53 protein-coding genes and 2 pseudogenes (2 of these 55 cut by a window edge) are annotated in these 57671 nt (G+C 49.2%); 21 read left to right on the top strand and 34 right to left on the bottom strand.

Going from position 1 to position 57671, the window contains the following annotated elements:
• A protein-coding gene (gene hrcA / locus AC5I6P_RS15480; RefSeq protein WP_495694673.1) for a heat-inducible transcriptional repressor HrcA crosses the window boundary here: on the top strand, positions 1 to 547 show its 3' portion. It extends 536 nt beyond the left edge of the window; the window shows 547 of its 1083 coding nt (coding positions 537–1083); its start codon lies beyond the left edge, outside the window; its stop codon occupies positions 545 to 547.
• Positions 548 to 808: 261 nt separating this feature from the next.
• The gene (gene gnd / locus AC5I6P_RS15475; RefSeq protein WP_495694672.1) at positions 809 to 2323 is read left to right on the top strand and encodes a decarboxylating NADP(+)-dependent phosphogluconate dehydrogenase; all 1515 of its coding nucleotides are present in this window, start codon (positions 809 to 811) and stop codon (positions 2321 to 2323) included.
• A gap of 151 nt (positions 2324 to 2474) precedes the next feature.
• Here the strand turns inward: gnd and AC5I6P_RS15470 are convergent, their stop codons facing one another.
• Together AC5I6P_RS15470 and AC5I6P_RS15465 are read right to left on the bottom strand one after the other, a co-directional pair.
• The gene (locus tag AC5I6P_RS15470) at positions 2475 to 3260 is read right to left on the bottom strand and encodes a hypothetical protein (RefSeq protein WP_495694671.1); all 786 of its coding nucleotides are present in this window, start codon (positions 3258 to 3260) and stop codon (positions 2475 to 2477) included.
• A gap of 161 nt (positions 3261 to 3421) precedes the next feature.
• The gene (locus AC5I6P_RS15465) at positions 3422 to 3955 is read right to left on the bottom strand and encodes a DUF4330 domain-containing protein (RefSeq protein WP_495694670.1); all 534 of its coding nucleotides are present in this window, start codon (positions 3953 to 3955) and stop codon (positions 3422 to 3424) included.
• 258 nt (positions 3956 to 4213) lie between these two features.
• Here AC5I6P_RS15465 and AC5I6P_RS15460 point away from each other — a divergent pair, with 258 nt between their 5' ends.
• Positions 4214 to 5044 carry a M48 family metallopeptidase gene (locus tag AC5I6P_RS15460; protein WP_495694669.1) on the top strand — a complete coding sequence of 277 codons (831 nt, stop codon included), beginning with the start codon at positions 4214 to 4216 and terminating at the stop codon, positions 5042 to 5044.
• A gap of 89 nt (positions 5045 to 5133) precedes the next feature.
• Here the strand turns inward: AC5I6P_RS15460 and ispF are convergent, their stop codons facing one another.
• The 3 genes from ispF to trmD form a co-directional block, all read right to left on the bottom strand.
• Positions 5134 to 5619 (bottom strand): 2-C-methyl-D-erythritol 2,4-cyclodiphosphate synthase, encoded by a 486-nt coding sequence (gene ispF, locus AC5I6P_RS15455; protein WP_495694668.1) that lies wholly within the window; start codon positions 5617 to 5619, stop codon positions 5134 to 5136.
• A 68-nt stretch (positions 5620 to 5687) separates the two neighbouring features.
• Positions 5688 to 6668, bottom strand: a complete 981-nt coding sequence (locus tag AC5I6P_RS15450) for a DUF1517 domain-containing protein (protein WP_495694667.1) — start codon at positions 6666 to 6668, stop codon at positions 5688 to 5690.
• 65 nt (positions 6669 to 6733) lie between these two features.
• Positions 6734 to 7474, bottom strand: coding sequence for a tRNA (guanosine(37)-N1)-methyltransferase TrmD (gene trmD / locus AC5I6P_RS15445; RefSeq protein ID WP_495694666.1), 741 nt, complete (start codon positions 7472 to 7474; stop codon positions 6734 to 6736).
• A 356-nt stretch (positions 7475 to 7830) separates the two neighbouring features.
• Between trmD and AC5I6P_RS15440 the strand changes: the two genes are divergently transcribed.
• Both AC5I6P_RS15440 and cphA read left to right on the top strand, forming a co-directional pair.
• On the top strand, positions 7831 to 8646 hold the full coding sequence (locus AC5I6P_RS15440) for a cyanophycinase (RefSeq protein WP_495694665.1): 816 nt from the start codon (positions 7831 to 7833) through the stop codon (positions 8644 to 8646).
• A gap of 450 nt (positions 8647 to 9096) precedes the next feature.
• Positions 9097 to 11814 (top strand): cyanophycin synthetase, encoded by a 2718-nt coding sequence (gene cphA, locus AC5I6P_RS15435; protein WP_495694664.1) that lies wholly within the window; start codon positions 9097 to 9099, stop codon positions 11812 to 11814.
• Positions 11815 to 11898: 84 nt separating this feature from the next.
• Here the strand turns inward: cphA and AC5I6P_RS15430 are convergent, their stop codons facing one another.
• From AC5I6P_RS15430 to AC5I6P_RS15420, 3 genes are all read right to left on the bottom strand, one after another.
• Positions 11899 to 12072: a Sec-independent protein translocase subunit TatA/TatB gene (locus AC5I6P_RS15430; protein WP_495694663.1), complete on the bottom strand. Its 174-nt coding sequence runs from the start codon at positions 12070 to 12072 to the stop codon at positions 11899 to 11901.
• A gap of 69 nt (positions 12073 to 12141) precedes the next feature.
• On the bottom strand, positions 12142 to 13542 hold the full coding sequence (locus tag AC5I6P_RS15425) for a serine/threonine protein kinase (RefSeq protein ID WP_495694662.1): 1401 nt from the start codon (positions 13540 to 13542) through the stop codon (positions 12142 to 12144).
• A gap of 40 nt (positions 13543 to 13582) precedes the next feature.
• The gene (locus tag AC5I6P_RS15420; protein ID WP_495694661.1) at positions 13583 to 14437 is read right to left on the bottom strand and encodes a serine/threonine protein kinase; all 855 of its coding nucleotides are present in this window, start codon (positions 14435 to 14437) and stop codon (positions 13583 to 13585) included.
• A gap of 59 nt (positions 14438 to 14496) precedes the next feature.
• Here AC5I6P_RS15420 and AC5I6P_RS15415 point away from each other — a divergent pair, with 59 nt between their 5' ends.
• Positions 14497 to 15234, top strand: coding sequence for a phycocyanobilin:ferredoxin oxidoreductase (locus tag AC5I6P_RS15415; protein ID WP_495694660.1), 738 nt, complete (start codon positions 14497 to 14499; stop codon positions 15232 to 15234).
• A 380-nt stretch (positions 15235 to 15614) separates the two neighbouring features.
• Here AC5I6P_RS15415 and AC5I6P_RS15410 read toward each other — a convergent pair whose 3' ends face one another.
• A complete protein-coding gene (locus AC5I6P_RS15410; RefSeq protein ID WP_495694659.1) occupies positions 15615 to 15779 on the bottom strand; it encodes a hypothetical protein in 165 nt (54 codons plus the stop codon).
• 145 nt (positions 15780 to 15924) lie between these two features.
• Between AC5I6P_RS15410 and AC5I6P_RS15405 the strand changes: the two genes are divergently transcribed.
• On the top strand, positions 15925 to 17961 hold the full coding sequence (locus AC5I6P_RS15405) for an NACHT domain-containing protein (protein WP_495694658.1): 2037 nt from the start codon (positions 15925 to 15927) through the stop codon (positions 17959 to 17961).
• Positions 17962 to 17973: 12 nt separating this feature from the next.
• Positions 17974 to 18213: pseudogene (locus AC5I6P_RS15400) on the top strand (NACHT C-terminal helical domain 2-containing protein); the annotation flags it as partial.
• Here the strand turns inward: AC5I6P_RS15400 and AC5I6P_RS15395 are convergent.
• Entirely contained in the window at positions 18178 to 18330 is a 153-nt protein-coding gene (locus AC5I6P_RS15395) for a hypothetical protein (RefSeq protein ID WP_495694657.1), read from the bottom strand. The pseudogene AC5I6P_RS15400 and the gene AC5I6P_RS15395 sit on opposite strands and share 36 nt — an antisense overlap.
• On the opposite strand from AC5I6P_RS15395, the gene AC5I6P_RS15390 reads away from it, so the two are divergent.
• Together AC5I6P_RS15390 and AC5I6P_RS15385 are read left to right on the top strand one after the other, a co-directional pair.
• Entirely contained in the window at positions 18329 to 18904 is a 576-nt protein-coding gene (locus AC5I6P_RS15390) for a transposase (protein ID WP_495694656.1), read from the top strand. The genes AC5I6P_RS15395 and AC5I6P_RS15390 overlap by 2 nt on opposite strands.
• Before the next feature lie 130 nt (positions 18905 to 19034).
• Entirely contained in the window at positions 19035 to 19505 is a 471-nt protein-coding gene (locus AC5I6P_RS15385) for a hypothetical protein (protein ID WP_495694655.1), read from the top strand.
• 5 nt (positions 19506 to 19510) lie between these two features.
• Here AC5I6P_RS15385 and AC5I6P_RS15380 read toward each other — a convergent pair whose 3' ends face one another.
• The 3 genes from AC5I6P_RS15380 to AC5I6P_RS15370 all read right to left on the bottom strand — a co-directional run bounded on the left by AC5I6P_RS15380 (position 19511) and on the right by AC5I6P_RS15370 (position 21974).
• On the bottom strand, positions 19511 to 20530 hold the full coding sequence (locus AC5I6P_RS15380; RefSeq protein ID WP_495694654.1) for a glycosyltransferase family 2 protein: 1020 nt from the start codon (positions 20528 to 20530) through the stop codon (positions 19511 to 19513).
• A gap of 77 nt (positions 20531 to 20607) precedes the next feature.
• Positions 20608 to 21198, bottom strand: a complete 591-nt coding sequence (locus tag AC5I6P_RS15375) for a Uma2 family endonuclease (protein ID WP_495694653.1) — start codon at positions 21196 to 21198, stop codon at positions 20608 to 20610.
• Positions 21199 to 21230: 32 nt separating this feature from the next.
• Positions 21231 to 21974, bottom strand: coding sequence for a C40 family peptidase (locus AC5I6P_RS15370; RefSeq protein WP_495694652.1), 744 nt, complete (start codon positions 21972 to 21974; stop codon positions 21231 to 21233).
• Between the two features lie 28 nt (positions 21975 to 22002).
• Here AC5I6P_RS15370 and AC5I6P_RS15365 point away from each other — a divergent pair, with 28 nt between their 5' ends.
• Entirely contained in the window at positions 22003 to 22938 is a 936-nt protein-coding gene (locus tag AC5I6P_RS15365; RefSeq protein WP_495694651.1) for a serine hydrolase, read from the top strand.
• A 303-nt stretch (positions 22939 to 23241) separates the two neighbouring features.
• Here AC5I6P_RS15365 and AC5I6P_RS15360 read toward each other — a convergent pair whose 3' ends face one another.
• Complete coding sequence (locus AC5I6P_RS15360) at positions 23242 to 23730, bottom strand: VOC family protein (protein ID WP_495694650.1); 489 nt, start codon at positions 23728 to 23730, stop codon at positions 23242 to 23244.
• Between the two features lie 373 nt (positions 23731 to 24103).
• Between AC5I6P_RS15360 and AC5I6P_RS15355 the strand changes: the two genes are divergently transcribed.
• Positions 24104 to 24799: an RNA polymerase sigma factor gene (locus AC5I6P_RS15355; RefSeq protein ID WP_495694649.1), complete on the top strand. Its 696-nt coding sequence runs from the start codon at positions 24104 to 24106 to the stop codon at positions 24797 to 24799.
• A 15-nt stretch (positions 24800 to 24814) separates the two neighbouring features.
• Complete coding sequence (locus AC5I6P_RS15350; RefSeq protein ID WP_495694648.1) at positions 24815 to 25852, top strand: tetratricopeptide repeat protein; 1038 nt, start codon at positions 24815 to 24817, stop codon at positions 25850 to 25852.
• Between the two features lie 15 nt (positions 25853 to 25867).
• Here the strand turns inward: AC5I6P_RS15350 and AC5I6P_RS15345 are convergent, their stop codons facing one another.
• Complete coding sequence (locus AC5I6P_RS15345) at positions 25868 to 27643, bottom strand: N-acetylmuramoyl-L-alanine amidase family protein (protein WP_495694647.1); 1776 nt, start codon at positions 27641 to 27643, stop codon at positions 25868 to 25870.
• A 617-nt stretch (positions 27644 to 28260) separates the two neighbouring features.
• Positions 28261 to 28662, bottom strand: coding sequence for an FHA domain-containing protein (locus tag AC5I6P_RS15340; RefSeq protein ID WP_495694646.1), 402 nt, complete (start codon positions 28660 to 28662; stop codon positions 28261 to 28263).
• Between the two features lie 158 nt (positions 28663 to 28820).
• Between AC5I6P_RS15340 and pyrG the strand changes: the two genes are divergently transcribed.
• Positions 28821 to 30491 (top strand): CTP synthase, encoded by a 1671-nt coding sequence (gene pyrG, locus AC5I6P_RS15335; protein WP_495694645.1) that lies wholly within the window; start codon positions 28821 to 28823, stop codon positions 30489 to 30491.
• Between the two features lie 121 nt (positions 30492 to 30612).
• On the opposite strand, the gene AC5I6P_RS15330 is transcribed toward pyrG, so the two are convergent.
• A complete protein-coding gene (locus tag AC5I6P_RS15330; protein ID WP_495694644.1) occupies positions 30613 to 31551 on the bottom strand; it encodes an ROK family protein in 939 nt (312 codons plus the stop codon).
• Between the two features lie 36 nt (positions 31552 to 31587).
• Between AC5I6P_RS15330 and AC5I6P_RS15325 the strand changes: the two genes are divergently transcribed.
• A complete protein-coding gene (locus AC5I6P_RS15325) occupies positions 31588 to 31761 on the top strand; it encodes a hypothetical protein (protein ID WP_495694643.1) in 174 nt (57 codons plus the stop codon).
• Here AC5I6P_RS15325 and AC5I6P_RS15320 read toward each other — a convergent pair.
• From AC5I6P_RS15320 to AC5I6P_RS15310, 3 genes are all read right to left on the bottom strand, one after another.
• Positions 31727 to 32641, bottom strand: a complete 915-nt coding sequence (locus tag AC5I6P_RS15320) for a hypothetical protein (protein WP_495694642.1) — start codon at positions 32639 to 32641, stop codon at positions 31727 to 31729. The two genes, AC5I6P_RS15325 and AC5I6P_RS15320, sit on opposite strands and share 35 nt — an antisense overlap.
• 204 nt (positions 32642 to 32845) lie before the next feature.
• Positions 32846 to 34129 carry an S-layer homology domain-containing protein gene (locus tag AC5I6P_RS15315; RefSeq protein WP_495694641.1) on the bottom strand — a complete coding sequence of 428 codons (1284 nt, stop codon included), beginning with the start codon at positions 34127 to 34129 and terminating at the stop codon, positions 32846 to 32848.
• A gap of 845 nt (positions 34130 to 34974) precedes the next feature.
• Positions 34975 to 37041 (bottom strand): secretin GspD/PilQ domain-containing protein, encoded by a 2067-nt coding sequence (locus tag AC5I6P_RS15310; RefSeq protein ID WP_495694640.1) that lies wholly within the window; start codon positions 37039 to 37041, stop codon positions 34975 to 34977.
• Between the two features lie 476 nt (positions 37042 to 37517).
• Between AC5I6P_RS15310 and AC5I6P_RS15305 the strand changes: the two genes are divergently transcribed.
• The 4 genes from AC5I6P_RS15305 to AC5I6P_RS15290 all read left to right on the top strand — a co-directional run bounded on the left by AC5I6P_RS15305 (position 37518) and on the right by AC5I6P_RS15290 (position 44179).
• On the top strand, positions 37518 to 38783 hold the full coding sequence (locus AC5I6P_RS15305) for a DUF4331 domain-containing protein (RefSeq protein ID WP_495694639.1): 1266 nt from the start codon (positions 37518 to 37520) through the stop codon (positions 38781 to 38783).
• 5 nt (positions 38784 to 38788) lie between these two features.
• On the top strand, positions 38789 to 40180 hold the full coding sequence (locus AC5I6P_RS15300; RefSeq protein WP_495694638.1) for a tetratricopeptide repeat protein: 1392 nt from the start codon (positions 38789 to 38791) through the stop codon (positions 40178 to 40180).
• Positions 40177 to 41802, top strand: a complete 1626-nt coding sequence (locus AC5I6P_RS15295) for a nickel/cobalt transporter (protein ID WP_495694637.1) — start codon at positions 40177 to 40179, stop codon at positions 41800 to 41802. Before AC5I6P_RS15300 ends, AC5I6P_RS15295 begins: the two co-directional genes overlap by 4 nt.
• Positions 41803 to 42331: 529 nt before the next feature.
• Positions 42332 to 44179, top strand: coding sequence for an iron uptake porin (locus AC5I6P_RS15290; RefSeq protein WP_495694636.1), 1848 nt, complete (start codon positions 42332 to 42334; stop codon positions 44177 to 44179).
• A 347-nt stretch (positions 44180 to 44526) separates the two neighbouring features.
• On the opposite strand, the gene AC5I6P_RS15285 is transcribed toward AC5I6P_RS15290, so the two are convergent.
• The 4 genes and pseudogenes from AC5I6P_RS15285 to AC5I6P_RS15270 all read right to left on the bottom strand — a co-directional run bounded on the left by AC5I6P_RS15285 (position 44527) and on the right by AC5I6P_RS15270 (position 48680).
• A complete protein-coding gene (locus AC5I6P_RS15285; RefSeq protein WP_495694635.1) occupies positions 44527 to 44769 on the bottom strand; it encodes a hypothetical protein in 243 nt (80 codons plus the stop codon).
• Positions 44672 to 44943 (bottom strand): annotated as a pseudogene (locus AC5I6P_RS15280) (IS1 family transposase); the annotation flags it as partial. The pseudogene AC5I6P_RS15280 and the gene AC5I6P_RS15285, both read right to left, overlap by 98 nt.
• A 165-nt stretch (positions 44944 to 45108) precedes the next feature.
• Entirely contained in the window at positions 45109 to 47133 is a 2025-nt protein-coding gene (locus AC5I6P_RS15275) for a DNA polymerase III subunit gamma/tau (protein WP_495694634.1), read from the bottom strand.
• 347 nt (positions 47134 to 47480) lie between these two features.
• Complete coding sequence (locus AC5I6P_RS15270; protein ID WP_495694633.1) at positions 47481 to 48680, bottom strand: bifunctional sterol desaturase/short chain dehydrogenase; 1200 nt, start codon at positions 48678 to 48680, stop codon at positions 47481 to 47483.
• 548 nt (positions 48681 to 49228) lie between these two features.
• Here AC5I6P_RS15270 and AC5I6P_RS15265 point away from each other — a divergent pair.
• Positions 49229 to 49405, top strand: a complete 177-nt coding sequence (locus AC5I6P_RS15265) for a hypothetical protein (protein ID WP_495694632.1) — start codon at positions 49229 to 49231, stop codon at positions 49403 to 49405.
• A gap of 311 nt (positions 49406 to 49716) precedes the next feature.
• Complete coding sequence (locus tag AC5I6P_RS15260; RefSeq protein WP_495694631.1) at positions 49717 to 50472, top strand: lipase family protein; 756 nt, start codon at positions 49717 to 49719, stop codon at positions 50470 to 50472.
• 75 nt (positions 50473 to 50547) lie between these two features.
• Here AC5I6P_RS15260 and ureC read toward each other — a convergent pair whose 3' ends face one another.
• The 10 genes from ureC to AC5I6P_RS15210 all read right to left on the bottom strand — a co-directional run.
• Positions 50548 to 52257 (bottom strand): urease subunit alpha, encoded by a 1710-nt coding sequence (gene ureC, locus AC5I6P_RS15255; protein ID WP_495694630.1) that lies wholly within the window; start codon positions 52255 to 52257, stop codon positions 50548 to 50550.
• Between the two features lie 217 nt (positions 52258 to 52474).
• A complete protein-coding gene (locus AC5I6P_RS15250; protein WP_495694629.1) occupies positions 52475 to 53380 on the bottom strand; it encodes an alpha/beta hydrolase in 906 nt (301 codons plus the stop codon).
• Between the two features lie 163 nt (positions 53381 to 53543).
• Positions 53544 to 54224 (bottom strand): Coq4 family protein, encoded by a 681-nt coding sequence (locus AC5I6P_RS15245; RefSeq protein ID WP_495694628.1) that lies wholly within the window; start codon positions 54222 to 54224, stop codon positions 53544 to 53546.
• Positions 54225 to 54247: 23 nt separating this feature from the next.
• On the bottom strand, positions 54248 to 54592 hold the full coding sequence (locus AC5I6P_RS15240) for an urease subunit beta (RefSeq protein ID WP_495694627.1): 345 nt from the start codon (positions 54590 to 54592) through the stop codon (positions 54248 to 54250).
• Positions 54593 to 54616: 24 nt separating this feature from the next.
• Positions 54617 to 54919: an urease subunit gamma gene (gene ureA / locus AC5I6P_RS15235; RefSeq protein ID WP_495694626.1), complete on the bottom strand. Its 303-nt coding sequence runs from the start codon at positions 54917 to 54919 to the stop codon at positions 54617 to 54619.
• A gap of 2 nt (positions 54920 to 54921) precedes the next feature.
• Positions 54922 to 55269 (bottom strand): HepT-like ribonuclease domain-containing protein, encoded by a 348-nt coding sequence (locus AC5I6P_RS15230; protein ID WP_495694625.1) that lies wholly within the window; start codon positions 55267 to 55269, stop codon positions 54922 to 54924.
• Positions 55256 to 55561: a nucleotidyltransferase family protein gene (locus AC5I6P_RS15225; RefSeq protein WP_495694624.1), complete on the bottom strand. Its 306-nt coding sequence runs from the start codon at positions 55559 to 55561 to the stop codon at positions 55256 to 55258. Before AC5I6P_RS15225 ends, AC5I6P_RS15230 begins: the two co-directional genes overlap by 14 nt.
• A gap of 14 nt (positions 55562 to 55575) precedes the next feature.
• Complete coding sequence (locus tag AC5I6P_RS15220) at positions 55576 to 56433, bottom strand: urease accessory protein UreD (protein ID WP_495694623.1); 858 nt, start codon at positions 56431 to 56433, stop codon at positions 55576 to 55578.
• A gap of 176 nt (positions 56434 to 56609) precedes the next feature.
• Positions 56610 to 56996: a hypothetical protein gene (locus tag AC5I6P_RS15215; protein WP_495694622.1), complete on the bottom strand. Its 387-nt coding sequence runs from the start codon at positions 56994 to 56996 to the stop codon at positions 56610 to 56612.
• Between the two features lie 489 nt (positions 56997 to 57485).
• Positions 57486 to 57671, bottom strand: the end of a protein-coding gene (locus AC5I6P_RS15210) for a cupin domain-containing protein (RefSeq protein WP_495694621.1). The gene runs 186 nt beyond the window's last position; only the last 186 of its 372 coding nucleotides appear in the window; the start codon falls outside the window, past its right edge; the stop codon is at positions 57486 to 57488.

Below are 57671 nucleotides of genomic sequence, written 5' to 3'. Positions count from 1 at the left end.
TTGGGAAGCTGACCTCATCGATCGAGAGCTGCAAATTCTGTCTAATTTTCTAAACGATCAACTCCGCGGGCGATCGCTAGCAGAACTAAGGCTGCTCGATTGGAGTGAGTTGGGGCGAGAGTTCGATCGTTACAGCAACATTTTGACCTCGCTGCTCAAAGATCTGTCGCAACAGTTCGCACACTCGTCTGTGCCAACGCAACTACTCATCAGTGGCGTGTCGGAAGTGCTACGACAACCCGAATTTTCGGAGCTAGAGCAGGTGAAAACGCTGTTGCATCTGCTCGAAGCAGAACAGCATCAACTGGTTCCGCTAATTTTTGATCAGCTTGAATCCGATACGCCGAGCCGACGAGTCTCCATTCGGATTGGCGCTGAGAATCCGTTAGAGCCAATTCGCACCTGTACGCTGATTTCCTCGACGTATCATCGCGGGTCGGTTCCGGTAGGCAGTGTGGGGGTGCTAGGTCCAACCCGGATGCTGTATGAAGATACGATCGCGCTTGTTGAGGCAACGGCAGATTATCTGTCAGAGGCACTGAGCTAGATCAAAATCTAACCATTTCAAGCGTCAGCAATTCAAGTTGATCTGTCAGTACTGGGCATTGAGCGCTGAAATTACTGTCATTTAAATAACAATTTTAGAGCTAAAACCTTTCAACTTTTTCTTCATCCTTCTCCCCAAAGTTAGAGTCTTAATCTAATCTTCCAAGTTATTTTCTAGGGGATCGAGCTACCGTGAGAAGAACCCTCGCTCAGAGCGATTCTTTCAGAATCACCAGCGATCGCAGAGTTAGCAGAGAATCTTATGACACAGAGCTTTGGCGTAATTGGTTTAGCCGTAATGGGAGAAAACCTAGCGCTTAACGTCGAGCGCAACGGGTTCCCAGTTGCAGTATATAATCGTTCCCGTGAAAAGACCGATGCATTCATGGAGAACCGGGCAGGCGGCAAGAATGTAAAGGCAGCCTACACAATCGAAGAGTTCGTTGCTTCGTTGGAGCGCCCGCGCAAAATTCTCATCATGGTCAAAGCAGGTACACCTGTAGATGCTGTGATTGAACAGCTCAAGCCGCTTCTTGATGAAGGCGACATTATGATCGATGGCGGTAACTCCCTCTTTAGTGATACCGCTCGCCGTGCCCATGAGCTTGAAGCTGCCAAATTCACCTTTATCGGCATGGGAGTGAGCGGCGGTGAAGAAGGTGCACTCAACGGACCTAGCCTGATGCCAGGAGGCACAAAGTCCGCTTACGACTATCTTGAGCCGATTCTCACCAAGATTGCAGCGCAGGTAGAAGATGGCCCTTGCGTAACCTATATTGGGCCAGGGGGCGCAGGGCACTACGTCAAAATGGTGCATAACGGGATTGAGTACGGCGATATGGAACTGATCGCCGAAGCCTACGATCTCCTGAAGAATGTCGCAGGACTCGATCACAACGAATTACACGATGTGTTTACTGAATGGAATAACACCTCCGAACTCAATTCCTACCTGATCGAAATCACGGCAGACATTTTTAAGAAGATTGATCCCGATACCGGAATGCCGCTTGTTGAGCTGATCCTCGATGCTGCTGGACAGAAAGGCACAGGGCGCTGGACGGTGACAGATGCGCTAGAACAAGGCGTACCGATTCCAACCATTATTGCCGCTGTCAATGCGCGCATTATGTCCTCTTACAAAACAGAGCGCATGGATGCCGCGCAACAGTTGAGCGCTCCTAGCTCAACCTTTAGTGGTGACAAGAAAGAATTCATCAACATGGTACGAGACGCTCTTTATTGCTCTAAAATCTGCTCCTACGCCCAAGGAATGGCATTGCTGAGCAAGGCGTCCAAGACCTATGGCTATGAGTTGAACTTGAGCGAATGTGCTCGTATTTGGAAAGGCGGCTGTATTATCCGGGCTGGCTTTTTGGGTAAGATTCAAAGCGCCTTTATCGAGAATCCTGATCTCCCGAACCTGTTGCTTGCGCCCGAATTCAAGCAAACTATCCTCGATCGCCAATTGGCATGGCGTCAAATCATTGCTCATGCAGCCACATCTGGGATCGCTGTTCCGGCCTTCAGCGCTTCGCTAGATTACTTCGATAGCTATCGCCGCGATCGCTTGCCGCTCAACCTGACGCAAGCCCAACGCGACTATTTTGGCGCACACACATACCTCCGCACTGACAAAGACGGTGTTTTCCACACCGAGTGGACAGATCTCAACGAAGAGTCGATGACCAAAGTTTCGACGCCTGAAAAATTGGCAGCCGATCAGCCGCGTCCCACCCGTGAAGAAGTTGAAATTCAAGAGGTGCAAACAAAATAAACGGGCAATCTCTGAAATCAGGACATAATGAGAGCAGAGTTCAGTCAGATCTCGTTCTGGCTACTTTACTGATTTAGATTAGGAACGCGCAAAAAATAGGGGTGTCTATCTGGACACCCCTTTGATTGTTTAAAGGAATTTTTTCTATTTCTTATGGAGCGTGATGACGAGCTACCGCACCCAACTGACGCAGTTTCGGTCGTACCTTGATGGGCGTCACTTCTAACGGCTGCCTCTGACTAGGCGGCAAGCCTCGGCCCTCTTGTAAACGCTGCAAGCCCTCTAAAATGGCATCCCGAACGATCGCATCGTCTTCGCGAGTGAGCATCACTCGCAGATAGTCTGCCGTTTGGTGGCGTTGGGCGCGAGTTTCTTGATGCTCGATGTGTTGAGTTAACTGGCGTACAGCAATCAACCGCTTAAGCGGTGAATCATGAGATAAATCCGACAGCGTTTGAGCAAAGCTAGAGTCGGCAGAACGCTGCTTTTGCCCAGCCATCTGCCACACCAGCAGACCAAGCATTCCCATCGTTGCTGTGCCCTGAAAAATCATTGCTGTGGCCATCCAGTGGTGTTCTGCCTCTAGCCAGACTGACACGGCTAAATAGGTGCCAAACATAGCGGCTCCGCCACTTGCCGCCGCGATCACAAACGACTGATTCCAACCTTTTAGAAGCGGCGTTAGTCCCTTCCAGGGTTGCCATTTAGAGTCTTGCAGCAGATACACGAGCATCATGATGCCGACCCCGACACCCGTAGCAACGACAAGCCTGCCATTCCAAAACAGCAGCGCGGTCGCGCCGCCCGTGACGAGCAGCCATCCTCCCGGAGCCGACCATCGCCACGGTTGCTTGCTGAGCGTTGTTCCTATATCCGGCAGAGGAACTGCTTGGAGTAGACCGACCAGATTCCGCCACTGAGATGAAGCCTGTGCCACGGTGCTTACCTGAAGACAAAACAATACAAGACAATATTCAGATAATAGAATACCTGCTCTAATCGCGATCGCTGTAGAACTTCAGAATCAAAAAAGGCGCTGCACAAGGTACGTTCTGAGCCTACTTTTTGCTGAGCCTACACACCTTAGGCTATTTGCGCTCACGATTTAGCCTTTTCCAAAACCCGAACGGCAATGACACTGCTGGCAAAATTGTAGGTCGGACCATCTAGCTCCAGTGTCGTTCCAACTTTTACCTTTTCACCCCCAAAAATTGGGGTTCCGCCCACAACTTGAGCATTGTTTTTGAGGGTGAGAATTAAATCGTTAGATAGCGCACTTTCAGGGCGCGGATCAGGCAAAATTTTGAGCGATCCATCCGGCTGCGTAACTGCCATATTTCGGGGCAAGTACTTGATAGCAGTCAAGGTTGCGTCGCCTGTTGGCTGCTTTCGCACAATCACGCTGGTCTTTGCGCCTTCCTTAATCAAACTTTTTGGATCAGAAACACTTAACCCTCTCACTAGAACATCGACTTCAACCGGAAGCCGATCGGCGTTGCTGGCGATCGACGATCCCGATTTTCCAGGAAAGAAAAAGATCCCGAAAATCACCATTAGAATAATCAGTCCTGCACCCACGTCTAGAATGCTGAACTTACCAAACAACCGACCTTGAGAATCGAGAATAGCCATAAATACCGTTCCAACTTTGGTAGGAAGAATCTAGAGTAGCAAGAATTTAGTCTGCCACATTCAAGACCACGGGATCGTGACAGTACAGATTACCATGTCGAGTAGAGCAGATTGCCATCTCCCAGGTTCCTCACCTTTTTCGGTAAAATCTTCCGGTCATCTGCAACTAAATCTAGTTGTAAACCGTCTGAGGAGTAACGCTTCTTTCTAGTTTGACTATTCTCTCAACTGACTATTTTTGAGTGGCAGACCTTCATCATGTTTAAGCAGCACTTGCGTCATCGATGGCTTTATCCTATCCTCTCGCTGACTATCGTTCTGACGATTGCCTTCGGACAACCCCTCGTCGCTCAAGCCATTTCATGGGCGGACTTGCTTCGAGGCGGAATTCAAGTTATTCAAGGCGTTCAACTGACGCGCCTATCGGATAGCCAAGAGGTAGATCTTGGGCGTCAGATGAATGCTCGGCTTTCTAGCCAGGGCATTCGCATCTCTAACGATCGCAACTTAACTCAGTATGTCAACAACATTGGGCAACGCCTTGTGACTTATAGCGATCGCTCCAATCTCCCCTTTACGTTCCAGGTGGTCGATGACAAGAGCGTCAATGCGTTTGCTACAACGGGTGGCTTTGTGTATGTGCATCGAGGCTTAATTGAGGCGGCAGATAACGAAGCACAGTTAGCGAGTGTGATTGGGCATGAAATTGGACATGTCACAGGTCGCCATCTCCTCGCTCAGATGCGGAAGTCGGCGGTTCAACGAGGATTGCTGGCCGCCGGAGGACTTGATCGCAGCACTGCTGTCAATTTGGGTCTTCAGCTTGCGGTCAACCTTCCCAATAACCGAAACGATGAGTACGACGCGGATCAGCGGGGGTTACGCACGATTAGCCGAGCGGGTTATGCTCAATCTGAAGTGGTAGCGTTCATGCAGAAGCTCTTAAGATCTAGATCATCGCCCTCGTTTCTCAGTAATCATCCAGCAACAAGCGATCGCATTACGCGCCTCAAGCAATTGATTAGTGCGAATCCAACGAATGGACGCAACGGTCTTGATCCAAGCGCCTACCGCGCAGCAGTACGCTGATGTGCTAATCGCGAGTAGGATTTAAACTCAAAAAGGGCAGCCGAGGGCTGCCCTTTTTCAATGCGTTAACCAGAGCAAGTTGAGATACTTCATGTGGATAGAGGCTCTAGCAAGACGACGGCATATGATGCGATCGCGGCTTCATTGCCCACAGCATCGAGCTTTTCGTTGGTGGTTGCTTTAACGCCTACTCGATCTGCCGGGAGATGCAATGCTTCGGCGAGGCGCGATCGCATTGCGTCAATGTGGGGTTTAAGTTTCGGGCGTTCGGCAACGACGACTGAATCGATATTGACGATTTGCCAGCCGAGATCGCGGATCAGGTGGTGAACCTGTTCTAGCAGTTTCACACTATCTGCTCCAGCCCATTGTGGATCGGTTGGTGGGAAGTAATGCCCAATATCGCCAAGGCTGAGTGCGCCGAGCATCGCATCCATAATGGCGTGAGTTAGGACATCAGCGTCGCTATGACCGAGTAATCCCGTTTCATGGTCGATCTTGATGCCGCCGAGAATGAGATCTCGTCCTGCAACCAGGCGATGAATATCGTATCCATTTCCGATTCTGATGGTCATTCTGTTAGATCAATTACTCGCATCACCTAACCGATTATGCCGCGTAACGACTCTGCTTGAAATCTCGATCAAATTTGCAGCATATCGGAATACTCGGTCAGCAATTCATCGTAGGTCAGACTGTCTCCTTCTGCTTGAGGCGTCCACAGCAGTTCAAAAATCATCAGGTAGTCAGGACTGAGGCTAGAAATTTTTGCCAACACCTCTTTCAGCGCTTCAGTGGTTCGCACCTCTTGAAATAGCGGTTTATCGTCCGCCGTTCCAACCAGTAGTGTCACCACAATGTAGGACGCTGGCTCTTGGTCTGGCTCTAGCGTGTAGTCTTTGTGAGTGACCTTACCACCAACGTTGGTTAGCGTTTCTTCGGTGTATTTAGTCCGCTCGATGATCGACCATTTCTCAAACAAGCTCTCGCCTTCGTTCAGCGATTTTACCGTTTCGGAAGCCGTCTGCACATGCGACCAATTTTCCGGCATTCGCAACAACGCTAAAGCGGCTTCTTGAACATGCTGCTGCCGTCCTTCTGGGGTGTCTAGATCTGCCGTTTCAACAATTTGGGCAAGCTGGGACTGAATTGCTTTGCCTTGAGCCAGCAAAGCCACCTGAATTTTACTGACTGTTACGATGTCATTCGTTAGCTCAGTGCTACCTGCCGATCGCTTGCCTCTGTTGGCCCAGATCAGATACCAAACCACTAGCCCAACGCCGCCTACCGCTAGCAGCGCCATTAAACCGAACAACCCGCCGCCTACCGAGGTTCCATAGCCATAGCCGCCGCCATAACCATAACCGCCATAACCACCGCCATAGCCATAACCGCCTCCAGACCCACGAGAATTTTCTGGCGATCGCTGGCTCCCATTATTGGAGGGCGTTGAGCGATTAAACGATCCACCCCGGCTGCGTCCTCCACTGCTTTTGGCAAGGGCGGCTTGCTCAACGCGCCACGCTTGGGATTTAAGAGAACTGGGCACTGGCATGCTGAACGAGTTGAGCAGGCAATAGCTCGCGATCGTCGCACTCAGCAGCTGAGAGAAGGGCTTTAACATAACTTAAAAATCGTCCGTAAGCTTGAAGTCGGCCATGAACAGACTTGTAACTACACTTCCCCATTCTACGTTTCGCATTCCCATTTCTGCGATTTCTCTAAAGCTGAGTCTTTCAATTTCTCTTGATCCAACCACTGTTGGTACAGATCAGGACGGCGATCGCGGGTGCGCTCTTGCTGCTGCTGCCTGCGCCAGCGATCAATTTCGGCATGATTGCCCGATCGCAAAACGGGCGGCACTTCCAACTCTCGAAACACAGGCGGGCGAGTGTATTGCGGATAGTCGAGCAAGCCTGCTTCAAAGCTTTCTGCTTTGAGCGATTCTTCTTTACCCACCGTTCCGGGCAACAGTCGAATCGTCCCATTTAATAAGGCTAAAGCCGGAATTTCACCGCAGGTTAAAACAAAATCGCCCAACGATACTTCGCGCGTAACAAGCTGCATGACTCGTTCATCAACGCCCTCATAATGTCCGCAAATAATGATAATTTGATCAAAGTTTAAAGATAAATTTTTCAACAGTGGTTGATCCATCGCTTGACCTTGAGGCGTCACAAAAATCACATCTCGACGGGGCAAAACAGGCAAAGATTCAACTGCCGCAAAGATCGGTTCAGGCTTCATCAGCATTCCGACACCGCCGCCATACGGCTCATCATCTACCCGACGATGTTTGTCGATCGCAAAGTCTCGTGGATTGGTGAGATAAACCTCTGCAATCCCTTTCGCTAATGCTTTTCCAAGCAACCCAGAACTGAGCGGAGACCCAAAGAAATCAGGAAACAGAGTGACAATATCAAAACGCATAAAAAAAGTTATTTGTGAATCGTGGAGCTGAACCCAAGTAAAGCCGCTAGTTCGGCCCTTTGTTAGTTCAGCCCTTTAAGTAGAAACCCATGAGTAAAAATCGATCAGCGCCAATGGCTTAGAAAGGCTGATTGGTTCGTCAGCAAATGAATGAGTCAGGACGGATTGTGAGCTTATTGCTCAATTTCGTATCTAACCTATCTTCATCATCTCAACTTGACCTTCTAAAATTAAAACTTACAAAATTGAGCGGTGCTGATCTAACCAGCTTGTCCCCTAACGGCTTAAATTCCCCAAACCCTTACCCCATAGTCTTTCTCATGCTACATTTAGCCTTGCAATCTCTCGAATCAACGATGCCTCAACGCACTCAAACTGCCATTATGGTTATTGGGGGAGCAGAAGATAAAGTCCACGGCTGCGAAATCCTCCATAGCTTTTTTGGGCGCTCTGGTGGCGAAGATGCTCGCATTGCCATCTTACCGTGTGCCTCCCGCGAACCCACCTTAATTGGTGAACGCTATCGCAGCATTTTCCAAACCATGGGCGCAAAAGCGATCGAGGTTCTCAACATCTGCGATCGCAACCAGTGCAGTGATCCGATTTTGCAGGAGTATGTCTCGGACTGCACGGGTGTGTTTATGACGGGCGGTGATCAGATTCGGCTGTGCGGGATCTTGGCGGATACGCCGATGATGACGATTTTGCGATCGCGCGCTCAAGCGGGGGAAGTGACCTTAGCGGGAACCAGTGCTGGGGCGGCGGTAATGGGACATCACATGATCGCAGGCGGCGGGAGCGGGGAAACGCCAAATCATTCCATGGTGGATATGACTTTGGGGCTGGGCATTATTCCAGAAGTCATTGTGGATCAGCATTTTCATAATCGGAATCGGATGGCGCGGCTGATGAGCGCGATCGCTGGACACCACGATCGCTTGGGCGTTGGCATTGATGAAGATACCTGCGCTGTGTTTGAAGGCGATGGCAGATTACAAGTGATGGGAAAAGGAGCCGTTACCATTGTTGATCCAGGCGAGATGACGTATACCAATCAAGCTGACGTAAACCGAACTGATCCGTTGTGCATTAGCAATTTGCGTGTCCATATCCTGAACGCAGGTTGCTGCTTTGACTTAGGCAAGCGCAAAATGATCCTTCCAACTCACTGAAGCGCTGATCACTAGGGCACAATCAGCTTTGATCAAACCAGCATTTCTGATCAAACCACAGTGATTCCTGAATCAAACCATAGTCATTCTTAACGCCTAATTGTTTAGGTCAAGGCTGACTAACATGTTGCTTCGTTGCCTCTCGGACAATTGTTCAAGGTGTTCAAAGGCAATTTCCTGAGATAGTGCATTGATGACCAACCGGTTCTCAAGCCTCTAGTAAGCTAGACTGACGTTAATTGCAGAGACGCTTTATCGCACAAACTGTTTATCCTGGACAGTTTCATGAGGTTCTTACCGCTCACACTGGATAACTGACCCGATTGGCAAAGGCGATTGCGTGCCACGACTCAACAGCAACGCTTTGCGATTCCAAGGGAAGCTCGCTCCGCGATCGCGAATTGATTTCCGCTTCTATCTGCCAGTCCGTAACCCCTCTACGTCGTTCATATGAAGATTCTGAAGATTCTGACATTACGTGGCCCCAATTACTGGAGCATCCGCCGTCCCAAACTGATTGTGATGCGCCTCGATTTAGAGACGCTGGCAGAAATACCATCTAACGAAATTCCAGGCTTCTATGAGGGATTAGTCCGCACGTTGCCGTCTCTCGTCGAACATTTCTGCTCTCCTGGGTGTCGCGGGGGCTTTTTAAGTCGCATGCAAAACGGAACCATGATGGGGCATATTGTCGAGCATGTCGCTTTAGAACTGCAAGAACTGGCGGGCATGGAAGTTGGGTTTGGACGGACTCGCGAAACGGCAGAACCTGGCACCTATCAGGTGGTGATCGAGTACCAGAATGAGCAAGCGGGGCGGTACGCAGCGCGGGCGGCAGTGCGAATTTGCCAGAGCATCATTGAGCAAGGATCTTACCCAGAGTCAGAATTGGAGCAGGATTTAAAGGATCTGCGAGATCTTGCGGCAGAGGCAGCTTTGGGTCCGAGTACTGAAGCGCTGATCAAAGAAGCAGAGGCAAGAGACATTCCCTGGATGGAGGTCAGCGCTCGTGCCATGATCCAACTCGGCTATGGCGCACACCAAAAGCGCATCCAGGCAACTCTGAGTGGTCATACCAGCATTTTAGGCGTCGAACTGGCTTCAGATAAAGAAGGGACAAAGCAAGTGCTGCGGGCGGCAGGGGTTCCGGTTCCTAGGGGAACGGTGGTGAGCTATTTGGATGAACTCGAAGACGCGATCGCAGATGTTGGGGGCTATCCAATCGTCATCAAACCACTCAACGGCAATCACGGACGCGGCATCACAATCAACATCACCAGTTGGAAACAAGCGGAAGCAGGGTACGATGTGGCAAAAGCGGTGTCTAAGTCAGTGATTGTCGAGCGGTTCTATGAGGGGCGCGATCACCGGGTTCTGGTGGTGAATGGCAAAGTGGTTGCCGTGGCAGAACGGGTTCCGGCGCATGTAGTCGGGAACGGGCATTCTACAATTTCAGAGTTGATCGAGGAAACCAACCGCGATCCGCGTCGAGGGACAGGACACGACAATGTGCTGACCAAAATTGAGGTCGATCGCACCTCGTGGGAGTTGCTCGATCAAAAAGGCTACACGCTCGACACCGTATTAGAGCCGGGAGAAGTATTTTATCTGCGATCAACGGCCAATTTGAGTACAGGAGGAATCGCCATCGATCGCACCGATGATATTCACCCTGAAAATGCCTGGTTAGCTCAACGGGTCGTTAAAATCATCGGATTAGACATTGCGGGAATTGATATTGTCACCTCCGATATTTCCCGGCCCTTGCGCGATGTCGATGCGGTGATTGTTGAAGTCAATGCCGCGCCTGGGTTCCGGATGCACGTTTGTCCCAGTGAAGGCATTCCTCGCAACGTTGCAGAACCCGTCATCGACATGCTGTTCCCTCCTGGAACACCTAGTCGTGTGCCAATCATTGCGATTACGGGAACGAACGGTAAAACCACTACCACGCGCCTGATCGCCCACATTTTCAAGCAAACGAACCAGATCGTTGGATATACGACCACCGACGGAACGTATATTGGGGAGTACCTGGTTGAACCGGGAGACAACACCGGGCCTCAGAGCGCCCAACTGATTTTGCAAGATCCGACCGTCGAAGTTGCGGTCTTAGAAAGTGCAAGAGGCGGAATTCTGCGATCGGGCTTAGCCTTCAATCAGTGTGATGTGGGCGTTGTCCTCAACGTCGCTGCCGATCACTTGGGCTTGGGAGATATCAACAGCATTGAGGCAATGGCGAAAGTGAAGGGCGTGATTGCAGAAACCACAATGCCCAATGGATATGCGGTATTAAATGCTGACGATCCGTTAGTTTCAGCGATGGCAGAACGCACTTCTGCTCAAGTCACTTATTTCTCCATGAATCCTGAGAATGAGCTGATTCGCGCTCATTCTCAACGCGGTGGACTGGCGGCGGTCTATGAAAACGGGTATCTATCCATCCTCAAAGGCGACTGGACGCTCCGGATTGAGCAAGCGGTCAATGTCCCCTTAACCTTAGGTGGACGAGCGCCCTTTATGATTGCGAATGCATTAGCAGCAAGCTTAGCGGCCTTCGCTCAAGGCGTGCGGATCGAAGACATTCGAGCGGCGCTCGTGACGTTCCAGGCCTCCACCAAGCAGACTCCTGGACGAATGAATCTATTTGATTTAGGACGGTTCCATGCCTTGGTTGATTATGCTCACAATGTCCACAGCTATGAGGCACTCGGTGGATTTGTGCGAAATTGGACGACGGGTGAACGCATTGGGGTAATTGGCAGTCCGGGTGATCGCCGCAACGAGGATCTAGTGATGCTGGGACGGCTTTCGGCAGGCATCTTCGATCGCATCATCATCAAAGAAGACGACGACACGCGGGGGCGCGATCGCGGCGATGCGGCAAACTGGATTCAGCTCGGTATCACTCAAGCCAACGCCAACGCTCAGCACGATGTCATCTTAGATGAGACGACTGCCGTTCATACTGCGTTAGATAGTGCGTCCCCTGGAAGTCTCGTCGTGATTCTACCTGAAAGCGTCAATCGCGCGATTCAATTGATTGAGGAGCGCAATCCAGTTCAGGTGATCGCGTCTGTTGAATCAAGCGGAGCAGAGAGGAGAGCGATCGTTGCCTCAGAGGCGATTCAGTCTAAAGAGGCTGTCTCAACTCATTCAGGTGTCTAATTGGAGAATTACGCAGATGGAGCCGATGATCGAGGGCATTCACAGATCAATCATTGGCTCCGCCTATTGTTGGCTGCTATTTCCCTATTCGTCAGAGGCATGATCGTCCTCGTCACCCCCTGACTTCGTGATTCCCTCCTTAAAACTCCGCAACGTCTTCCCAAACGCGCCACCTAACTCTGGAATCTTCTTTGGACCAAAAATCAGAATTGCAACGACACCGACAATGACCACTTCAGTCCAGCCCAGGTTAAACATAGTCGTCTCCAGTTAGTGTCGTCTCCAGTTAGTCGTCTCCATTCTAAGGGGCGAAGGGACGGGAACACACTATCCTCGCTCAATCGGCATGTTTAGCCACTGGCTCAACTCGTTTGCGACCCATTCCAGTTCGGCTTCACTTGTAATTCCAAGTCCTTCCTTGGTTGCCGTCAGTCGAAACTCTTTCCAGTTGGTACGAATTTCAAGCACGGCAGGCTTTTGGACGCGATCGCCATCCGAATCTTTGACCGAATGCCTGGGAATGTAGACGAGCTTATAGATACTTTGACGTGGATCTGGACGCGGACGCGAGTACTCAAATCCAAACATTTCCCAGGTTTGTGAAATCTTTTCAGCATCAATTTTTAGGCGCATCGAGCCAAACATCGGAAACAAAACGCCAAACGCCATCGTGATGCCAACGCTCCAGAACGGAAGGGAAAACAGCAGAAATGGAATATTCAATGGAAATGGAATCTGGAGGGCAAACAGCGACCAAAAGAAAATAAAGGAATTCCACGCGATCGCAAAGGGAGCCATGAAGAATCCTGCAACATGAAGCCCGCTCGGCGGAATCAGAACTTCAAAGGCTCGGCTGGTTTGAGTGAGACGAATCTTGCTGCCTACGGGCTGTCGAACCGCAATTTGTTGAACCGTAACTGATGAAACTTGCGGAGCTTGGAGCGCATTGAGTGCTTCTTGGGCGGTGCGAAATCGCTTCTTTAGGCTTGGTTCTGTCATCTGTCTCAGCCACTTCACCAGTGCTGGACGGAGGCTCACCAACGATTCAAACTCAATGCGCAAGTCATCTTGCGGCAGGTCAGCCGGGTGTTGCCCCGTTGCAAGGTAGATGAGCGTTGTCCCCAAACCATACAGGTCAGACGCCGGAGCAACCCGTCCGCCAAACTGCTCGGGTGGCATGTAACCATAGGTTCCAACGATCGTCCTTGTGCCGCCTTCTTTAGCAACGCAGTTTTGCACAGACCCAAAATCAACCAGATAAACCTGACCGGGACTATTCCCAGAACGGTTTCCCAGCAAAATGTTACTCGGTTTGATATCGCGATGAATGACAGACGGTTGACGCTGGTGTAAATAGGTCAGGATCTCCAATAAGTCTTGAGCAAGCTGCTGAACATCTGTTTTGCTAAAGGTGCGTCCGGCTTTTAGGTGTTGTTCTAGCGACAGAGCATCAATATAGGTTTGAACGAGGGCAAACCCTTTACGAGCGGGTTCATCCACCTCGAAATAATCTAGATAGCTTGGAATCGCCGCATGAGACAGTCCTTGTAGCGTTGCGGCTTCACGCTCAAATAGTTTGAGGTCATCCCACTCAAAATCACTGCCAAACAGGAGCAGTTTGATCACCACAAGAGTGTCGGTCTGAGTATCTCGGGCGAGAAACGTCTGTCGGCCTGCTTTCTTGCCCAGTTGCCGTTCAAGCTGATACCGATTTGCTAGGAGATACATAAGCGTTGTCTGAAATGCATTCTCGATCGCTGCCTCTATCCTATGCCCTTCTCACTTGAGCCGCATCCAAAGCTTGCAGCGCTTGCATTGCAGATTTCAAGCGGTTCTCTAGATCAATTTCTGTCATCCACATGAGCCAATCTGCAAATTCTGGAGTGAGGTTAGACCACGGTTCACAATTGAGTTGTTCAAAATCGATGCGGTGGTCTTTGTGCGGTAATTGAAAGGGGCGTTTGCCCGTGACGATCGCAATGATGGTCAGCCCCAAACTATACAAATCGGATGCCGTTAATGCCTGTCCACTTGACTGTTCTGGGGGTGAGTAATCGTGCGGGCTGAGGAGTGTAAAGGCAATTCCGTTGTGCTGATTAAACAGCGTTCTGACCGAGCCAAAATCGACTAAATGGACTTTTTTATTAGCAAGGATAATGCTGCTGGGCTTGATATCCCGATGCACGATCGCGGGACGGCGGCTCTGCAAATAAATCAGAATGTATAAGATTGACTTTGCAATTTGCTTGGCTTCTGCCTCAGTAAAGTTGCGTTTGGCGGTAAAGCAGTCTTCGAGCGATCGACCATTTACATAGCTCTGCACCAATGCCAGCGATCGCCCACTCGAAGAAGCCTGCTGAAAATAGTCTAAGTAGGTTGGAATGCAAGGATGAGACAGGGACTTGAGAATTTCTGCCTCCTGCTCAAACAGGTTCAAATCGTCCTGTCGCACCTTCTCATCGACGGATAGAAGCTTAATGACCACCTGTTGATTGGACTGAAGATCTTTAGCAAGCAGGGTCGATCGACTCGCTTGTTGACCCAGTTCTCGTTCAATGATGTAGCGATCGCTTAATACTTGACCCACAATTGTTTGTCCCAGTCTACTCTTTACAGTCGCCATAACCTCTGTCACAACCTTCAAACTGATATCCTGAAACAAACCTTGTTTATCCCTTTCCTATGTCTTCCCTCTCAGCCTCGTCTATTCGTGAACAGCAGCATCCCTTAATCCGAAATTTAGCGAACGCGATCGAATCCACATGGCAGCGTTATCTAGATCTGTCTCCGTACCGATTACCAGAGGATTTGGGCTATGTCGAAGGACGGATGGAAGGCGAAAAGTTGACCATTGAGAACGCGTGCTATGAAGCTCCTCAGTTTCGCAAGCTGCATTTGGAGCTTGCGAAAGTGGGGACAATGTTGGATATTCTGCATTGCGTTATGTTTCCCCGTCCGGAGTATGCGTTACCGATGTTTGGGACAGATTTGGTCGGGGGTCGCGGACAGGCGATTAGTATGGCGATCGTGGATCTGTCGCCTACAAATGAGGCGCGATCGCTGTCTGTGGAATATCAAGCCAGTCTAAGTGCATTGCCAACGGTGGAGTTTTCTCAACAGCGCCCGGTTCCAGAATGGGGCGATATTTTCTCGAATTTCTGTCTGCTGGTGCGTCCGACGAATCCAGAGGAGGAAACGGCGTTTTTGTCACGGGTGACTCAGTATTTGGAGGTGCATTGTCAACGGGCGATTGCGACGGCTCCGACGCCGGAACGCCGGGATGAGATTTTGGCGGGGCAGCGCTATTACTGCGCTCAACAGCAGTTGAATGACAAGACGCGGCGGGTGCTGGAGAAGGCGTTTGGTGAGGAGTGGGCAGAGCGCTATCTCACGACGGTTCTGTTTGATGTGGTGGAGTAAGTTGGCTGAGATGAAAGGTTGGTGAAGGAACGAGCGGGGTTCGTCGTTGAAGCTCAAACATTCAACGACGAACCTTAGACTTTCACGCTTGAGCCTCTGAACATCAACGATGAAGCTTAAACATTCAACGATGAACCTCAAACATTCGCGCTTGATGTTCAGACCTTCACGCTTGATGTTCAGACTTTCAACGGTGAAGCTTAGACTTTCGCGCTTGAACCTCTGAACATCAGCGATGAAGCTTAAACATTCACGCTTGATGCTCAGACCTTCAACGACGAATGTTTAACATTGAAGAGCAAAAGTTAGGGGTTGGTGGCGAAACTTCAGAAAATGACCGCTCTCCAGAGTGGGTGGAGCGATCATGCCTAAAGCTCAAGTTATCGTTTAGTGGCTTTGACTAGCACTGCTGTTGCAATCAGCGTTGTTTGAATGAGGCTGGCGATCGCAATGATGATCGTTGCGGTTGAGTCGCCTTGCATCGGTTGCGGTTGTGTGGTTGCAACAGGGATTTCAGTACGGGTCTGAGTGGTTGCGTTAGACATTAGGATGTATCTCCATTTACTACATCCTCAATTTCTCAAGCTCATGTGTGAAAGCTGGCTCACCTAACTGCTTACTTCGTGCATGATTTGCATGAATTGCGTGAAATCGGTTAAAAGACTAACAAAGCTTTTTACGGTTATGGTCATGGCAGGTCGATCGCTACAAGCTTCCGCAGAAGGAATCAAAAAAGCTCGCAAAGCTTACAACAGTCAGGGTTGGACACAAGAAGGCTTAGCCCAAGCAATTGATCTAAAGACTCGTCAACCGATTGGTAACTTCTTTGCGGGAAAGCCCATTAATCGCAATAACTTTATTGAGATTTGCACTGCGCTGGATTTGAACTGGGAAGAAATTACACAGCGAGAAGTAGAGGACAACATTGCCGAAGATGTAACATCAGACGCGATCGCTGATACAGTTCAAGCCATCCGTGAACAAACCACACCTTTAGTTAAAGAGCGCTGCGGTACGATGCGAGTGCTAGACATGACGCAACCGATCAAGCTAACCGGAGAGCAAGGCATCTATACCAATGTCAATATCTTGGAAAAGATTACAGCTCGCGATCGCAGAGAACTTGCTCAACTGTTGCAGAATGCAGACTTAGAAGAGTTCGATCGATTTGGATTGAGTCGAGTTAGAGAAGAGCGAATTGCCGGAATTGAAGCGGTCAAACGGCACAATAAATTAATGGTGTTGGGGAAGCCAGGGGCAGGGAAGACAACGTTTCTCAAGTATTTGGGGATGCAGTGTATTGAAGGGCATTTTTTAGGCGATCGTGTTCCCCTCTTCATCACACTCAAGGATTTCGCGGAAACGAAAAACCAACCGGATTTTTTAGATTACATTCGAGAAAAGATTACGAACAACGCAACCAAAAGCCAAATTCAAGACGTGATCCAGCAGGGTAGAGCGTTTGTCCTGTTAGATGGACTGGATGAAGTCCGAGAAGAAGATACAGGGCGAGTGTTGCGAGAAATTCGAGACTTTTCAAATCAATATGCAAACAACCATTTTGTGATCACGTGCCGCGTTGTCGCCAAGGAATATGTCTTTGAACGCTTTACCGAAGTGGAAGTGGCAGATTTCGATAATGAACAGATTTCAACCTTTATTAACAATTGGTTTCGATGCAAAGATCTAAAGAAAGGAGAAGAGTTTGCAGAGCGGCTCATTGAAAAATTAGACAAAAATAAACCGATTAAAGAACTGGCAAGTAACCCGCTATTGCTGACATTGCTGTGTTTAGAGTGTGAGGAGTCGCTAGAGTTTCCGAGAAATCGGGCAGAACTCTATGAGCGCGGCTTGCGAGTTTTATTAAGTAAGTGGGATGCAAGCCGCGAAATTCAGCGCGATCAGTTCTATGAAAAGCTATCGATTAATCGTAAAGAGGATCTTCTGAGCCAGCTTGCCCTCAAAACTTTTGAGCAGAAAGATTATTTTTTCAAACAGAGAGCTGTTGAACAACACATTGCTAATTACATTATCAACTTGCCTGATGCCAGAACTGATCCAAAAACCTTACAGCTCGACAGTGAAGCGGCTTTGAAATCGATTGCGGCACAGCATGGGCTATTAGTCGAACGGGCAAGAGGAATCTATTCGTTCTCACATTTAACGTTTCAAGAGTACTTCACAGCAAAGCAGATTGTTAACGAAGCTGATTATGCAAGGTTAGTCGAACACCTGACAGAGAAGCGATGGCGTGAAGTCTTTCTATTAACCGCAAATATCACGCCGAAATCTGATCATTTGTTGCTGTTAATGAAGGCTAAGACGGATCAGATGAAACAGATTTTGGCAGGAGATGAGAAGCTTCAGCAACTCATGGTTTGGGTGCAGGAAAAGTCGCAGTCGGTTGAGGCTACTTACAAATCAGCGGAAATTCGAGTGTTCTATCTTGCCCTCGCTTTCAACTTCATCCTCGGCCCCATTCTCATCTTTAAGGGACATCAAATCGTTGTCAATGACGATCTCGATACCGTTGCCTTTTCTGTCAATTCCGACCTCTTTCTTGATTTCGTTCTTGCCCTCACTCTCGACTTCGATATCGATGATACTCCCATCCTCAATGCCCTCAATCCAGATCTTACTCGTGATCCTGGACTTAAACGCAAGCTACAAAGATTGAAAGATCAACTATTAGAGAAATCTCAGAATAGAAGAACCTTCGAGCAATAGTGGACAGCGAATGGTCAAGCTTGGACTGAACAACTCAGGAAAGCTACGATCGAGCATCGCAACATTGGGCACGACTGGCAATTTAGCAAAGAACAAAAAGGCCTTTTGCAACAGTATTACGATGCCAATAAGCTGCTAGTTGATTGTCTAAACAGCGATTGTTATGTCAGTCGCAACGTGCGGCAGGAAATTGAAGAGACGTTGTTGTTGCCCATATTAGAGATTGAAAAACGTACACAGGATCAACGGTAGAGATCGTGGGATTTGGTCTAAATTGAACGATGCGATCGTCGATTGATGCGGTGCGATCGCATCATTTTTTGCGGGCATTTTAGGGTCATTGGTAATTTGCCAACGGGAAACAACCATGACCCTATACAAAAACAAATACCGGATTGAATCAGCCCGCAAACCTGGATGGGATTACGCCGGAAATGGCGCATATTTCATCACCATTTGCACCCAGAATCGGCAGCATTTTTTTGGCAATATTCAGAATGGAATCATGAATTTGTCGATCGCGGGTGAAATTGCCCAAAAATTGTGGTGGAAAATTCCCGATCGGTTTCCCCACGTTCAATTAAACGCATTCATCGTCATGCCTAACCATATCCATGGGATTTTGATCATCGATCGGTTACCCGACAACGGTAGAGACGCGATTAATCGCGTCTCTACGACGACAACGACAAACCACAATACCCATCATTCCGGCGGCGTAACCGCCAACCACAACCCAATGTTGTCCGACGATTCCATATCAAAAATCATTCGTTGGTACAAAGGACGGTGCAAATTTGAAATCTGTAAAACCCTACCTGAATTCGCATGGCAACCCCGATTTCACGACCACATCATTCGAGACCCCGCCGCCTTCGATCGCATCCGCCAATACATTCAAACCAATCCCAAACGCTGGAAAACCGATAAACTCAATCGTTGATTGCCACCATCAACAAGCACACTTCCGCAACCCAATCGAAGTTGCTTTGCAGTAATCGCGCGATCGCTGTAAATCCACTACACACCACAGGGCACTCTGAAAAAACGCATTCTACGTTTTGCCCATCCCTATGTCGCAACTCACTTCTTCCTGGCACTTCGATTTGCAAGAGAGCTATGTTCCCGTATCTCACAACGGCTCCACCGTAGGCTTTTGCAAACCCAACTATGCCAAACACATCGTCAACCAACTCTCTGAACTAGAGCGGGTGCAAAAAGCACTGCATCAAGCCTGCTACGACCTCATTGCTCGCACAGGCGGCAATTCCGATGTGAGCGAAATGGTACAGCGCTATCTCAACAACGCCGAGCGTCCCCTAGCCGGAACCGCAATGATTGCCTCTCTGTTAAAACAGCGCCAGCAAAATCTCGACCTCAACAATGATGAATTTGCCAAGTTCTGTGATTCCTATCGCCTCTCCATTCCAGAACTCCGCGCCATCTACGCTGGAGAAGAGATCGAGAGCTATCAACTTTCTCCCTTGTCGCGCATTCTCGGAACCACGATCGACGACTTGATCGCGGCATGGAAAGGAGAATAGCGAATCTATAAGCGCGACTCCTTAGGAACGCCCTCTGTTCGTCCAACGACTTCTCTAATTCGGTAAATCGGGCGTCCTTGGGACTCGTGATACGTCCGCATCGAAATCTCGGCCACCAATCCAAAACTAAATAGATTGAGTCCAGCGAGGAACAAAACAACCGCCAAAATCAACAACGGACGCTGACCGATGCTTTCCCCAAACCCAAGTTTGAGGATTGCGAGATAGAGCGCGATCGCACTTCCGGTCAACAGCGACACCACCCCAAACAAGCCAAACACATGCATCGGGCGAGTCAGGAACTTCCGCATAAACGACACAGTGAGCAAATCCATCACCACCCGGAAGGTGCGATCGAGTCCATATTTGCTCTGACCAAAGCGACGAGAATGATGCTTCACGGGCACTTCAGTAATTCTTGCACCCTCAATAAACGCCAGAGCAGGCAAAAAGCGATGCAACTCGCCGTACAGATTCATATCCGCCACCAGTTCAGAGCGATACGCTTTGAGCGAACAGCCGTAATCGTGTAGCTGCACTCCGGTCACTTGCCCGATCAGCCAATTTGCAATTTTTGAAGGGATTACCCTCGTAACAGCCGCATCCTGTCGATTCTTCCGCCAACCGCTTACCAAGTCGTAGCCATCTTCTAATCTTTCTAGCAGCATCGGAATATCGCTCGGATCGTTCTGCAAATCTCCGTCTAGCGTCACGATCACCTTTCCTCTCGCCTGACTAAATCCGGCTGCCATCGCTGGCGTTTGTCCATAATTACGGCGTAAAATCACCGCTTTTAGATCGGTGCGCGCGATCGCTTCTCGCTTCAACAACGCATCTGAGCCATCCTTTGACCCATCATCGACACAGATGATTTCGTAGCTCAAGTTGTGTGCAGAGAGGCTAGTCGCGATCGCGTCGAGCAAACTCGGAATGCTCTCTACCTCGTTGTAGATCGGCACAACCACAGAGAGATCGAGTTGGAGAGTAGAGGACGGCACACCGCTTTGAAGAAGAGAAGGATTCATGTAGATGATGGGCTTGCGATCGCAAAGGTGAGATAAAGAATCACAGTTCAGATTACTCTATCAGTAACCTGAATTGGTTACTTGCTTTGAATTGCCCTGCGAAACTCTTGAGCGGCAGCAAGTCTAGAGGTTTGAGCAATTAAGACACATCGGGCGAGCAACTCAAAGTCAAGGTCTGCTAGTTCAGGAACTTCGCTGCCATCGATTCGCTCGTAAGCATCCCGACGTAAGCGGTACACGCTGAATAGCCCATCTTCCCAGAACCAAACTTCAGGAACCTCTAATAATCTATAGCGCTCCAGCTTACTGACTCCTCCACTGGTAAACACAACCTCAATCGAAAAATCAGGAATAGGTTTCAAACTTCCAATACAGTAAGACTCATCTGCTTGCGCTGACGCGATACCTTCTTTTTCCTGAGTGACTGCGCCAGTGGGGGCAAATTCAATCTCTTTTTCAAGAAAGAAGATTTCGATCAGCATCCCAATAATGCCTTTAAAAAATTCGTGTTCTGATCCAGGCGTGAGAATCTCAATTGTGCCGCTATAGAAGAATAAGCGAACTCCTGGAGAACCTTCAAAGCCTTTTTGAATCAGCTTAAACTGTTCCCACGATCGATCGTGATGAATCGTATGCTGGTCGCCCGTTTGACCAATTAACTGTGTCATAACGTTAGCCTCGCTTCCAGTGGTGTCCTTGCCTATCCCAATTTATCATTTGCTTCAGAACCATTAGGCTGATAGCTTTCTACAACTCGCCCCGCACCGCGCCACTGAAGATAGTAGTTGCGACTGACATCATCGCACTCAAGCGACAGCTCACTAATGCCAATTCCATTCAGTCCAATGTCTTTCCCAGAACTGTGAATGTATCGGTTATCGCCTAAATACAATCCCACGTGCTTTGCTTTTTCAGGCGATCCAAAAAAGACTAAATCTCCCGCTATTAAATCATCCTGTTCAATCGGTTTGACGAAGGCTTCTTGTTGATACGCATCTCGCGGTAGGCGAATGCCAACAGACGCAAACGCCGCTTGCATTAGTCCAGAGCAATCGTAATTGGGAGCAACCGTTCCGCCCCAGAGATACTGATTTGGCACAGACATAGCCGCGTGGGTAAACGCGATCGCGCCCTCAATGCGATCGCGAATCTCACGCTCGGTTAAAACTGGAGCAACATAAGCCTCACTCACTTCCTCTAAATGCTGTAAATCCTTTGGATCAAGCCATCCTGCATAGTCGTCCTCGCAAAGCCGAACGTGAATCAAAGAGGTGGAGGTTAGAATTTTAAGGTATCTGCCAACGGCAGCTTGAGTTGCAAGTTCGCTCAGTTGCGGGGAGTTGTAGAGATTTAAGTTGGCTTTGGTGAGATACTGCATTGAGATGACTGAAATTGAGATGACTGAAACAGGATACAGGGTATAGGTTACATGGTTTTTTCCCATACCCTACCCTCGATACCCCATTCCCGCCATGACTTTCTTCCACAAAGACACTCAACTCGAATCCTTAGGCGATCGCATCCTCGACTCGACGTTTGCCGAATTTTCGGGACTCGCACGCAACCAACTGGCAATGACATGGATTGTCTACGATCCCCCTGTGTTTGTGAATACGGGAGGCGCGATTGCTCCAGAAGATTTTTGGCAGCGGCCCGTACGCGGCTATGCTTACCGGGGCGTAGAAAACGTTTATCCGGCGAGTGTCGTGAAGTTGTTTTATCTGTTGGCTGCGCACGAATGGCTGGAGCGCGGCATGATTCCTGCCTCGGCAGAACTCGATCGGGCACTCCGAGACATGATTGTAGACTCTAGCAACGATGCCACAGGTTACGTCGTTGATGTGCTAACCGGAACCACCGGAGGACCTGAAATCCCAGATGCGCCGTTTGAAACCTGGAAATCGCAGCGCAATATTGTGAATCGATATTTTCAGTCATTGGGCTGGGACGAACTGGCAACGGTAAACATTAACCAGAAAACGTGGTGTGATGGACCCTACGGGCGAGAACGAGCGTTCTACGGCGAGAATTTTGAGAATCGCAACATGCTGACCACCAATGCAGCAGCGCGATTATTGCACAGCATTGTAGGCGGAGTCGCTGTGACTCCAGAGCGATCGCGTCAAATGATGACCTTGATTCAGCGATCGCTTAACCCTGCCGACCTCGACGCCGACCCTGAAAATCAAGTGACTGGATTTATCGGTGCAGGCGTGCCGCCACAGGCTGGAGTGTGGTCAAAAGCCGGACTCACAAGCCAAGTTCGGCACGACGCAGTTTATGTCGAGTTTCCCGATGTGCGACCTTATCTACTTATCATTTTTATGGAAGGAAAACCGCACAGCACCAATGAAGCAATCCTTCCTTTTGTGTCATTACAAGTTTTAGAAGCAATGAAAACGCTGTGACAGTTTTGACTATGAATTTTCTAAAAAGGTGAAATACTATTTCTTAAGCAACGCTTTATACAGTTTTAAACCTAGTTTTTCGACACAATATCGATGTGTCCTAGAGTCAAATCACCATAACTCCTCCGCTCCTATGGGGCGGATTTTTGTGAGTATTGCTAGCGTGGGCATGGCGACGTCACTCTAGCTTCGGTAGGAGAATGTTCTTCTTTAAATGAGTAATCAAACTTGAGAAATATTAGGCAATAAAAAAGGAGCAAACTGAAGTTTGCTCCATCTAAATAATGGTTATCAACAGAGTTTTTAGTTGGCAACTTCTGCAAGCTCAATTACCCGTCCCGCATAGTCTTTAACTAGAAAATTAAGTGGTTTCTCGCGGCGAATTTTATGCTTCAAGCCGCGCGTTTGAACTCTTAGCAGAATTTGATCGAGACAATCGCGATCGAAGCAAACATGGCGATCGCGCTCTTTTTCACCCAAACTCGCGCCCGAAATCACGTGAAGTTGAGTATTTTTCTTGAGCTGATACCACAGTCCATCGTTACCATTTCCACGAGCCGTTGTGCTACCTATGCTGCTAGAAAGATACATTGGGTCAATTCCAGCCGTTCCTAGAGATTGCTCATAGTTGTAGTAATAGTGAAGCGGAATCTCAGCAACTGGCAGACTCAACATGCCTTCATAAAAGTCCCGTGCCCCTTCTACGTCTGACACCATAACTGTGTGAACTTTAGGCGCACTGGTCAGAAACATCCACATCGCAACGGCGTACGCACCAAGGAGCATAACCATGATGCCTTGCGTAGAAAATAAAGTGTCCATCATAAATTAAGTTACTGGCGCGAGAGGCTTACAAACGGATCTACAGCTTAGCTACTAGTATTGCGAAGCTACTTCATTCTAACAAGGGGGAAAAAGCAGATCCGTAAGATTTGGAGGGTAGAGCATTGAAGCAGGCAGAGTCTTCAAAAAGATAAGAAAGTTTATAAAGTGAGGAAACTGAAGCGGCTAAAAAACTTAAAAGCAAGGCTCAGATCCCTCTCATTCCTCACTTTCTCCCGCTGTATGTCTCTATTTCTTTATCTTGGTCAAGAAACTTGAGCCATTTGCCAAAAGTCACTGTTATATAGTAAGTGACATTTCCTAGTTCTTCTGAGATAAAGCTGTGCCCATTCCAACCTTTCCAGAAGCTGATCATCCGATCATTAAGTCCCTATTTCACTACAACGACCAAGAGCTTTTAACGCTATATCAGCGTTATCCTGACGCTGGGCAATACTTTGTAGCCTTGTTCTGCCGCTACAGCCCAATGGTGTATACATTGATTCAGCACGCGGCTAAATCACCTGTTCAAGCAGATTACTTGTTCGCACTGATTTGGCGGCATGTATTTCACGAATTAGTCGGCGTTGATCTCCGTGCCTTTAGTGATGGTGGAGGCACATTTCAGGGCTGGCTGTTGGCTGTGACGGCCTCTGGAATCAATGATGCGGAACTGCCTCCAGTTGAAGAAATTCATTACAACTTAAAAGCGGCATCTCCGCCGTTCTGGTGTTATCTTGATCGCGCCTTGGCTCAACTGCCTGCCGCGACCCGACTGATGGTACTGATGGCGCAGACATTTCACTGGAGCGAAACTCGGATTTCGGCTTACCTACAAGCCGAAGGAGAGGACGTTCCACCAGAAGAGGTAAAGAGACATTTGCAGGAAGGCTATCGCCTGTTGGAAAACAATCTACCGGATGACATTAGAGAGATTTACATGTGTGGGCACTCTAAGCAAGAACCCGTGCAGTTTGATCGACCATTCAATGGGTCGAATGCGCTGGAAGACAGCTTAAAAGAACTCGAATTTTTCTAATGGTGGAGGTTGACTATGGCAAGGATGGCTCGATTTGCAGTGGGACTGGTTTCCGCTTCTGTTTTAGCAGGTGCAATCGGGCTTCCGAGCCGGGCAGCCGATCTGACTCAACAACTGAATTCAGATTCCAAGGGAGCGCAAAGAACCCTCCAAAGTGAAGCCGATCGCGAGGTGCAACTCGGCACTCAACAGCAACAAATTGGCCAGGCGAACAGTGCGATCGCATCCTGGCAACGGGCGATCGCACTCTATCATCGGATTGGAGATGTAGAGGCTCAAGGGCGCGTCTATGACCTATTGGGCTATACCTATGCCAGGGTCGGACAGTTAGCCAACGCGGATGATGCCTTTCGGCGCAGACTGGCGATCGCGCGGGACAACCAAGATGTCCAAGGTCAAATCTACGCTCTGAACAACATTGGCACGATTTTGCTACAGCGTCGCAGCCTGCTCGAAGCCCAGAAGACGTTTGCGGAAGCGCTGAACGTTTCTCAGCAGATTCGGCACACCGTCGGACAAGGCATCTCGTTAAGCAATCTTGGCTTGGTGTCTTATCTGCAAGGTCAGTATCAACAGGCGATTGGGCAGCTAGAGCAAGCGAGAACATTTCGCGGGCAGTCCAAAGATCTGATCGGGGAAGCGAATACGCTGAGTAATTTAGGGGATGCTTACCAAGCAATCGCAGATTACCGCGCGGCTTACATTGCCCATCGTCAAGCCTTGTTCTTAGGGCAGCAAGGCTCAAATCGTCCCACTCAGTTTCGAGCATTAGATGGGATGATTGCCTCCTATCGAGGACTAGGGCAGGATTCTAATTTAACGGCTGCCCTCAACGAACGATTGGCACTCGCCAGCACAGACAATGATTCGATGCAGGTGCTAACGTCTCTCAAAGCGATCGCGCAATATCACCGTCAGAAAGGCGACATGCTGGGCGCAAAAAACTACTATGAGCAAGCGTTAGAGATTGCGCGATCGCTGAATGCAACAGAAGATCGAGAGTTCTTAATTACACAAATTGGAGCGCTGAATTCTCGAAAGTTTTTGCGTTAGAGGAACCGTTGCCGCCTATTGAGTTTGCATAAACCATTCAGTGACCCCATCTGCCAACGCGATCGCTAGCTTTTCTTGCTCCTTGCGATCGCGAATCCACTCAAACTCATCAGGATTGATCATAAATCCTAACTCCAGCAGCACCGATGGCGTTACGGTTGGACGGGTCAGCGCTAGATTGTTCCAGAACACGCCATAAGATGGACGGTTAAGGGTCTTGACCAAATAGTTGTGCAAGAATTCTGCCAAACTTTGCGATTGAGTTTGATACCAGAACGCCGAAACCCCTTTAGTTCTAATCGCATCGCCATCATCTGGGAGCGCATTGTAGTGAAGACTGAGCGCGATCGCGGGTTCTACTTTCGCGATCGTGGCTAAACGCGGCGGCAAATCTAAGTCAACATCGGCGGTGCGAGTCATGACGACCGTTGCTCCTCGTTTCACCAGTTCTTGACGTAATAACTGACTCGTCAACAGGGTTACATCTTTTTCTGGGTAGCCCGTTGGGCCTCTCGACCCTTGATCTTCGGGGCCGCCATGTCCAGGGTCAAGCACAATCTTGATGCCTTTGAGCGCAGACGTGCTGCGAACATTCGCTCGGCGCTGCGGCGGTGGATGCTTTAGCGACAGAATTAGCGTTGTTCCTTGGTAACGAAGTTTATATCCCCACTGTTGATTGGGTTTTAAGCGAATACGATAATCGACTTTATTTGGCTCTGCTTGTTGCCAGTCTAATCTAGTAATCACCGGCTCATTCGCTAATCGAATCGTATCAGTTTGCGCTGTTGTGTTGTAAAGCGTGAGATTAAAGACTTTATCTTCCTGCTGAACGGATACCGGAACCGCGGTTTGAAGCGGGAATAGAACTTCTGTCCAGGCTCCAACGACCCGCGACGTAATGCCCCGGATGAGCGACTTAACCGGAACCGAGCTAGGGACAGCTTTCGTCTCACTCGCTTTGATCCAGCCGCCATAGTCTAACCGTAGCCACTCTCCCTCTCGACCCGTTACAGTGGCGCGAGTTCCCTTGGGTAGCGGGGTAAGGCGCGAATAATCGGTGCTTGCTCCCGTTCGTGCTGTTCCTGGGTCTGCCGTCACCTCTACAATGTCTAGCTGTGTGGGCGCAAGAATGGTGATCTTTCCAGGAGCAGCTTGGGCAAAACTTGCTCCATTCAGATTGAGAAGATACTGCGGTTGACCCAACTCGCCTGCGGTCTGGGCCGTCGTACAGCCTGCATACTGCCCGGAATCTTTGGTCGTCGTCGGTTGGGTTAATCCAGTGAGAACGCCAGAGTTAGCCGGGAGATTTGCGATCGCCGTTTGACGCTGAAGCGGAATGATGCGATCGCGCAGTTTGACCGAAACTAACGCATTGGGAGGTGCGATCGCGCTAAAGCAAATCAGTTCTCCGGGCGCTCGAGTGATATCCACAGCAGGCGTTAGAGAATCTTGACCAAATGTTGCCCCTTGAGGTGCAGGCGGCTCTGTTGAAGTGCGCGTCACTTTTAGCTCAACGGCTTGCTCTCCGTAGCGCACAGTAAACGGGTTGTCTCCTAGCACGAGCGGAAAACTCGGCGCAAAATGCCCCGCTTGACTGCGAGAAATCACCTTACCATTGACCGAAACCTCGCCCTTGATCGGAGCCGTTCCAATCAGAAAGATTTGCTTCGCTGTCGTCTGATGATCCTTGGGTGGATAAACAATGTTGAGCGACTGATTTGCTCCCGCCGAAGTCACGATGATCACAGTCATTGCGATCGCCAACAACACAGAACCTAAAACTCTTTTCATGCCAAAACGCAACGAAGTAGAGATAAAGTAACACGAGAGTAAGACAGTTTTACAATAAAGCCGTTGAAGTAATAAAGCCGTTGAAGTAACGCTGTTGAAGCTGAACCATGGCGATGTACTTACCAGACCCAAAGGCAGCAGTGTCCTAACTCAGCCTTATGAGACTGAGTTCTATTTGCCCATTTTTTAGCAAATTAATAATCTGTGTTGTTCATCCTACGCTGGATTGTACCGTTTGATAGAGCGCGATTGTTCAGGGGGTGACAACGACCTTGAAGCGTTTGTGCAGAAAGAGATCTAGGCATTGAGCAGCAAAAAGAATCTGATTTTATTACTATGAAAGGATAGAAGCTGCCGCTTGGATTAAGCATTCTGTCATCCCTGGATTAGGGCAAATGTTCTATGAATGGCAAAAGCAATACCACTTTTTATCGGGAGCAGAACGGCTGTAACTGGGCTGTGGCAGTGATTACAGGCTCGTTGTCACCCCCTGAGGCGCGATTGGCTCTGCCAAGCACCAAAGGATCGCACTCCACCAAGTATCCTACTACTCACCCTCGCTAAAAACGCTTAGTTGGTTAGTATTGAATTGAACAAATAAATATCTAGGTGTAATTTTACAGATGATCTGGAATGACCGTATCTCTTACGCTAAGATCGCTGACTAAGCCGCCCTCAAAATTAAGTTGGTAATAGGTCGCCTTCACTTCTGGACCAAACACAATTTCATCCGAACTTTGCAATTCGTGAGATTTTAGTTTCCGTCCGCCAATTAGCAGGCCGTTGGCACTCGAACGTCCCTTCAGCGTGCCATCTACAATTCGATAAAAGTAACTTCCATCTTCTCTAGGAAGCTGAATGATGGTGGCATGACGACGAGAAACAAACTGTGAAAATAGGCAAATGTCGCATCTTGAATCCCGCCCAATTAGATACATGGATTCCGTTAGGGTAAACTCCCGCCGACCGCGATCGTCGTTTACCAAGAGCCGATGGATAAATTGAGGTTCTAAAGTCATACCGCCGCTCGCCGCTTGCCTATTGTATTTTTTAACACCAGATCAACCCTTAGGCGCATTTCTTAAGGGTACACAGGATAGCCAAATTGCCCACAGCTTTCGCCTAACTATGTCAGAATAGACCGGATATATTCCTACCCAAGCGTCTCCAGGGTCTTATGACTAAGTTTGTGTTTGTTACAGGCGGTGTAGTTTCTAGCATCGGCAAAGGGATCGTGGCATCCAGTCTAGGACGATTGCTTAAATCACGAAACTATTCAGTGTCAATTCTTAAACTTGATCCCTACATCAATGTTGACCCTGGAACGATGAGTCCGTTTCAGCATGGGGAAGTATTTGTCACGGAAGATGGGTCAGAGACCGACCTCGATCTGGGCCACTATGAGCGATTTACCGATACGGCGATGTCTCGGCTCAATAGCGTGACTACAGGATCGATTTATCAGGCAGTGATCAATAAGGAGCGGCGGGGCGACTACAACGGCGGCACAGTACAAGTCATTCCACATATCACCAATGAGATTAAAGAGCGGATTTTAAGAGTCGCCAAAAACACAAATCCAGATATTGTGATTACGGAGATTGGCGGCACGGTAGGGGATATCGAATCGCTGCCGTTTTTGGAGGCAATTCGTCAGTTTCGCAAAGAAGTGGGGCGGCAAAATGTGCTGTACATGCATGTGACGCTCGTGCCCTGGATTCCGTCAGCAGGTGAAATGAAGACGAAACCAACGCAGCACTCCGTTAAAGAATTGCGATCGATTGGGATTCAGCCCGACCTTCTCGTATGCCGCAGCGATCGCGCCTTGCCTGCTGGACTCAAAGAAAAGATGTCTGAGTTCTGTGACGTGCCAACTCAGTGTGTGATCACGGCACAAGATGCCCGCAGCATCTACGAAGTGCCACTGATTATGGAGAAAGAAGGACTCGCGACTCAAGCCATCGATCTGCTTCACATGGAGCAGCGTCAGCCCGATTTGAGCCAATGGCAGACTCTAGTGGAGCGGCTGTATCAATCGACACAGCAAGTAGAGATTGCGATCGTTGGAAAATATGTGCGCCTTTCGGATGCGTATTTGTCAGTCGTAGAAGCGCTAAGGCATGGTGCGATCGCGACCGGAAGCGCCTTAAAACTTCGCTGGGTCAGTTCTGAAGATATTGAAGAACAGGGAGCAGACGAACTGTTGCAGGGCGTCAACGGCATTGTTGTGCCGGGTGGATTTGGCATTCGAGGGGTAGATGGTAAGATTGCCGCGATCGAATACTCAAGGCTTAACCAAATCCCGTTCTTGGGCTTGTGTCTGGGGATGCAGTGTTCGGTGATCGAATGGGCACGCAATATCGCCCACCTAGACCAGGCACACAGCGCTGAGTTTGTGCCCGATGCACTTAATCCAGTGATCAACCTTCTGCCGGAGCAGCAGGATGTGGTGGATCTCGGTGGCACGATGCGCTTAGGGCTGTACCCATGCCGTCTAACTCCCAACACGCAAGCGTTTCGCCTCTACCAAGATGAAGTCATCTACGAGCGGCATCGTCACCGCTATGAGTTCAACAATGCCTATCGCAATTTGTTCTCAGAATCGGGTTACGTGGTAAGCGGAACTTCTCCCGATGGGCGATTGGTGGAAATTATCGAACTACCCAATCATCCATTTTTTGTCGCAACTCAGTTTCACCCAGAATTTCAGTCGCGCCCCAGTAGACCTCATCCGCTGTTTAAGGGATTGATGCAAGCGGCGCTGGTGCAGAGCGAAACCCATGTTTCAGCAGCATCATCGACGGCGGAGGAACCGAAGGCGTTGTTTCAGGCGTTTACGGCGGGATAAAAGGATGAGGGATGAGAGAGGAACGCCTGTGGTAGCGCTTCGCCAGGGAAGGTGAAGCATTAGCATTGCTGACGGCAAGCTGTACCAGCAAGAGATGAAGTCATACATGTTGTTTCATGCCTCATCCTTCATGCTTCATTTTCGCGGTTCCTACAGAGTTGCGCTCTGCGCTAATTGCGAGTTTCGCGGCTCCCACCATTCCTGCTCGATTTCCTAATTCTGCCCGAATCAATTTCAACCCCCATCGAGAACTCGGATGCACGCGCTGTTCGATTTCTGCCCAAGCTGACGGAAAGAAAAACTGGGCGCTGCCGCTTACCCCGCCGCCCAGTACGATCGCTTCGGGTGTCAATACATAAATTAAGCTCGTCAACCCAACACCTAAATCGCGCCCATAGGTCTTCCAAAATTCCAAGGCTGTCGGATCGCCTGCTTCTGCTAAACGACTGAGTTCCTCTGGTTCTTGTCCGGTACGCCGCCGAATGGCGGACGCTGAAACATGTTGCTCTAATGAACCGCGATTGCCACTGTTGCAGGTTTCACCGTCAGGATTTACGGTGATTAATCCTAGTTCGCCTGCTGCACCATCGTGCCCGACAAAGAGTTCACCATTGAGAATAATTCCGCCGCCGACACCTGTTCCGAGCGTTAGCAGAATCATATTTTGATACGATCGCCCTGCGCCGAGCCAAGCTTCTCCAAGGGCGGCACAGTTGGCATCGTTTGCGATCGCAGTGGGTCGCCCGGTCTTCTCTTCAAGCCAGTCGGAGAGCGGAACGTCGATCCAACCGGGCAGATTAATCGCAACTCTGGCAATGCGACCGGAAGCATCCGCAGGCCCAGGCATTCCGACACCAATGGCGATCGCGCCAGCGTCAGGATCAAGTTGCGCGATCGCATCTACCAATACGGCTAATACAGCTTCTGGAGTCGCGGGTTGTGGCGTCGCAACGATCAGCGATTGTAGACAGGTTCCGTCTTGGGTAAAGCGTCCTAGCTTAATCGCCGTTCCTCCTAAATCGATGCCTAAGACTTGGTAAGGAGAGGAAGGTGATCCCATGTTTAAGACTGTTGGTATTCATTCTCGCGATCGCCGATGGTGGCTCATCGGATTGCCCTCAGTATACTGCTGCGATCGCGTTTCGAGGAGGGCGATCGCTTGGCAAAATTAGCCGCGATCGCAGCAGATCCACAGATTTGGTCAGTGCAACGAGAATTCCTAAGCTATTGCCGTACTACCGTGATTTGGGAAAGGGTTGCCCCGGAATAAACTGACCCTGCATCTTGCGGACATAAGGCTGCCGACTTGCAAGACATTCCTCGATCGCTTGGCTCTCCTGAGTGGGCGCATTCTTCCAAGATGTCTCCCCTTGAAGCTGCCATTGTCCTCCTCGGCTGCTCTCATTAAACGACGTTCCACCTTGCCCAACGTCTAGCGCCTCATTAGTTGAATCCCGATAAAGCTTGCCATCGCGAACCGATAGACTACTGACTGTAATGGCGAGATTGCCTTGATAGGGCGTCGGGGGACCGTCCACACTCATGAGACATGTCCGTCCGCTCCGAGCGGCCACCGCCCGCCGCGATCGCGCAAACATACTCCCCTGAGCAAAATAGTTTCCAGGCTTCAAACTTGCAGCACCCGAAACGATTGGCTCAACAAATCGACGATTTGCTCGCACAAAACAGTCACCACGTTGTGCATTCGTGTGCACTCCTAACCAGGAATTCCCGTCGCGATCGCGCAGCATGATCTGTTGAGCCCCCCAGTTTCCAGTGACAGCCCTCAATTCCTGCCCCTTGGCAAACGAAAAAACAACCGACCACTGAGAAATGTTGTGCCGATTGTTCTCATACAAAGCAGTCGGTGCATTCGCACCATCCAAAGCAACGGGGCGAAACTCCGACGCCATGCGACAGTTTAATCCTTTGGGATCTGCGTCTACCACTCTCCACTTCTGGTAGCCCGCTCCCGCTTGGCGAGGCGGCGCATCGACGTAATCTCCTACAGCATTGAGGCGCGGGGTTGCAGATGCAGCCTGAACCGTAAGTAGCAATCCGGTCACAAAAAACACAGAAGCACGAATGCTAACGCTACAGCGATTAGCACAACGCGAAACTTCAGAACCGCAAACAGAGAACCGTTTCATATCCACTCCAGAAACTATATTCTAGAGATACATAGAATCGTTTAGCTAATACGGACTGACGAGAAATTGTTAACAGATTGCAAGCTGAATCAGCCATGAGCAATCAAGCTTGCAATGTATTTGCCTTCTGGAGTTAGGCTTTGCGCTAATTGCGGTCTTGAGATTGCAATTAGCGCAACAATAGGATCTATGAGCCTAATCCAGTTAAGGAGTGGCGTAAAAATCGGAACTTAGGGTGAGCCGTAGATCAGTTGAAGGATTAATCACAATCAAATTATCAGGCGTCTGAGTCGGATTAGTAGCCTGCCCACCTGTTGCACCTGTAAGAATGCTACCCACATCCACTTTTTGTCCCAAAAGGACGGCTAGTGCCGCGTTGGTTGCCGCCGAGGTAACAGCATCTTTTAGCGTTCCAGGATTGGTGTTTTGGTCTACCCGTTGCCCGTTGACTACTTGCGATCGCGCACTCAAGGGATAGGAGCGAGTGCCAATGGTGACTTGTTGAGCAATAAACTGGGTTCCCAAAACCTGAGAGTTGCTGCTGACCGGAATCAGTTGACCCACAATCTCGCTGTCTCTCGGAATGACAACCGCACCTTGAGCATTTTTAATGTCATCTACAACCCGCAAGTTAAGGTTGTTGATGGTTTCGCCAGGAGTGACCACAATTTTGTTGGAACCGAGATAGCGAATGTTAACAGCCGTTCCTTGAGCCACTTTATAGCGAGGATCGGTGGAGACTGGAGAAGTCGTCGGAGTTGGGGTGCTGCCCGTTGCGGGTGTCGCGGTTATTTTGGCAATGTAGGTGTTGGCACCTTCGCTTGTGGCGATCGGCGAGAGTTTTCCTTGATTGACCAATGCCTGATGAATATAAGCCGCGACATCAGCACGAGTTGCAGTTTCGTTGGGATTGAGGAAGCTGACATTGGGGTAGTTGACGACTACATTGCGTTCTGCCGCAGCCGCAACGCCAGTTTTAGCATAGTCAGGAATTTCCCCACTATCTCTAAAGGCAGCCAGGGTTGTTGTCGCGACGCCTTTAGGCGTGTAGTTTAAGCCGCTCGACAGCGAGACGAGCACCTGTACTTTTGGAATTTGCTGTTCTGGTTTAAAGGTGCCGCCCGGATAACCGCTCATGAAACCTGTCTCGTAGGCTTTGTTGATCGCTGAAGTTGCCCAGTATTTAGCGGGAACATCGCCAAATCCACGTGCAACGCGGACTTGGTTGCCGGTAAAGGCGTTTTTGACGATCGCGGCAAACTGGGCGCGGGTGACTGGAGCATCGGGTTTGAACGTGCCATCGGGAAAGCCAGCGATAATCTGTTTTTCAGCCAGCGTTTCGATGAAGGGTCTAGCCCAGTGAGAGCGGGCATCGGTGAAATTGGCGGCGGAGGCTGGAGCCGAGGTGACCATCGGTACAACGGTGCTTGCGGTCATACCCAGTACCAGCAGTAGCGCACTTGATGACAGATGACGAACGTTAGACATGGAAAAGACTCCGTAAAGTATTGAGAGAGTATGAGCCATACGTATTTTGCGATCTTTTGGAGCTTGGCAACGCCAATCGCAAAAGGTCGTTTTGAGCAATGCTCGCCAGCTCAGTAGAAGTAGGGATCTAACTATAAATTTTGTTCGACTTTATCGTTCGGTTTCAATGGCATGTTGATTAACCACTTGGTAATCCGACTGAGGTTGTGTGGCTTTGTTCCCAGGACTTTTTATTCGTGGAGGGAGGTGATTTAGGTGCCAAGGGCATAAGTGAAAGGTCTAAGGGGTAATGTCTAATTTGACACTCCAACCTTTTTTACCGCAGATTCTCTACTTTGAGCGAAATGTTTCGCGCTTTGAAATTAGGGTTTGTGCTGAGCATCACTATCCACCCACAGAATCTAATGTGGGTATCCAGCACAATCATTCTGTAACACCTCCATCGTCTTGAGCGACAGGCCCCATTGGTTCAACATTACGTTGCCGGCATCTAATTGGACGGGAATTGATGCAAATGTTTTTTCCGCTACAGGAGTACGATCGCTTCATCTCATTTCTCGATCCTTTGTTACATCACTCGTTTCCTTGTTCCCACCTTGTGCTTCTTCGTTCCTATCTTGTGATCCTTATGATCCAGTCAAAAGATTTTGAATACGATCGCGCGATCGCATCAATGCTTCAGCTGCTCCCGAAAGAATGTTCAACGTCATCGAAGCCGATTAGGCTTGGCTTTTTAGCGATTTGGCGTTGTAAAGTTTCGAGGATGCTACTTTTACTCCTCGCTCTGCCATCCTCTCTTCCAAATCGCGCACCCTTCAGAGATGCGAAGCTAACTCATCAGAACACTACCGATCTTGCTGTTTCAGAAGCTTTTGAATTTCGGAGCTAGGCTTGTAGTTGACGCCAAAGGGTGAAGGACTGCCATCCTTTAGAATCTCCGGTGTCACCAAGATGACAACTTCCCGGCGCTCTTTAGCTGTCGTGCGGCGTTGAAATAACCGACCCAGCAAGGGAATATCCCCCAAGATAGGCACCTTTGTCACATTTGACTGGATTTGATCTTGAATGATGCCTGTCAGAATTAAAGTCTGGGCATCTTGCAATCGGATGCGACCCGTTTCTAGACGGCGTTGTAGCAGCAGCCTAGCTTGCGAGCCTTGATCTTCAAAAACAGCACCCGAAGGAGCACTAATTTCGGGCGAGATATTGAGCGTCACATATCCCTGTGGATCAATGCGATCGACAGTGACGTTTACAATGACACCTGCGGGTCGAATAATGGGACGGCGTCTCAGTGGCGTGACCGTACCCGTGGTACCCAGAAATCGAGTATCTTCAATCGTTTCAAATCCTGAAAAGATTTCCTGAGTCAGATTAACTTGCGCTGAACTTCCTTCCTGTACAACTAGCGTGGGATTCGTCAAAATCTTCGCGGACTGATTTTGAATTGAAGCGAGCAAGTTCAGTAAAAAGTTGCGAGCTAGGGGGACAGCCGCACCCGCGCCCGTAGCCGTTCTGCCGATGTTGGCAAAGAACGAGCCTGCGGTATCAAACCCCAAACCAATCGTTTTACTGGCTTGATACTGCAAATCTGCATTAGAGCTACTCCCTTTGATGAGATCAACATCAATGATTTTGATATTGATTGCAACTTGCTTTGTCAACACATCTAGCTGCTTTAGCTTCAGCGTGGCAATCTCAACTAAGCGTCGAGAGCCGATTAACGTCAGTGTATTGGTGCGAGGTTCGGCGATGACCTCTAATCCACTCAGTAGGCTAGAGCTAGCTTTGGAGGGTGACCTAGAGAAATCGGGCTGCACAGTTTGAGGAAAACCAGTTGAAGATGGAGAGCCTGGAAACTGGCTAGCAGCAGAATTAAACGTACTTGTTGGAGCAGGATTAAACGTACTTGTTGGAGCAGGATTAAACGTACTTGTTGGTTTAGTGGTTACGCCACCATTCGCTCCAAACAGTTCTAAAAATTCTTTTGCTCCTTGATATCGAACGTTTTCTGCAGTTGTTGTTGCCCGTTTAATCGAGGTTTGTGCAGTTGCGGCGGACGCTCTGACATCATATCCATTGAACACGCCTGAGTTTGTGCCGAAACTGCTACCCGTACTAGAGCCACTGACGGTTCCCCCAGTTTCGGCCAAACTTGTTAGGTTTTGAGTGACAACCGAATCAGAAGTTGCTTTTACCTGATTAAGCTGATAGGTTCTCATGAGTTGAGTTTGAGCATTATCCAGGTAGACATCTGAGAAATTAGCGTCTACTTCCAGAGAAGCTGTTTCTTGAGGCGTGGAAGGCAACGGAGCAGCGTCGGATGGCGCTCCGGATGGCGTAACAGGACTCGCAGAGGATGATTGAATGCTGGGAGTGGCAGACGGTGTTGAGGCATTAGGAGGACTTGCGATCGCGCCTTGGGGAGACTGCCCAACGGTGCGATCGGGAGCCTTATTAGGACTTGACACAACAGCCTGTCGCTTTGACAAAGCCTGTTGCTTTAACTTAGATGCAAAGCCTAAAGTAACGCTTTTACTATCCTGCCGAACAACTCGCTCAACGGGTAAAGCAGTCGTACCGTTAACAATGACTGAAACATGATTTGGCTCAAATTGAGCCACAACGATTGAAGCAATTTCAGGCGTGGGATTCTCTTGACGCAACGCATTGCCTTGGGGCAGACGAAGCTGCGTATTCACGAAATTCATGGTGAGAGTATTCTCACGGCTCACACTCGATCGCTGAAGCTGAGGATCACCTTGAATCTCAAACGTGACTTCTAGGCCCGTTTCAGCGGCTTGAAGCTGAATCCCTGTAATTGCTGTTCTAGTCTCAGTCGCCACAGTAGCCTGTGTCAACGCTACAAAAGCGCTAACTCCCATTAACGCTTGGCCAATTGAACGATGCATCTTTTTGTAGCTCTATCGATAAACTCTGTTTTCAGACATGCTTGACCGTTCTACCAACAAATAGCAAACTGCGCGATTTGAGCTAGTTGAAAGCTGTAAGCCTTGTAGAATTTAGCACGATAAAACTAAACCACAAAGCAGCCCTAAAGACACGATCTGGGCTTTAGCTTTTTATTTTGCGTCTTCAGGAATCCGATCTAGATCCATCTCCGTATTATCTACATGAGTGTTTTCACTCAGCCATGCGGAGTCCCTAAACCAGTGAAGCGGTTGAAGATGAGCGATCAATGATCAACAGTTTTCAAAAGTCAACATGGCTAGGTATTCGCAAACCGCGATCGCCATTTTTGTGATTGAGCAGTAAACCCTACAAACTGGGCTTGACTTGAAGCAGCCCCAGTCTTTTTTTGAAGAAGTAGATCCAACCTACTAGTTCAAAGCCCCCGATTAGGACGAAAAACCGCAAGGAAGGAATCATGAGAATTAGTGTTCAGAGCGTTGCTCACGCCCTACTGAATATAGGTAGAAGTTTCATTAGAAGGTGTGTCGAGCAAGTGCTTTCTCCTATCAAGCAGCTATTTCAGCAGGGTATTAGACCTTGGCTCAGGACAGCTGGAATTTCTGTTGTCGTCTTGCTAACCGTTGTTCTCTATGCCGCGCTTCCAGCTAGAGCCTCTGATCACCAAGACACGACCTTTTTAGCGACTCAACGAACCGCCGCCGATCTGACCGACCTATTCGTATTTGAAAGTCCAGATCCGAGCAAGGTGGTTCTGTCGATGAATTTTGATCCGTTGATCGCTCGGGGCGAGAACAGACCCTTCGACCCCAGTGTTCTCTACCAGTTCAAAATTGATAATACGGGTGACGGGATTGAAGACCGGGTGATCCAAGTCAAGGTGAACGATCGAGGACCCAATCAAACCGTCTCGGTGTTTGGACCCGATCGCCCAGAACGAATTGGAACCGTCTCAACATTGCTTGGTGCTAGACGTCAGGGTCGGATCAACGAGGTATTCGCAGGTCCTGGAGGTTCTACCGTCTTCGTGGGAACGCGGAAAGACCCCTTCTTTTTCGATTTGGAGCAGTTCTTCAAAATTCTTCCAGACCGCAACTACCTGATGCAGCCGAATCCAAGCCCGCCCCTAACGGTTACGTCCTTCCGGCCTCCTGGTGAAGCACAAGATACGCTAGCTCCCTTTAACGTCCACTCGATCGTGATCGAGCTACCTAGAGAACAACTGGGCACTGGCAAGATTGGGGTTTGGATGACGACCAGCGTTGCCGACCCGAGACGCAGAACTGGAGCCTTTGTTCAAATTGAGCGGTTAGCGGTTCCAGCCCTGAATGAGCTCTTTATGGACTTTAACGCTCACAATGAGAGCAATATCAAGACTCCGACAGAAGATGCTCCCAATCAATCCAACTTCATTCGCTCCTTTGTTCAAACGATCGGGCGACCCCAAGGAATTGCTGATGCTGTCATCTCAGTCGCGATCCCCGATGTGATTCAAGCTGACCTTTCTAAGCAAGGCGGTTCCTACTTTGGCACTCAGTTAGCTGGAAACTTCGGTGGCAGAAGACCAACAGATGACGTGATTGATGTCACTGCTTCTGTTGTCTTCGGCAGTGCAGTTACCAACATTACTGAAGGTGCAATTCCTAGCCTGACGAGTGACAATGTTGGTCCTAATCCTGCCAACTTCCTACCTACGTTCCCCTATCTCGGTAATCCTCTTTAGGCAATATGGCTCGACGATCGCTGAGGCTGTTAGTGGTACTAGTCAGCCTGCTTTTACTACTAGGACAGCCTTCTATGCTGGCGTTAGGGACTGGCAAGGAACTACTTCCGGCTATTCAACCGGAGGTAGAAGCTTCAGAACAAGTCTTCCCGGACTACCTCCAGCGTTCTGAGATCATCAGCACCTATGAGGAGCAAGTGCGTCAGTCTCCTGACTCTTTTCTGCTCCTACGGTTGCTGGCGGCTCAATATCTGAGGCGCTTTCGTGAACGGGCAGATGTAGACGATCTGTTGCGAGCCGAACAAGCGGCGCGGCGATCGCTGGCAATCCAACCGCGCCAAAATGTAGCCGCTTCGATGCTGCTGGCTTCAGCGTTGCTATCGCAGCACCGATTTAGGGAAGCGTTGCAAGTCGCGATTAGCGCTGAGCAACTTGCTCCTAACAACGCCAACCTTGTCTCGCTAAAAGCCTCCATTCAAATGGAACTGGGCGACTATAACGCTGCTCAGCAGCTATTGCAGACCCTAACCGACGAGTCAGAATCAGGTCATAGCGCTGTTGCTGCTCGTTACCTGGAGCTAACCCACAGCTTGGCGGCAGCACGGCAACTGATGGATTCAACCATGCAGCAGATGGATGCGTTCTACACGAACCCAGCAGAAACCCGCGCCTGGTTTCATGTGCGGTCTGGCGATCTAGCCTTTCTGTCTGGCGATCTGTCTCTAGCAGAGCGGCGATATCGGGAAGCGCTTGATCTGTTTCCAGAGGATATTGCGGCGTTTACGGGGTTGGCTCGTCTATACGCGGCGCAGCATCGCTGGCAAATGTCTTTAGAAGCGGCAAACCAGGGGCTAGAACGGTTGCCTTTGGTTGAAACCTTGGGCTACAAAGCGGACGCTCAACGTACATTGGGCGATCCACAGGGCGCAACAGCAACGGAAGCATTGATCGATGTCGTAGCACACCTAAGTCGGGTTCAAGGAATTTACGATCGCGCTTTGGCGGTCTACTACATTGAACACAACATCCATTTACCAGAGGCGTTAGACATTGCTCAGCGGGAGGTATCTGTGCGAGATGACATTTATGCTGAAGATACGTTGGCATGGGCGGCAGCGGCTAATGGGCAATGGCAAATTGCTCAACAAGCCGCGCAACAGGCAACCCGTTATGGCACAGAAGACCCCCTGTTGCAGTTTCATGCCGGTATGATTGCGCTGCATTGCGGCGATCGCGTTGGAGCAACCCAACATCTTCAGCAAGCCTTGAGTCTGAATCCTCAGTTTCATCACAAATACGCCACAGAGGCTCACCAGGTTTTGGCTGACCTGACAACTCATGGTGATGCTCAGCAAGCGAACTCCCACTCACCCTTGATTCTGAGAAATCTGTTATGAGAACCCTGCTGCCTTGCTCAACCTGGATCGCCGCGATCGCGGCGGTGTTTCTATGGATGCCTGTCGCGGATGCCCATCCCCTCGGCAATTTCACCATCAATCACTATGCAGGAGTACAAGTCGCGCAAGATGAAGTAGCGATCGATTATGTTCTAGATATGGCTGAAATTCCAGCTTTTCAAGAAATCAATCAAATCGATACCAATCACAACCGCAAAGCTGACTCTGCTGAGACGGTTAACTACCCGGCTGATAAATGTCATGAGGTTCAATCTCATTTGGCGTTGCAGGTCAACCAGCAGCCTTTGGCGCTTTCGCTCAACAGTACGATCGTTGAGTTTCCTCCTGGGGTCGGAGGATTAGCGACTCTGCGCCTTACCTGCGGTTTTCAGGGCGCGATTGGATCGGCAACTGCGGTCAGCACGACTCAACGGGTTGAGTTTGAAGATAATTTCTACCCGCAGCGCTTAGGCTGGCGTGAGATTACGGTAACAGCCGCAGAAGGTGTTTCTCTCCAGGGCAATGTCACAGCTTCGAGCATCACAAATCGCTTGACAGATTACCCCACCGATCTCCTCAGTAGTCCCCTAAATCAGCGCCAAACTTCGTTTGAGATCAATCCATTATCCTTCGCTCAACCGATTGCACCAATGCCGACACCATCTGATCGCTCCGATCAAGCTTTAGCGGGCAGAAGCAATGATGCGTTCACCCGGTTGATCACGTTAGAAGAACATAATGTTTTCACAGTTCTGGTAGCGTTAGCGATCGCCTTTGTCTGGGGTGGGCTGCACGCTCTATCGCCAGGACATGGCAAAACTATAGTCGGTGCTTATTTGGTGGGGTCTCGTGGTAAAGCTCAACATGCCCTTTTGCTGGGGCTAACCGTAACGCTGACCCATACCGCAGGCATCTTTGCACTGGGACTGTTGATGCTTGGCACGTCTCGGTTCATTTTGACGGAGCAACTGTACCCTTGGCTGAGCGGACTTTCTGGCGTGCTGATGACGGGAATCGGGCTGAACCTATTGATGAATCATTTACGTGGTTCTCAACTCTTTCGGAACTGGACGTGGAGACAGGGCTACACCAACCTTGCCTATTCCCACGGTGAGCTTAGCCCTGTCCATCACCATCATGAACACGTAGCCACTCATCACGCTCATCACACCCATGATCACGGTGAGCATAGCCATCATGGTGAACACAGTCATCCTGCTCATCACACCCATGATCATAGTGAACATATTCATACTCATGGGCACAAGGCGCATTCCCACCTGCCGCCCGGTGCTGATGGTTCTGCCATTACTTGGTCTAGCATTCTAGCTTTAGGAATTTCAGGAGGAATATTGCCTTGTCCCTCAGCATTAGTAGTGTTGCTGAGCGCGATCGCGCTAGGTCGGATTGGCTTTGGACTCGCGCTCGTGTCTGCTTTCAGCCTAGGTCTAGCGGGCGTACTCACCGGGATTGGATTGATATTGGTCTACGCCAGGGACTGGTTTGAGCAACTTCCGCTCAAGTTGCCTAACAGCAAATTGTTTCCAGCCGCAAGCGCCTTGTTGATTACTCTAATTGGTCTAGGTATTACAACGAAGGCGTTGTTCACTCATACATTGTGAGCATTAGCATTGTGAGCATTAGCGTGTTGAGACTAGTTTCAACACTAAGTTCTAATGAAATACCACATGTTTGTAATAGCAATCACCAGACTTGAGCTTTCAAGATCAGCATTTCAATGAATTACTGTTTGAGGAAAATTATGAAACGCTATAGCCTAATCTTTTTAATCACTGCTCTCTGCATCATAGTCTCCTTTGAAGTAAGCATGTGGCAGACTGAAAGGCTCTTCTGGCTCAAGCTAGGCATGTAGTTGCAGCAATGCTCCGGGCTAGAAATTGTGAGTGCGGCTCGCTAGAACTCGACTTTCTTCAAAAAATGGAGCATTGTTCTGAACTAAGAACTTAATGCTGTGTTAAATGGCACTGCTTATTTAGGGCAGATTTTCAGAGATATAGCCAGATTTTACTCTGCCACAAGAGTGCTTTCTTGTTTCAGCAAAACTGAGTAAAAGTTAAACAGATAAACACTCTGTGGTTGTGCAGCAGCTTTCAAGTGTGTCAAGTGTGTGTAAGTGTGAGGAAACCCCAAATGTTAAAAGTGTTACTGAACTCATTGCTAGTTAGTCCGGTTGTTCTAGGTGTAACCTTGGCTGCTTCTGCTGCGATGAGTGCAGAGCGCAGCTTCGCAGGAACTGCTCAGCAAGCTTCTGCGATCGTGACTGAGAAGCAGTCAAATATTTCAGCATCTGCTCTATCTGCTGAAATTGCGCCTGTTAAAACTGCTCCTGCTGAAATCGCACCTGCTGCAATGGTGCAACCTCAACTGCAACCTCAACTGAAGGTTGCTACACCTCTTCAAGTCGCGCAGGTTTCTGTAGAAACGCCCGCTGCTGCACCCAGTTCTGACACGACCTCGATTAATCAGATCGACGCCACTGCCGCCGGACAAGTCACTTCTGTTTCTCAGCTTTCTGACGTTCGTCCCACCGATTGGGCGTTCCAAGCTCTGCAATCGCTTGTCGAGCGCTACGGCTGTATTGCAGGTTATCCTGACCGGACGTACCGAGGCAATCGTGCCCTAACTCGTTATGAGTTTGCGGCAGGGTTGAATGCGTGTCTCGATCGCGTGAATGAACTGATTGCAGCATCAACGGCTGACCTGGTGAAAAAGGAAGACCTCGCAACCCTGCAGAAACTACAAGAAGAATTTGCAGCTGAACTAGCAACCTTACGCGGTCGCGTCGATTCCCTAGAAGCTCGGACGACGACGCTAGAGAAGCAACAGTTTTCCACCACAACCAAGTTAGCGGGTGAAGCAGTCTTTGCCGTGACAGATGAATTTGGGGTTGATGAAACGGGCGGAAACAACACCGTTCTCCAAAATAGAATTCGTCTGGCGCTCAACACCAGCTTCACGGGTTCAGACCTTTTGGTTACTCGTCTAACGGCTGGAAATGCCGATGCGTTTACGCTGACGAACCCCACCCAACCCGGTGGCACAAACGCTGAGGGTCTTCAGACCTTCAACTTTCGGAGTACAGGCAACAACCAGGTGAATATCGATCGGGTGTCTTACTCCTTCAATCTCAGCGACAAGGCGAGATTTTACATTCCAGCCATCGGAGGACTTCACTCCGACTACGCGCCGACCAGCAACCCTGCTCTCGATTCGGGTACAGGTGCGACAGGCCCGCTCTCGTTGTTTGCTGAGCGCAACCCGATTTACTTCATTGGTGGCGGTTCTGGTATTGGTGTGAACTTCCAACCGACTCCTGCTTTCACCATCAGCGCAGGGTATTTGGCAGATAACTCTGGTGCAACGAGTGTTGTTTCTCCGGGTGCTAACAGTCCTACAGACAAGAACGGTTTGTTCAATGGCAGCTATTCTGCGTTGGCTCAGGTAAATTTCAAGCCAAGTGAAGCCTTGAGCGTTGGTCTGACCTACATGAATGCTTACCGTCGCTCTGCAATTTTTGACGCGGGAAGTGGCGGTACGGGTCTATTAGGAACGTTACTTGCCAATCAAGGCATCAACGGAGCAGGCGGCATTGCTCCAGCAAACGTCAATGCTTACGGCGCGGAAGTTTCGTTTAGACTGAGCCGAAATTTGGTACTCAACGGCTTTGGTTCTTATGTCAACGCTAACTTCATTGGAGACGGTCGCGGTTCACAAGACATTTGGACTTACGGCGCGGGTCTTGCGCTTCCTGATTTTGGTAAGAAGGGCAACCTGCTTGGCTTTATCGCAGGTGCTGAGCCATACCTGGGTGATGCTGTCAGAAATAGCGTTCCACTCCACTTTGAAGGCTTCTACAAGTACCAACTGAACGACAACATTTCGGTTACACCAGGCGTGATCTATATCGTCAATCCTGGTCAAGATAATAGAAATGATAATGTTCTGATCGGTACGCTGAGAACCACTTTCACCTTCTAATTTCCTTCTACCTCTTTGTGCCAACTTAGAGCTAGGAAGCAAAAGCTAGTAGAGTGAGGGGATAAGTCTAACTACTGATTTCGCTTGGCTTTATGCAAGGGTTTGACAATTTCCTTTGCATAAAGTCTGTGGTTGTGCAGCGAATTGTTTATAGCGATAAACGATCTATACTCAATCTCGTTTCCTTTATCAATCCAATTCACTTGCCCTTTGCGAATCATATTCATTGCTTCGATGCCGCTCAAGGTTCATCTCGCCTTGTTCAACGGCCCGAATCCCATCATCGGTTTTAAGTTCAATCATGCGATCGCTTGTTGTTGTCCTATTCCAGTTAAGGGAGCATCAGGTTATTGCCCTGTTGCCTGACGGCAAACCTCGACTTCGTGCTCCACATACTCCCACTCTTTGCTTGTGCGCATCCGCAGCAGTAATTCATCAAAAGTCGTGGTGTGCTCCGGTGCAAATTCAAACCAAGTGAGAAAATCAAATGTCTCACCGAGATCGCAACAGTGAAGCAACCAACGAGCAACCCCTGGAAGATATTCCGACGTTGCTGAATAGCGGGATGAATGAAGCAGGGACAGGAACATGCGAGAATTTGAGATAGTGAATAGCAAGCGAATGGCGTGTCTCAGCCTTTCTTCGGACTTGGAATAACACAAGGTTTTGCGATGCAATCGCGCTAGATCATGCCCTAGCTGAGGATTTTCACCTTCTGCTCGGGTCATGTAGGTCTGACTGACAATCTGATCCGCATCGGGAATGGACTTGTCGGGTAATAACGAGAGAAGTGGTTGAAAGTTCTACTGTGCAAAGGTTACAGCGATTTTTCTTAAAATCGGCTGAAATGCTTGTTGGATAAAGCTTTCAAGGTTTTTTATCTTATTTCCAGACAACTCTAGTGTGATCGAAATGCTGTGATCATGGGATCAAAAGTCCACATCTTGATCTTCATCTTCATTGTCTTCCAACTCATCTAGAGCCGCCTCATCTAGAGAGGATACTTGTTCTTCAATCGATAGGCTCGGCAGTTCAAGCGAAGGATTGTCGAGATCTACAACTGCCCCATTAAACGCATCTGCAAGATTTAGGGCAGCTCTGGCGGCTTCATCTTCCCAATCATCATAGTAGGCTGGAGGCGCGTCAAAGGTTGGCAAAAGAGCGTCTGGAGGTGGGTCGGCGATCGCAAGCTCTGGATCAGGCTGTGCCAGAGAAGTGGCAACAGCATCTGTTGAATCTAAGCGGGTTGAGTCGGATGACACGTCTTCAAAACTTCGTTCTGTGCTGAGCGGCTTGACATCATTGCCACTCATGTCAGAATGGGCGTTGCTTTGCTCGGTCAGAGCAGCATTTGCAACAACAAGACTTAATTTAATCTCGATGCCTAACGTCTTTAAAAATGCAGCTTTAATGTTAGCTACTCGTCCTTGAGCGATATTAAACAGCTTTTCTTTGATGCTAACTTGAGCGGTTTGACCATCAAAGGAGAGCAAGTTTCCCTGCTGGCTCAGCAGAGCTTGAATTCCAAGCGGCTGTAAGTTTGAAAGGACTCGTTGCCAAAGTTCTGCTAAATCTTGTTGAGCGGATGTTGCATCTTGACGTTGAACACCCTCCTCAGCAGGAGCGGGCGCGGCGTCGGGAGCCGCCGATGAGCCATTGGACGTTATGGGACTGGAAGTTGTGGGACTGGAAGTTGTGGGACTGGAAGTTGTGGGGCTTAGAAGCGCGTCTGATGTTGGAGTAGGCGTTGATGCCGCGTTTGGCTCTGCCAAGCTCCCAAAGATTGCCGGTTCTGTCGATTCAACCTGAGCTTTGGGTGGAGCTTTTAGTGAAGGACTCACATTGATAGTCGGTTGGATGCTGCTGGCTGAGGGTAACAATCCTAATAAAGTCACTTCTAACCATAAACGCGGTTGAGTGGTGTTCTTTAATTGCACCTCGCTATCTTTGAGATGCTTTTGTCCGACCAGAATGGTGCTGATGTTGAGATTTTTGGCGAAGTCGCAGAGGTGCTGCCAAGTCGGCGGCGTGAGCGCGACTAAATCGCCACGATCGCGGGCCGTCTTCGCGATCAATAAATCTCGGTAGAAGCTCGCTAAATTTTGCAATACGATCAACGGCTCTCGTCCGCGATCCATTAATTTTCGGGTCGTGTCGAGAACGGTTTCTGGATTATCGGAGGCGATCGCTTCGACTAAGGTCATCAAATCCCGTTCTGGCACTGCGCCAACTAAGTCCCACACCCGTTCTGAGGTAATCTCTCCAATGAGCAAACTCAGTTGGTCGAGCAAACTCTCGGCGTCGCGCAATCCGCCTTGGGAGATTTGCGCGATTAACTGTAAGGCTTCTTTGGTGATGGAAATACTTTCTTTCTGTGCGATCGCGCTTAAATGTTTCACCATGGGCCCTAATGGAATGCGTCGAAAATCAAATCGTTGACAGCGTGAAATGATGGTTGGAAGAACACGTTGAGGATCGGTTGTGGCAAGAATAAAGACCACGCGATCGGGTGGTTCTTCTAACGTTTTGAGCAACGCATTGAAGGCGGCATTGGAAAGCATGTGGACTTCATCAATCACATACGCTTTGTAACGACATTGAACTGGGGCAAATTGAGCACGCTCAATCAATTCGCGAATGTTGTCTACCCCGGTGTTACTCGCAGCGTCAATTTCAATCACATCTAACGCTGAACCATTGGCGATCGCGCGGCAGGTTTCACACACGCCGCAGGGCTGATCGGTGGGTGCGTCGGATGCCAAGCAGTTCAGCGATTTAGCAAAAATCCGTGCGCTCGATGTTTTACCCGTTCCGCGTGCGCCTGTGAAGAGATAGGCAGGCGCAATCCGGTTTTGCAGCAGCGCATTTGAGAGCGTGGTTGCGATCGCGTCTTGTCCGACGAGTTGAGTGAAGGTTTGGGGACGATATTTGTGGTGGAGCGGAATGTACGTCACGGCAATCAATCATCGGAGTGGGACTGATTGATCCTATCAGGGGATTGGCAAAACGGTGGGGAGAATTGGGTTTGCTCAGGATGTAAGAGTCAAGAATACTCCTCCATTCCGCTGAGAGGACAATCGCGCGTTCGGGCAACCACCGCCTGACCTGCGTTAACATCTACCGTGCCCAGTCAATCAGCTTCCTCCGACACCTGCGAAGAACTGCCGACATTGCTGCGCGATATCATTTGGAGATTGTTTTCAAGTCATTACCCGGCAAGGCTTATCAGGAATGGTGCAAGTTCTGAGATAACGCAACTTAGCATTTAGGGAATTCTCGAAGGCTAACTTTTGCCGCGAGCTCAACGCTCACCTTTCCCAGACGTACACAAGCGGAAATAGAGAGACTGAAGAATCTCTTTAACAGGAAAAGCAACGTAAGTGATCGGATTAACCGTCACAATAATATTCCGAAAATCTCGTTTTGCTAGAGCTACGATTGCCCAAGCGATCCATTTAGACGACATCACACCATAGGGATTTAGGTCGCTTTTAAAGGGGCCTAACACTAATTTACGAATAATACAGGGAGCATCAAGGCGGCGGAGCGTAATTAAATCTCCCAACGTTCGCTTAGACAACTCGTAAAGCGGACTCAAAGCGGGACTTACTTCTGCTTCTGAGGTGTTAATCCAGAGTTCTTTAAGGGCTTTGTGAGAAGATTTTGTGACGGTTTCTAGAAATAGTTCGGCTAATTTCAAAGTAGAAAACGTGTTCACTTCATAAGACTTTTGTATCGCAGCGAAGGAACGATCTCCATATACATTGACGCCGTGATTTAGGATTAGAATGTCAACGCCCTGCAAGCGGTTCTTTAAATCTGTCTCAGATCCTAACTGCCAGTGCATCACCTCAATTCCTGGCTTAAACTCTGCTTGCGTATTAGTGGTCAAAGCCACCACTTTTGCCCCTTGAAGCGACAGTTCTTCCGTTAATGCTTGTCCCAACGTGCCCGAAGCTCCCGTAATTGCAACGACCTTCCCCTTCAAGGACAAGCTGGTTCCGATTACTTTATCCAGTAGCGTCACGTTGCTACAAAAGTAGGCATTACCCTGATCGAAATGGTGTCGCCAGTGGTAAGTGCGATTGACGCGCCAATGAGATGGAATTTCAACGAGAGCGCCCGGTTTGTGGGTGAGATCGGTTTGAAGCCAAAATCCTTGCGATCGCGCGATCGCAGGAATCAAAAAACTGATCGAATAGAGACAACCCAGCCACATTCCATAACTTTGGCTCAGGTATGCCAATACAGCCGTTGTCCCAACCATGAACAGATCTTCTGGTACATCGTTGTACCATTGCGCTTTCTGATAGGTTTCTAGACTCGTGATGGTTAAATCAGGGCGATAGGCTTTGTGATGCAGAGTATGGAATTTCTGTAACGGCTGCCAGTAGTGCCCTGCGAGGTGATAAAGATCTCGCACGAGATCGGCAAAGATGATGGAAACCAGTCCCAGCATCAGTTGGATCAGGAGGTGAGTCGGTAGCAAATTGAAGTCCATTGAGTTTCGGATCGTTCAGGGGGTCGGCAGATGTGGTTCTTCTGCTAGTAGTTTCTCAGGTCTGTCTAGATACTCCCATTAGCATCCGGTACTTTAAAGTGTCTAACGAAAGAATGTCTAGTGGAGGAGTAAGAGTTCTGTGAGAACGTGCCACTAAACGGTAATGCTGGCGGAACTTCAGAAATATTTAACTATCTTAACAAATTGTTCCACCAGAATAATTCTTGGATTAGGATTTCTTGGCAGGTAACCTCTCATAGCGGAAACTGTAGGGATCCGCCCAATCGAATCATTCGGCTACTGGGGAGGGTGAGACGAGGTGAGGTAAGGTGAGCAAGACGGCGATTTGCAATTGATGATACTTAGACAACTTGCACAGATATTTGGGTTGCTGAACAACTATTCAGATACTTTGGGCTTAGCGTTGGAACGAGAATGACAGTCATTCGTCTAGCCAATCCCACCTTGGCTAATAGAGGCAGGGCTGTTTCATTGTCAAAAATAGAAATCTGGACGTTTGGTTCTCTCGTTGGGCGTGCTCGAATTTTTTGAACCTTGCAAACGAGGACTTGGGGCTTCCAGATATTTCCCGTGACAATGAAACAACCCTGCCTGGCGTTTCATACGGTGATTTTGTTGTGGTCAATAAAACCTACCACGTCAATCCATCCGCCTTTTTATCCAACAACGCCGTTGTCCATGAATTCGTTGTCCATGAATTCTAAGAGGTGCTCCCGTCGCTTTTGCACTAAAAGCAACTTTAAGGAACCTGAGCAGGAGAATTCATAAGTTTGGCTTAAGTGCATTTTCGCCCATGCTACAAGTCCAGTGCTATCAAAATTTATCAGGAGAAATTCATGTCAACTCAAAGTATTTCTACGCTGTTTCTTCCAGATTGGTGCTCCTTTAGCAATTATTTACTGAGAGTGGTGCAAGGTCTGAGCCAAGGTAGAGATTTAAGAAGACTTTCTGGAGATCGCTTAGTCTTCATGGTAATCAGTACTGACCAACAACTGAATTGCTACAGGGGGTTACTATGTCCATCGATTATGCAAAAGCCGTAAAATACGCCGTTTTTTGCCAAAAGGTTTATGAGAACTTTGACATCGTCCAGTTTGATGGCATCACCGTCAAACCGCTCCTGATTAGTGACCCGAAAACGGATACTCAGTGCGCTGTTTTACCAGAAGGGACGGCTGCGACCATTGTTTTTCGAGGCAGTGAATCGTCCGAGGATTGGGAAACTGATTTTAACACCACCTTGGAGCGTGCCCAGTTTGACCAAAAGGTCATCCGTGACTTGATTGTTGAACCCCAGGAAAAAACGTATCCCTATGCTGGCTCTAACAGCTCGGGAGCACTCATACACCGAGGGTTTGTCGCTGCTTACTTTGCCGTGCGAAGTCAAATTCACGATTACATTAAAAGTAGTGGGGTATCAAGTGTGGTTGCAACCGGACACAGTTTGGGCGGTGCATTAGCAACCTTATGTGCCGTGGATATTCAATACAATTTTTCCGATCAGTTAACCATCGAAGCGTATACCTACGGCGCACCGAAAGTGGGGAATGATGGATTCCAAGAGTCCTATAACCAACGGGTTCCCAACAGTTACCGAGTGGTTCATGGCATGGATCTGGTACCGGAGTTGCCGCGGTGGTGGCAGGGATATCGTGCTGTGGACAAGGAAATCCGGATTGGGAAACGGTTCAGTCTCAACTTCATCAGTCAACGGTTTAAGGATCACTACATTGACCGCTATATTACCGTTCTCGGACAATTAGCAAAGTAGCGGATTAGCGAGCCCTTCACGCAAGAAGTTGACGCTGTAGCAGAAAAATTGGTGATGCCATAAAAAAGGAACGACTTAAAACAAAAAGTATCGCTGCGCCATTGGCAGGACAGTTGCAGGTTCGCAGGTGAGCAGTTCTCCGTCAGCGCGGACTTCGTAGGTTTCAGGATCGACTTCCATCTGAGGCATAGCGTCATTGAGTTTCATATCGCGCTTGCTCAGTGTGCGAATGCCAGAAACCGCAAGGGCTGTTTTTTGCAAATTGAGTTTATCAGGGATGCCCTTTTTAAGAGCGGTTTGAGAGATGAAGGTGAAGGACGTGGATGCGATCGCGCCTCCAAAACTGCCAAACATCGGTCTCATATGAATGGGTTGTGGTGTAGGAATACTTGCATTTGCGTCTCCCATTTGTGACCACGCAATCATTCCCCCTTTGATCACCATTTCTGGTTTAACGCCAAACATCGCCGGACGCCACAAGCATAAATCTGCAATTTTGCCAGGTTCAACCGACCCGACATACTGAGCGATGCCATGAGCGATAGCAGGATTGATCGTATATTTTGCGATATAGCGTTTCGCTCTGTGATTGTCGTGGCGTGATGTATCTCCCGCTAACGCGCCACGTTGAACTTTCATTTTGTGTCCCGTTTGCCACGTGCGGATGATTACTTCTCCAATCCGTCCCATTGCTTGGGAGTCAGACGATATCATACTAAACGCACCCATATCATGCAGAATATCTTCTGCTGCGATCGTTTCTCGTCTGATCCGAGATTCTGCAAAGGCAACGTCTTCAGGAATGCTGGGATCGAGATGGTGACACACCATTAGCATGTCAAGGTGTTCGTCTAATGTATTGAGTGTGTAAGGACGGGTGGGATTCGTTGAGGAGGGTAGAACATTAGATTCACCACAAACTTTAATGATGTCGGGCGCGTGTCCGCCGCCTGCGCCTTCAGTGTGATACGTGTGAATGACGCGATGTTTAAATGCTGCGATCGTATCTTCCACAAATCCGGCTTCATTTAAGGTGTCGGTGTGAATTGCGACTTGCACATCGTACTCATCGGCGACGGTTAAACAAGTATCGATCGCAGCGGGTGTCGTGCCCCAATCTTCATGGAGCTTCAAGCCCATTACGCCTGCTTTAATTTGTTCTTCGAGAGCGGCGGGTTGGCTCGCGTTGCCTTTGCCCAAAAATCCAATGTTCATTGGGAAGGCATCGGCAGCTTGCAGCATTCGGTAAATATTCCAAGGCCCAGGGGTGCAAGTCGTAGCGTTTGTGCCTGCCGCAGGCCCAGTTCCGCCGCCGATCATGGTCGTGATGCCCGAAGCGATCGCAACTTCGATTTGCTGCGGACAAATAAAGTGAATGTGTGTATCAATGCCGCCAGCGGTGAGGATCATACCTTCGCCTGCGATCGCCTCGGTTCCAGGCCCAATGATAATGGTGACATTATCTTGAATGTAAGGATTTCCGGCTTTGCCGATCGCCGCAATCTTACCGTCTTTAATGCCGATATCTGCTTTGACCACGCCCCACCAATCGAGGATCAGCGCATTGGTAATCACGGCATCGACGGCTCCATCTTCATTTGTGATGGGAGATTGTCCCATGCCATCGCGAATCACCTTGCCGCCGCCAAATTTGACTTCTTCACCATAGGTGGTGTAGTCCTGTTCGACTTCGATGATCAGTTCCGTATCGGCTAATCGGACGCGATCGCCTACAGTCGGACCAAACGTTTCAGCGTAGGCGCGGCGATTCATGCGGTAACTCATGGGGAGTCCTCTGGAGACTATTTAATCCGAATTTACCATACGTGTTCCAAAGGCACGATTCCAGAGGCGCGCTGAGCGCGATTAGTTCTCTACTGTGTGATGGTGATGTGATTGGGTTGAGATGAGACGCGGTTCGTATGAAATTGTGCTCGGCACTTAGCGCACCATCGCGTGGTCACCGGACGACGCTACTTTACTGCGTATTTGATTCTGTATCTTATTTAGTGTTGGTTTGAATGAAGTTAAAAATCTGTATTTGAAGTTTCTGTTTTTCTTTCCAAAGCATGTTGGCGTGATTGGCAGACTGGATTGCATAGAACATTTTAGGCTCAGGTGCAGAATGGTGGAGCGACTGCCCATCTTCAAAAAGAATGTAGTCGTCTGCGGTTCCGTGGGCGATGAGAATAGGACAAGTTATTTTTTGCACGTTAGCGATCGCAGATACGTCTTTGATCAGAAACTGCCCCATTTGTTCTGCGTTCGCTTTGGCGCGATCGCGCCAAAGCGCTGGCAACCAGGGTGATCGTCGGGTAATCATTTGGTCAAGATCGGCAAATGCACCAATGGTGACAAGAGAGTGAATGCGGGTGTCACGAGCCGCAGCGGATATGCCAACTACTCCGCCTGCCGAAATACCGAGCACAGACATACGTTTGACTCCTCGCTGCTGCAAATTATCAATTAGTCCACTGACTTCCTTCCATTCGTGAAAGCCGTAGGTGAAAAATTCACCACTACTGTTTCCGTGTCCTCGCAAGTCGATTGCGGCTAGACTCATACCTTTTTTCCAGAGCGGAAGCGCAAACTCTAACAAGTCTTGCCGAGTGCCACCGAGTCCGTGAAGCAAGATCAACGTAATAGGAGGTTCTAAAGATCTGGTTTTTGCTGGAATCCACCATCCAGAAACTTGAGTTCCATCTGCAATAGAGAACTGTATGTTTTCTGCGATCGCACCATATTGCCTTAGAATTTGAGGCTGAAAAGCAACCGGGCGTTTGTAATGGCTGAGGAGTGAGTAGGGCAGCCAATTGTCGATCGCGACTAATATTACAATGATGACTATCCCAAAGGCGATGAGCGTTTGAAGTGTTTTTTTACGAGAACTGAATCTTCTAGCGTTCACAATAATCCCTTTAGATGCATCTTGTGATCACAGCGCACCACTCTTGCGATCTTCAGATACTGATTCATGTTGTATCGGCCTTCACACGCGACAGAGGCAGAGGCAGAGGCATAGACAGCAGTACATAAAGCTTGTACATCGCATTGAAAGACAAAATGACAACTTAGGGAACGTAGACTGGCATCGGTTGGATATTCAACTCTTTGCGAATATCCTCGACCGATCTTTCCCAATGGTCTTCCCACTTTTGGGCAAGTAATGGCTTTGCTTTTGCACCCATGCGGTAGCCTGCGGCAATGCGATCGAGCAATCGATCTAATCCATCTGGATTGCTAAGCAAGGTTTGCAGGAAGGCTCCCGCGATCAGAACACCAGACAACGTGCGACGAGTTTGAGCGACTTCAAAGGATTTGAGACCGAGTTCTCCGGGAACATCGACACTAAATCCGGTCGCGACGTGCCAAATGTCGTGGGTTTGTCTAAGGCGAAACAGAAGATAGGTCGCATCATCAACCACATCGAGTTTTCGATAGAACCCCGGATCGAATCCTGACGATGAGATGTAATTGGCAAAGGCGAATCCCAAGGAGTGAGGCGGATACGTTAGGAGCTTTGCAATGTCTGGAGCCGGAGGCAGGTAGCGCTCTTGAGCAAGCTGTGCAACTTGCGGATCAGCCAACATGTATTTTACGGATGCGGCGAGCGTTTGCGGATGCGATCGCCGTAATGCATCTTCCACATCGTAAACTGACTCGGTTTGTTCAGGATCTTTGAGCAGCGTCATGACGCTTTTGATGGTGGCGAGATATTCTGAGTTCAAACGGCGCAAATCTTTCAAGTTCATTGCCAAACTCCAACGAATAGATACTAGGATTTAGACTTCTTTTTACTCTTCTTTGGTTTTGCGTCTAAGGCTCCTTCAATCTTGGCATTGAAGCCATACACCTCACGAGTACCCATTAGGGGAACTAGCGTCACCTCTCGCGTATCTCCTGGCTCAAATCGCACGGCTGTTCCAGCTGGAATATCGAGCCGCAGTCCACGGGCTTGCTCTCGGTCAAACTCCAACGCGGCGTTGACTTCGTAGAAGTGGAAATGAGAGCCGACCTGGATCGGTCGATCGCCGCTATTTGCCACTGATAGTGTCAACGTTTCCCGCCCAGCATTCAGTTCGATCTCGCCGTCTTCGACAAACAGTTCTCCTGGAATCATAGTGGTGCTACTCCTTGCGTGACGTTAGCGAATGGGATTGTGAACGGTGACTAACTTTGTTCCGTCGGGAAAGGTGGCCTCGACTTGGACTTCGTGAATCATCTCGGAAATGCCGTCCATGACATCCTCTCGGCTGAGGAGAGTAGTTCCGTAATTCATCAGTTCGGCAACGGTTTGTCCGTCTCTTGCACCTTCTAGAATGGCGGCGGACAGGAACGCAATCGCTTCGGGATAGTTCAGCTTCACTCCCCTCGCTTTGCGCCGTTCTGCCAATAGGGCAGCCGTAAAAATCAGAAGTTTGTCTTTCTCTTGGGGCGTCAGTTGCATGGTTACTCCTCAATATCAGCAGCAATGATAGTCTCAAGGTCAGCGATCAGTTGCGGCAGGTTATACGTTACTGTGTCCCACACAATATCTAAATCAATATCAAAATAACCATGAATAATGCGGTTTCTCATACTGATAACGGTTGACCAGGGAATCTGTGGCAACTTCCTCTGACGTTCTTTCGTAATTCGTGAGGCGGCTTCTCCCACAACTTCAAGACAACGAAACAAAGCAGCGGTTAACATTTCATCTGCATCCATCTCAGCACGAGACTTGTTCTCTAGAAATCGAACGGCTTGGCGAGCGTAATCTAGCATGTGCCGCAGCCGCGCATCATCATCTATGTTCATAGATGACCTGTGCAGAATCTAAGACTCGTTGACGAAAATAGCGGCTAATTTCTGCGGGAGTTCGGAGATCAACTTTACGCTTGAGCATTTCTGTTAACTCCACTTCCATTCCAATGAGTTCAAAATAACCAACTCTACTGTCTGGAATGAATTCTACTAGCATGTCAACATCGCTTTCTGGTTTGAAATCGTCTCTTAAAATTGAGCCAAACAGCGAGAGTTTGCGAATGGGATTGCGTTGACAAAACTCAGTAATCTGTTCGAGGGGAAGCTCGATGGGAAGAGTAAGCATGGGCGTTACCTCAGCTACAGTTGCCAAACTCTAGGAATGCAGACCGAACGATCGAACATCGTTTCTCGGATTAGTCGCCAAACGGCAATAAACCACTGACGCATTTCTATTGTAGAAGCACCGCGATATCGGCACAGTAATCCTGATTGCAAGCGAGTGACACCTGTTTCTCCGGCAGTGCCTAACCACAGCGATCGCAGGTCTTGCACAAGATCGGGGTTCACAAGTTGACCAAGGTAAGCAAAACTGCCCACCACGGGACATCCTGCCAGTCCGTGCGGGCTGTTAAATACAGCTTCATTGCCAGGAAGCCATTGTCTGTCAATCCACAGTGGGCGACCCTGCTGCCAAACTTCGGTGTGCGATCGCCACTCGCCACTGGTAAATCGCTCTCCTCGGGCGCTGCGTCCAAATCGGGTCATGTCCCAGCCGATCCAGTGGGCGCTGGGTGCGAGATTAATGCGCAGATCTTGGCGATAGAGTGCGCCGTCAAATACGATCGTTTCTTGCGGCAACCATTCTATAACTGCGCCTTCGTCTACGTTAATCTCAATAGTCTGACGGGCTTCTCTGCCGTTCGTGCGGTAAATTTTGGCGGCAGCAGGGGTGGTGATGAGGGCGCGGCTGTTGGGGTGGAGGCGGAGATCGAGGGATAAGCGATCTCCGCCCACGATTCCGCCTGCGGTGTGCATAATGACGCCGTGACAAACTTCATTGCCTTCGGGGTAGAAGGGGCGCTGTACCTTGAGAGGAGCCTGTCCCAAGTTCTCAGTTAGCACCGTTGCACCATTGCGGTTGGCAAACTTCAGAGATAGAGTGCCGTGCCAATTGGTGGAGACAGATTTGGGGGAGGAAGAATGAGGTTGGTTCACCGAACAAAGCCTTGGGCTAAGCGGTGTTAGCCTGGTGTTAAGCGTAGCGCGTTTTAATTCGTTTTTGCAGGAATTAAGAGCAGATTCGAGATGTAGTGCGCTTTGCTTCTAATTTCTATCACCGCAAAGAAGAAGGATTACAGGTTTCAAACCTTCTCTATAGCCGTTCTAGAATTCTAGAGAGCCGTCGCAGAAACCTCCTCTGCTTTGGCTTTAAGACGACTAGCGGTGCTGCGGCGAATGCGATCGCTCTTCTTCACTCCCCCGGCCATCTCATATTCACTACTGTCTTTGCCGTATTTGAACGCCACCCCAATCAGCATTTTTTCGGCAAGATCATTCAACGTGGTTTCTAAAGTGTGAATCTCAGCTTTAGATGAATCGATCACGGACAGCGCCGTGTTATAGGCACTAATTTTGTTGCGTAACTGCTCGATCAGTTGAGTGATGTTTCTTAAGTCGCGATCGTCGCCAAAGTTCATCAGCGGATCGATGGCTTGCAGTCCGGCAACGCGCAGTTCAATCCGCTCTAATGTACGCGATGTCTTTTTAAGGCGAGGCATAAGTAGAGTTTCCTAGGTCAGGTGTATAGCGCTAGTCTGACCTATTTCCCCTGCTTTTCGGGTCAGCAGAAGACACAAAAAAGCATGTTGTTTTCAAGAAGATTTTGAGGCGGCTTCAGGGATGTTGCGGAATCAGAAAGCTTAACTTCACAGGATTGGGACAAGCTTTATCGGAGCTTATTTGTAACTGTTGTAGCAGTTCCGTAAATCTAATCAATTTTCTGTGTTGTTACCACAGGATTCAAAGTCCTAACGACAGGGTTTAGAGTACTAACGACAGAATTTAGAGTGCTGACCAAGAGGTTTAGGCGGGTGATCAGAAGGTTTGAGTTGGTTAGGAGCACGATCCCTCGGAGCATGGGAGCGATCGCGATCTTAACAACAAGGTTTAAGTTAATTACAAGTCAGTTCGTTCCCGTCTTGGGATGAGTCCGGCTCTCAGCCTGCCATTATTTCATTTCGTCTCGCGAAGCAGGTCAAAGACCTCCCTTATTCGCCGTCCTGAAAGATTGTTTCATTTTCCTTACGCCACGCAGGATCAACAATGCAAATAAACACCAGCGCCTCATCACCACTATTGTGAATATACTGTCTCGCATTGGGCGGAATATAAATCATATCCCCAGGCTTTACGCTCTGAGCCTCATCGTCGATGTGCATTACGCCTGTGCCACT

The organism is Myxacorys sp., assembly GCF_059501405.1.
This window is presented reverse-complemented; position numbering and strand designations above follow the sequence as displayed.

Excerpts from the sequence above, each read along its gene's own strand:
- AC5I6P_RS15350 (WP_495694648.1), top strand. The coding sequence starts at position 24,815 with ATGGCAAGGATGGCTCGATTTGCAGTGGGACTGGTTTCCGCTTCTGTT.
- AC5I6P_RS15430 (WP_495694663.1), bottom strand. The coding sequence starts at position 12,072 with ATGTTTAACCTGGGCTGGACTGAAGTGGTCATTGTCGGTGTCGTTGCA.
- AC5I6P_RS15305 (WP_495694639.1), top strand. The coding sequence starts at position 37,518 with ATGAGAATTAGTGTTCAGAGCGTTGCTCACGCCCTACTGAATATAGGT.
- AC5I6P_RS15410 (WP_495694659.1), bottom strand. The coding sequence starts at position 15,779 with ATGTCTAACGCAACCACTCAGACCCGTACTGAAATCCCTGTTGCAACC.
- AC5I6P_RS15460 (WP_495694669.1), top strand. The coding sequence starts at position 4,214 with ATGTTTAAGCAGCACTTGCGTCATCGATGGCTTTATCCTATCCTCTCG.
- cphA (WP_495694664.1), top strand. The coding sequence starts at position 9,097 with ATGAAGATTCTGAAGATTCTGACATTACGTGGCCCCAATTACTGGAGC.
- AC5I6P_RS15225 (WP_495694624.1), bottom strand. The coding sequence starts at position 55,561 with ATGCTTACTCTTCCCATCGAGCTTCCCCTCGAACAGATTACTGAGTTT.
- AC5I6P_RS15320 (WP_495694642.1), bottom strand. The coding sequence starts at position 32,641 with ATGAAACGGTTCTCTGTTTGCGGTTCTGAAGTTTCGCGTTGTGCTAAT.
- AC5I6P_RS15285 (WP_495694635.1), bottom strand. The coding sequence starts at position 44,769 with ATGTTCCTGTCCCTGCTTCATTCATCCCGCTATTCAGCAACGTCGGAA.
- AC5I6P_RS15340 (WP_495694646.1), bottom strand. The coding sequence starts at position 28,662 with ATGACTTTAGAACCTCAATTTATCCATCGGCTCTTGGTAAACGACGAT.
- ureA (WP_495694626.1), bottom strand. The coding sequence starts at position 54,919 with ATGCAACTGACGCCCCAAGAGAAAGACAAACTTCTGATTTTTACGGCT.
- AC5I6P_RS15240 (WP_495694627.1), bottom strand. The coding sequence starts at position 54,592 with ATGATTCCAGGAGAACTGTTTGTCGAAGACGGCGAGATCGAACTGAAT.
- AC5I6P_RS15300 (WP_495694638.1), top strand. The coding sequence starts at position 38,789 with ATGGCTCGACGATCGCTGAGGCTGTTAGTGGTACTAGTCAGCCTGCTT.
- AC5I6P_RS15330 (WP_495694644.1), bottom strand. The coding sequence starts at position 31,551 with ATGGGATCACCTTCCTCTCCTTACCAAGTCTTAGGCATCGATTTAGGA.
- AC5I6P_RS15260 (WP_495694631.1), top strand. The coding sequence starts at position 49,717 with ATGTCCATCGATTATGCAAAAGCCGTAAAATACGCCGTTTTTTGCCAA.
- AC5I6P_RS15270 (WP_495694633.1), bottom strand. The coding sequence starts at position 48,680 with ATGGACTTCAATTTGCTACCGACTCACCTCCTGATCCAACTGATGCTG.
- AC5I6P_RS15440 (WP_495694665.1), top strand. The coding sequence starts at position 7,831 with ATGCCTCAACGCACTCAAACTGCCATTATGGTTATTGGGGGAGCAGAA.
- AC5I6P_RS15310 (WP_495694640.1), bottom strand. The coding sequence starts at position 37,041 with ATGCATCGTTCAATTGGCCAAGCGTTAATGGGAGTTAGCGCTTTTGTA.
- ispF (WP_495694668.1), bottom strand. The coding sequence starts at position 5,619 with ATGACCATCAGAATCGGAAATGGATACGATATTCATCGCCTGGTTGCA.
- AC5I6P_RS15230 (WP_495694625.1), bottom strand. The coding sequence starts at position 55,269 with ATGAACATAGATGATGATGCGCGGCTGCGGCACATGCTAGATTACGCT.
- AC5I6P_RS15315 (WP_495694641.1), bottom strand. The coding sequence starts at position 34,129 with ATGTCTAACGTTCGTCATCTGTCATCAAGTGCGCTACTGCTGGTACTG.
- AC5I6P_RS15405 (WP_495694658.1), top strand. The coding sequence starts at position 15,925 with ATGGCAGGTCGATCGCTACAAGCTTCCGCAGAAGGAATCAAAAAAGCT.
- AC5I6P_RS15385 (WP_495694655.1), top strand. The coding sequence starts at position 19,035 with ATGTCGCAACTCACTTCTTCCTGGCACTTCGATTTGCAAGAGAGCTAT.
- AC5I6P_RS15415 (WP_495694660.1), top strand. The coding sequence starts at position 14,497 with ATGTCTTCCCTCTCAGCCTCGTCTATTCGTGAACAGCAGCATCCCTTA.
- AC5I6P_RS15420 (WP_495694661.1), bottom strand. The coding sequence starts at position 14,437 with ATGGCGACTGTAAAGAGTAGACTGGGACAAACAATTGTGGGTCAAGTA.
- AC5I6P_RS15425 (WP_495694662.1), bottom strand. The coding sequence starts at position 13,542 with ATGTATCTCCTAGCAAATCGGTATCAGCTTGAACGGCAACTGGGCAAG.
- gnd (WP_495694672.1), top strand. The coding sequence starts at position 809 with ATGACACAGAGCTTTGGCGTAATTGGTTTAGCCGTAATGGGAGAAAAC.
- trmD (WP_495694666.1), bottom strand. The coding sequence starts at position 7,474 with ATGCGTTTTGATATTGTCACTCTGTTTCCTGATTTCTTTGGGTCTCCG.
- AC5I6P_RS15215 (WP_495694622.1), bottom strand. The coding sequence starts at position 56,996 with ATGCCTCGCCTTAAAAAGACATCGCGTACATTAGAGCGGATTGAACTG.
- AC5I6P_RS15375 (WP_495694653.1), bottom strand. The coding sequence starts at position 21,198 with ATGACACAGTTAATTGGTCAAACGGGCGACCAGCATACGATTCATCAC.
- AC5I6P_RS15295 (WP_495694637.1), top strand. The coding sequence starts at position 40,177 with ATGAGAACCCTGCTGCCTTGCTCAACCTGGATCGCCGCGATCGCGGCG.
- ureC (WP_495694630.1), bottom strand. The coding sequence starts at position 52,257 with ATGAGTTACCGCATGAATCGCCGCGCCTACGCTGAAACGTTTGGTCCG.
- AC5I6P_RS15245 (WP_495694628.1), bottom strand. The coding sequence starts at position 54,224 with ATGAACTTGAAAGATTTGCGCCGTTTGAACTCAGAATATCTCGCCACC.
- AC5I6P_RS15370 (WP_495694652.1), bottom strand. The coding sequence starts at position 21,974 with ATGGGAAAAAACCATGTAACCTATACCCTGTATCCTGTTTCAGTCATC.
- AC5I6P_RS15465 (WP_495694670.1), bottom strand. The coding sequence starts at position 3,955 with ATGGCTATTCTCGATTCTCAAGGTCGGTTGTTTGGTAAGTTCAGCATT.
- AC5I6P_RS15325 (WP_495694643.1), top strand. The coding sequence starts at position 31,588 with ATGGTGGCTCATCGGATTGCCCTCAGTATACTGCTGCGATCGCGTTTC.
- AC5I6P_RS15390 (WP_495694656.1), top strand. The coding sequence starts at position 18,329 with ATGACCCTATACAAAAACAAATACCGGATTGAATCAGCCCGCAAACCT.
- AC5I6P_RS15345 (WP_495694647.1), bottom strand. The coding sequence starts at position 27,643 with ATGAAAAGAGTTTTAGGTTCTGTGTTGTTGGCGATCGCAATGACTGTG.
- pyrG (WP_495694645.1), top strand. The coding sequence starts at position 28,821 with ATGACTAAGTTTGTGTTTGTTACAGGCGGTGTAGTTTCTAGCATCGGC.
- AC5I6P_RS15380 (WP_495694654.1), bottom strand. The coding sequence starts at position 20,530 with ATGAATCCTTCTCTTCTTCAAAGCGGTGTGCCGTCCTCTACTCTCCAA.
- AC5I6P_RS15450 (WP_495694667.1), bottom strand. The coding sequence starts at position 6,668 with ATGTTAAAGCCCTTCTCTCAGCTGCTGAGTGCGACGATCGCGAGCTAT.
- AC5I6P_RS15395 (WP_495694657.1), bottom strand. The coding sequence starts at position 18,330 with ATGGTTGTTTCCCGTTGGCAAATTACCAATGACCCTAAAATGCCCGCA.
- AC5I6P_RS15365 (WP_495694651.1), top strand. The coding sequence starts at position 22,003 with ATGACTTTCTTCCACAAAGACACTCAACTCGAATCCTTAGGCGATCGC.
- AC5I6P_RS15360 (WP_495694650.1), bottom strand. The coding sequence starts at position 23,730 with ATGGTTATGCTCCTTGGTGCGTACGCCGTTGCGATGTGGATGTTTCTG.
- AC5I6P_RS15290 (WP_495694636.1), top strand. The coding sequence starts at position 42,332 with ATGTTAAAAGTGTTACTGAACTCATTGCTAGTTAGTCCGGTTGTTCTA.